54 protein-coding genes and 1 pseudogene (1 of these 55 cut by a window edge) are annotated in these 56,978 nt (G+C 58.7%); 32 read left to right on the top strand and 23 right to left on the bottom strand.

The window, feature by feature from the left end:
- Positions 1-19 precede the first annotated feature (19 nt).
- A complete protein-coding gene (locus ACT2B1_RS04050; RefSeq protein ID WP_171239839.1) occupies positions 20-442 on the top strand; it encodes a tellurite resistance TerB family protein in 423 nt (140 codons plus the stop codon).
- 2 nt (positions 443-444) lie between these two features.
- Here ACT2B1_RS04050 and dacB read toward each other — a convergent pair whose 3' ends face one another.
- From dacB to ACT2B1_RS04035, 3 genes are all read right to left on the bottom strand, one after another.
- Positions 445-1,923: a D-alanyl-D-alanine carboxypeptidase/D-alanyl-D-alanine endopeptidase gene (gene dacB, locus ACT2B1_RS04045; protein WP_481668603.1), complete on the bottom strand. Its 1,479-nt coding sequence runs from the start codon at positions 1,921-1,923 to the stop codon at positions 445-447.
- 67 nt (positions 1,924-1,990) lie between these two features.
- Positions 1,991-2,611, bottom strand: a complete 621-nt coding sequence (locus ACT2B1_RS04040) for a nicotinate-nucleotide adenylyltransferase (protein ID WP_171122435.1) — start codon at positions 2,609-2,611, stop codon at positions 1,991-1,993.
- A gap of 32 nt (positions 2,612-2,643) precedes the next feature.
- The gene (locus ACT2B1_RS04035) at positions 2,644-3,114 is read right to left on the bottom strand and encodes an MOSC domain-containing protein (protein ID WP_171239841.1); all 471 of its coding nucleotides are present in this window, start codon (positions 3,112-3,114) and stop codon (positions 2,644-2,646) included.
- 138 nt (positions 3,115-3,252) lie between these two features.
- On the opposite strand from ACT2B1_RS04035, the gene ettA reads away from it, so the two are divergent.
- On the top strand, positions 3,253-4,920 hold the full coding sequence (gene ettA, locus ACT2B1_RS04030; protein ID WP_481668602.1) for an energy-dependent translational throttle protein EttA: 1,668 nt from the start codon (positions 3,253-3,255) through the stop codon (positions 4,918-4,920).
- 61 nt (positions 4,921-4,981) lie between these two features.
- On the opposite strand, the gene ACT2B1_RS04025 is transcribed toward ettA, so the two are convergent.
- Positions 4,982-5,620 (bottom strand): hypothetical protein, encoded by a 639-nt coding sequence (locus ACT2B1_RS04025; protein WP_481668601.1) that lies wholly within the window; start codon positions 5,618-5,620, stop codon positions 4,982-4,984.
- Between the two features lie 373 nt (positions 5,621-5,993).
- Here ACT2B1_RS04025 and ACT2B1_RS04020 point away from each other — a divergent pair, with 373 nt between their 5' ends.
- Both ACT2B1_RS04020 and ACT2B1_RS04015 read left to right on the top strand, forming a co-directional pair.
- The gene (locus ACT2B1_RS04020) at positions 5,994-6,200 is read left to right on the top strand and encodes a cold-shock protein (protein ID WP_170378838.1); all 207 of its coding nucleotides are present in this window, start codon (positions 5,994-5,996) and stop codon (positions 6,198-6,200) included.
- Between the two features lie 192 nt (positions 6,201-6,392).
- Complete coding sequence (locus ACT2B1_RS04015; RefSeq protein ID WP_171239842.1) at positions 6,393-6,953, top strand: L,D-transpeptidase; 561 nt, start codon at positions 6,393-6,395, stop codon at positions 6,951-6,953.
- Here the strand turns inward: ACT2B1_RS04015 and ACT2B1_RS04010 are convergent, their stop codons facing one another.
- Positions 6,954-7,574 (bottom strand): arylesterase, encoded by a 621-nt coding sequence (locus ACT2B1_RS04010; protein WP_171239961.1) that lies wholly within the window; start codon positions 7,572-7,574, stop codon positions 6,954-6,956.
- Positions 7,575-7,639: 65 nt separating this feature from the next.
- Here ACT2B1_RS04010 and ACT2B1_RS04005 point away from each other — a divergent pair, with 65 nt between their 5' ends.
- Together ACT2B1_RS04005 and ACT2B1_RS04000 are read left to right on the top strand one after the other, a co-directional pair.
- Positions 7,640-8,335, top strand: a complete 696-nt coding sequence (locus tag ACT2B1_RS04005; protein ID WP_481668600.1) for an ABC transporter ATP-binding protein — start codon at positions 7,640-7,642, stop codon at positions 8,333-8,335.
- Positions 8,332-10,860 (top strand): ABC transporter permease, encoded by a 2,529-nt coding sequence (locus tag ACT2B1_RS04000; RefSeq protein WP_481668599.1) that lies wholly within the window; start codon positions 8,332-8,334, stop codon positions 10,858-10,860. Before ACT2B1_RS04005 ends, ACT2B1_RS04000 begins: the two co-directional genes overlap by 4 nt.
- Before the next feature lie 2 nt (positions 10,861-10,862).
- On the opposite strand, the gene ACT2B1_RS03995 is transcribed toward ACT2B1_RS04000, so the two are convergent.
- Positions 10,863-11,309: an RrF2 family transcriptional regulator gene (locus tag ACT2B1_RS03995; RefSeq protein WP_171122449.1), complete on the bottom strand. Its 447-nt coding sequence runs from the start codon at positions 11,307-11,309 to the stop codon at positions 10,863-10,865.
- Positions 11,310-11,404: 95 nt separating this feature from the next.
- Here ACT2B1_RS03995 and ACT2B1_RS03990 point away from each other — a divergent pair, with 95 nt between their 5' ends.
- Entirely contained in the window at positions 11,405-11,974 is a 570-nt protein-coding gene (locus ACT2B1_RS03990) for a gamma-glutamylcyclotransferase family protein (RefSeq protein ID WP_171122451.1), read from the top strand.
- 78 nt (positions 11,975-12,052) lie between these two features.
- On the opposite strand, the gene gltX is transcribed toward ACT2B1_RS03990, so the two are convergent.
- A complete protein-coding gene (gene gltX, locus ACT2B1_RS03985; protein WP_481668598.1) occupies positions 12,053-13,378 on the bottom strand; it encodes a glutamate--tRNA ligase in 1,326 nt (441 codons plus the stop codon).
- A 138-nt stretch (positions 13,379-13,516) separates the two neighbouring features.
- On the opposite strand from gltX, the gene ACT2B1_RS03980 reads away from it, so the two are divergent.
- Positions 13,517-14,449, top strand: a complete 933-nt coding sequence (locus tag ACT2B1_RS03980; protein WP_171211810.1) for an MBL fold metallo-hydrolase — start codon at positions 13,517-13,519, stop codon at positions 14,447-14,449.
- Positions 14,450-14,452: 3 nt separating this feature from the next.
- On the opposite strand, the gene ACT2B1_RS03975 is transcribed toward ACT2B1_RS03980, so the two are convergent.
- The 3 genes from ACT2B1_RS03975 to ACT2B1_RS03965 all read right to left on the bottom strand — a co-directional run bounded on the left by ACT2B1_RS03975 (position 14,453) and on the right by ACT2B1_RS03965 (position 18,129).
- Positions 14,453-15,781, bottom strand: coding sequence for an NAD(P)/FAD-dependent oxidoreductase (locus ACT2B1_RS03975; RefSeq protein ID WP_481668597.1), 1,329 nt, complete (start codon positions 15,779-15,781; stop codon positions 14,453-14,455).
- A gap of 141 nt (positions 15,782-15,922) precedes the next feature.
- Positions 15,923-16,201 carry a hypothetical protein gene (locus tag ACT2B1_RS03970; RefSeq protein WP_171122459.1) on the bottom strand — a complete coding sequence of 93 codons (279 nt, stop codon included), beginning with the start codon at positions 16,199-16,201 and terminating at the stop codon, positions 15,923-15,925.
- A gap of 269 nt (positions 16,202-16,470) precedes the next feature.
- Positions 16,471-18,129: an NAD+ synthase gene (locus ACT2B1_RS03965; RefSeq protein ID WP_481668596.1), complete on the bottom strand. Its 1,659-nt coding sequence runs from the start codon at positions 18,127-18,129 to the stop codon at positions 16,471-16,473.
- A gap of 145 nt (positions 18,130-18,274) precedes the next feature.
- On the opposite strand from ACT2B1_RS03965, the gene ACT2B1_RS03960 reads away from it, so the two are divergent.
- On the top strand, positions 18,275-19,735 hold the full coding sequence (locus tag ACT2B1_RS03960; RefSeq protein WP_171239848.1) for an MORN repeat-containing protein: 1,461 nt from the start codon (positions 18,275-18,277) through the stop codon (positions 19,733-19,735).
- Between the two features lie 7 nt (positions 19,736-19,742).
- Here the strand turns inward: ACT2B1_RS03960 and ACT2B1_RS03955 are convergent, their stop codons facing one another.
- The gene (locus tag ACT2B1_RS03955; protein ID WP_171239849.1) at positions 19,743-20,408 is read right to left on the bottom strand and encodes an SDR family NAD(P)-dependent oxidoreductase; all 666 of its coding nucleotides are present in this window, start codon (positions 20,406-20,408) and stop codon (positions 19,743-19,745) included.
- 285 nt (positions 20,409-20,693) lie between these two features.
- On the opposite strand from ACT2B1_RS03955, the gene ACT2B1_RS03950 reads away from it, so the two are divergent.
- Positions 20,694-22,262: a 2-isopropylmalate synthase gene (locus tag ACT2B1_RS03950; protein ID WP_481668595.1), complete on the top strand. Its 1,569-nt coding sequence runs from the start codon at positions 20,694-20,696 to the stop codon at positions 22,260-22,262.
- A 42-nt stretch (positions 22,263-22,304) separates the two neighbouring features.
- Here the strand turns inward: ACT2B1_RS03950 and ACT2B1_RS03945 are convergent, their stop codons facing one another.
- Both ACT2B1_RS03945 and ACT2B1_RS03940 read right to left on the bottom strand, forming a co-directional pair.
- Positions 22,305-24,038 (bottom strand): adenylate/guanylate cyclase domain-containing protein, encoded by a 1,734-nt coding sequence (locus tag ACT2B1_RS03945; protein WP_171122470.1) that lies wholly within the window; start codon positions 24,036-24,038, stop codon positions 22,305-22,307.
- Between the two features lie 121 nt (positions 24,039-24,159).
- Positions 24,160-24,945, bottom strand: a complete 786-nt coding sequence (locus ACT2B1_RS03940) for a 23S rRNA (adenine(2030)-N(6))-methyltransferase RlmJ (protein WP_171239851.1) — start codon at positions 24,943-24,945, stop codon at positions 24,160-24,162.
- A 155-nt stretch (positions 24,946-25,100) separates the two neighbouring features.
- Between ACT2B1_RS03940 and ACT2B1_RS03935 the strand changes: the two genes are divergently transcribed.
- From ACT2B1_RS03935 to ACT2B1_RS03910, 6 genes are read left to right on the top strand one after another with little or no spacing between them, the layout of a single operon-like run.
- A complete protein-coding gene (locus tag ACT2B1_RS03935) occupies positions 25,101-26,147 on the top strand; it encodes a rod shape-determining protein (RefSeq protein ID WP_039523195.1) in 1,047 nt (348 codons plus the stop codon).
- Positions 26,148-26,203: 56 nt separating this feature from the next.
- Complete coding sequence (gene mreC / locus ACT2B1_RS03930) at positions 26,204-27,106, top strand: rod shape-determining protein MreC (RefSeq protein ID WP_171122474.1); 903 nt, start codon at positions 26,204-26,206, stop codon at positions 27,104-27,106.
- Entirely contained in the window at positions 27,099-27,635 is a 537-nt protein-coding gene (locus ACT2B1_RS03925; protein ID WP_171239853.1) for a rod shape-determining protein MreD, read from the top strand. Before mreC ends, ACT2B1_RS03925 begins: the two co-directional genes overlap by 8 nt.
- The gene (gene mrdA, locus ACT2B1_RS03920) at positions 27,632-29,581 is read left to right on the top strand and encodes a penicillin-binding protein 2 (protein ID WP_481668594.1); all 1,950 of its coding nucleotides are present in this window, start codon (positions 27,632-27,634) and stop codon (positions 29,579-29,581) included. Before ACT2B1_RS03925 ends, mrdA begins: the two co-directional genes overlap by 4 nt.
- Positions 29,578-30,717 carry a rod shape-determining protein RodA gene (gene rodA / locus ACT2B1_RS03915; protein ID WP_171122480.1) on the top strand — a complete coding sequence of 380 codons (1,140 nt, stop codon included), beginning with the start codon at positions 29,578-29,580 and terminating at the stop codon, positions 30,715-30,717. The genes mrdA and rodA overlap by 4 nt, the downstream gene beginning before the upstream one ends.
- 15 nt (positions 30,718-30,732) lie before the next feature.
- A complete protein-coding gene (locus ACT2B1_RS03910; protein ID WP_171239855.1) occupies positions 30,733-31,665 on the top strand; it encodes a 2-hydroxyacid dehydrogenase in 933 nt (310 codons plus the stop codon).
- Here the strand turns inward: ACT2B1_RS03910 and ACT2B1_RS03905 are convergent, their stop codons facing one another.
- The 6 genes from ACT2B1_RS03905 to ACT2B1_RS03880 form a co-directional block, all read right to left on the bottom strand.
- On the bottom strand, positions 31,666-33,681 hold the full coding sequence (locus ACT2B1_RS03905) for a M3 family metallopeptidase (protein WP_481668593.1): 2,016 nt from the start codon (positions 33,679-33,681) through the stop codon (positions 31,666-31,668).
- A 58-nt stretch (positions 33,682-33,739) separates the two neighbouring features.
- Positions 33,740-34,777 (bottom strand): HesA/MoeB/ThiF family protein, encoded by a 1,038-nt coding sequence (locus tag ACT2B1_RS03900; RefSeq protein WP_171124511.1) that lies wholly within the window; start codon positions 34,775-34,777, stop codon positions 33,740-33,742.
- The gene (gene dut, locus ACT2B1_RS03895; protein ID WP_171122488.1) at positions 34,777-35,232 is read right to left on the bottom strand and encodes a dUTP diphosphatase; all 456 of its coding nucleotides are present in this window, start codon (positions 35,230-35,232) and stop codon (positions 34,777-34,779) included. The genes ACT2B1_RS03900 and dut overlap by 1 nt, the downstream gene beginning before the upstream one ends.
- A 15-nt stretch (positions 35,233-35,247) precedes the next feature.
- Positions 35,248-36,444, bottom strand: coding sequence for a bifunctional phosphopantothenoylcysteine decarboxylase/phosphopantothenate--cysteine ligase CoaBC (gene coaBC, locus ACT2B1_RS03890; RefSeq protein ID WP_171239857.1), 1,197 nt, complete (start codon positions 36,442-36,444; stop codon positions 35,248-35,250).
- A gap of 63 nt (positions 36,445-36,507) precedes the next feature.
- Positions 36,508-37,323: a ChaN family lipoprotein gene (locus tag ACT2B1_RS03885; protein WP_171239858.1), complete on the bottom strand. Its 816-nt coding sequence runs from the start codon at positions 37,321-37,323 to the stop codon at positions 36,508-36,510.
- A complete protein-coding gene (locus tag ACT2B1_RS03880; RefSeq protein ID WP_171211795.1) occupies positions 37,320-38,198 on the bottom strand; it encodes an RNA polymerase factor sigma-32 in 879 nt (292 codons plus the stop codon). The genes ACT2B1_RS03885 and ACT2B1_RS03880 overlap by 4 nt, the downstream gene beginning before the upstream one ends.
- Positions 38,199-38,298: 100 nt before the next feature.
- On the opposite strand from ACT2B1_RS03880, the gene cobU reads away from it, so the two are divergent.
- From cobU to ACT2B1_RS03860, 4 genes and pseudogenes are all read left to right on the top strand, one after another.
- On the top strand, positions 38,299-38,820 hold the full coding sequence (cobU, locus tag ACT2B1_RS03875) for a bifunctional adenosylcobinamide kinase/adenosylcobinamide-phosphate guanylyltransferase (protein ID WP_371808220.1): 522 nt from the start codon (positions 38,299-38,301) through the stop codon (positions 38,818-38,820).
- On the top strand, positions 38,817-39,395 hold the full coding sequence (locus ACT2B1_RS03870; RefSeq protein ID WP_171239859.1) for a histidine phosphatase family protein: 579 nt from the start codon (positions 38,817-38,819) through the stop codon (positions 39,393-39,395). The genes cobU and ACT2B1_RS03870 overlap by 4 nt, the downstream gene beginning before the upstream one ends.
- Positions 39,396-39,453: 58 nt before the next feature.
- Positions 39,454-40,338: a glutathione S-transferase gene (locus ACT2B1_RS03865; protein WP_171239860.1), complete on the top strand. Its 885-nt coding sequence runs from the start codon at positions 39,454-39,456 to the stop codon at positions 40,336-40,338.
- Between the two features lie 45 nt (positions 40,339-40,383).
- A pseudogene (locus ACT2B1_RS03860) lies at positions 40,384-41,804 on the top strand (YifB family Mg chelatase-like AAA ATPase).
- Here the strand turns inward: ACT2B1_RS03860 and gshB are convergent.
- The 3 genes from gshB to rsmI form a co-directional block, all read right to left on the bottom strand.
- A complete protein-coding gene (gene gshB / locus ACT2B1_RS03855) occupies positions 41,801-42,733 on the bottom strand; it encodes a glutathione synthase (protein WP_171239861.1) in 933 nt (310 codons plus the stop codon). The pseudogene ACT2B1_RS03860 and the gene gshB sit on opposite strands and share 4 nt — an antisense overlap.
- Before the next feature lie 61 nt (positions 42,734-42,794).
- The gene (locus tag ACT2B1_RS03850) at positions 42,795-43,166 is read right to left on the bottom strand and encodes a YraN family protein (protein ID WP_171239862.1); all 372 of its coding nucleotides are present in this window, start codon (positions 43,164-43,166) and stop codon (positions 42,795-42,797) included.
- A gap of 1 nt (position 43,167) precedes the next feature.
- Positions 43,168-44,025, bottom strand: a complete 858-nt coding sequence (rsmI, locus tag ACT2B1_RS03845; protein ID WP_171122506.1) for a 16S rRNA (cytidine(1402)-2'-O)-methyltransferase — start codon at positions 44,023-44,025, stop codon at positions 43,168-43,170.
- Between the two features lie 88 nt (positions 44,026-44,113).
- Between rsmI and ACT2B1_RS03840 the strand changes: the two genes are divergently transcribed.
- The 3 genes from ACT2B1_RS03840 to murJ are packed head-to-tail and all read left to right on the top strand — an operon-like array spanning position 44,114 to position 49,603.
- Entirely contained in the window at positions 44,114-45,286 is a 1,173-nt protein-coding gene (locus ACT2B1_RS03840) for a penicillin-binding protein activator (RefSeq protein WP_171211789.1), read from the top strand.
- A complete protein-coding gene (locus tag ACT2B1_RS03835) occupies positions 45,246-48,065 on the top strand; it encodes a [protein-PII] uridylyltransferase (RefSeq protein WP_171239864.1) in 2,820 nt (939 codons plus the stop codon). Before ACT2B1_RS03840 ends, ACT2B1_RS03835 begins: the two co-directional genes overlap by 41 nt.
- On the top strand, positions 48,062-49,603 hold the full coding sequence (gene murJ, locus ACT2B1_RS03830) for a murein biosynthesis integral membrane protein MurJ (protein ID WP_171122512.1): 1,542 nt from the start codon (positions 48,062-48,064) through the stop codon (positions 49,601-49,603). Before ACT2B1_RS03835 ends, murJ begins: the two co-directional genes overlap by 4 nt.
- On the opposite strand, the gene ACT2B1_RS03825 is transcribed toward murJ, so the two are convergent.
- Positions 49,604-50,290: a rhomboid family intramembrane serine protease gene (locus ACT2B1_RS03825; protein ID WP_171122513.1), complete on the bottom strand. Its 687-nt coding sequence runs from the start codon at positions 50,288-50,290 to the stop codon at positions 49,604-49,606.
- 86 nt (positions 50,291-50,376) lie between these two features.
- Here ACT2B1_RS03825 and trpS point away from each other — a divergent pair, with 86 nt between their 5' ends.
- From trpS to ACT2B1_RS03780, 9 genes are all read left to right on the top strand, one after another.
- On the top strand, positions 50,377-51,405 hold the full coding sequence (gene trpS, locus ACT2B1_RS03820; protein ID WP_171239867.1) for a tryptophan--tRNA ligase: 1,029 nt from the start codon (positions 50,377-50,379) through the stop codon (positions 51,403-51,405).
- A 59-nt stretch (positions 51,406-51,464) separates the two neighbouring features.
- Positions 51,465-52,328 carry a branched-chain amino acid aminotransferase gene (locus tag ACT2B1_RS03815; RefSeq protein ID WP_481668592.1) on the top strand — a complete coding sequence of 288 codons (864 nt, stop codon included), beginning with the start codon at positions 51,465-51,467 and terminating at the stop codon, positions 52,326-52,328.
- A gap of 60 nt (positions 52,329-52,388) precedes the next feature.
- Entirely contained in the window at positions 52,389-52,844 is a 456-nt protein-coding gene (locus tag ACT2B1_RS03810; protein WP_171122517.1) for a universal stress protein, read from the top strand.
- 9 nt (positions 52,845-52,853) lie between these two features.
- Complete coding sequence (locus tag ACT2B1_RS03805) at positions 52,854-53,447, top strand: DsbA family protein (protein WP_481668591.1); 594 nt, start codon at positions 52,854-52,856, stop codon at positions 53,445-53,447.
- Positions 53,448-53,516: 69 nt separating this feature from the next.
- Positions 53,517-54,080: a NifU family protein gene (locus ACT2B1_RS03800; protein ID WP_481668590.1), complete on the top strand. Its 564-nt coding sequence runs from the start codon at positions 53,517-53,519 to the stop codon at positions 54,078-54,080.
- Complete coding sequence (tsaB, locus tag ACT2B1_RS03795; protein ID WP_171122523.1) at positions 54,070-54,657, top strand: tRNA (adenosine(37)-N6)-threonylcarbamoyltransferase complex dimerization subunit type 1 TsaB; 588 nt, start codon at positions 54,070-54,072, stop codon at positions 54,655-54,657. The genes ACT2B1_RS03800 and tsaB overlap by 11 nt, the downstream gene beginning before the upstream one ends.
- Positions 54,654-55,085 (top strand): GNAT family N-acetyltransferase, encoded by a 432-nt coding sequence (locus ACT2B1_RS03790; RefSeq protein WP_171239872.1) that lies wholly within the window; start codon positions 54,654-54,656, stop codon positions 55,083-55,085. Before tsaB ends, ACT2B1_RS03790 begins: the two co-directional genes overlap by 4 nt.
- 141 nt (positions 55,086-55,226) lie before the next feature.
- Positions 55,227-56,225 (top strand): BMP family lipoprotein, encoded by a 999-nt coding sequence (locus ACT2B1_RS03785; RefSeq protein ID WP_171124465.1) that lies wholly within the window; start codon positions 55,227-55,229, stop codon positions 56,223-56,225.
- A gap of 87 nt (positions 56,226-56,312) precedes the next feature.
- Positions 56,313-56,978, top strand: partial view of an ABC transporter ATP-binding protein gene (locus ACT2B1_RS03780; protein ID WP_171211780.1) — the 5' portion only. The gene runs 864 nt beyond the window's last position; 666 of the gene's 1,530 nt are visible here — the first part of the coding sequence; its start codon is at positions 56,313-56,315; the stop codon falls past the right edge of the window.

Below are 56,978 nucleotides of genomic sequence, written 5' to 3'. Positions count from 1 at the left end.
GCCTAATCAGGACGACACCATGACCGATCAAGTACCTCATCCTATGTCCCCCCAAGATTGCCTTGTCGCGATCATGGTTGCGATCTCTGCCTCTGACGAAACCATACGCACTGCTGAACTGGTCAAAATCGAAGGCGCGGTGAACATGCTGCCGGTCTTTGCCAAATACGACATCGACCGGACACGGCGTGTTTCGCAAATCGTATTTGACCTGTTCGAACAAGAAGACGGGCTGGATGCGCTTTTCGGTCTGATCCGGGACAACTTGCCCGAACGTCTGCACGAAACGGCCTATGCTCTGGCTTGCGATGTTGCCGCGGCTGATGGATCTCTTGCGGAAACCGAGCTGCGCCTGTTGGAAGAAATCCGGTACGAATTGAACATCGACAGGCTGCACGCCGCCGCAATCGAACGGGGCGCACGGGCGCGTCACACTACCTGATTTCAACTGCCGTTCAGGGTTCCCCAACGCTCGATCAAGGCGCGCTGTAATCTGCGAGAACGACTGTTCCAACTGCGCGCGCCCTGCGGACGCTCGCGCTGGGCCCGTGGGATCGTGGCCCGATGATCAACATCAGCCGTGAAGATGGCGAACGCCAGCTCGGACCCATCCGGCGTCGTGATGAACCCGCCCAACCCGGACACAAAATTCAACGTCCCGGTTTTGGCGTCTACCTTGATTGGGTGGTCCTTGACTGGGCGCCCCTGGCTGTCTGCCAAAGTGAACTTTTTCAACAAGGGCCGAAGGGCACCGGTTTTTTGTGCTTCGATCAGCGCCTTGACCAAATCTTCGGGGGCGACACGGGACGCATCACCAAGGCCCGAGTGATCAACCATGGCGATCCCGTTTACGCCATATGTCTCGGCAGCCCAGCGATTCATCTCTGCGGCTGAGTCCGGTAAGGTCTGAAGGTCTGCGCCCCGTGCTTTCGACGCTGTCATTCCAACCAATTCAGCGGTCAAGTTGGTCGAATACTTCAGCATCCCACGAAGAATACCGTCAAGCGGATCACTTAAATGAACAACCAGGTCCGTACCCTGAGGCATCTCGCGCGTGACCTGAACGCGGTCCAGTACGATCCCATTAGACCGGGCCAGTGTTTGGAATACATCACCCGCGTAAAGGGCGGGCTTGCGAACAGGTAACCAACGCGCCCCCCCATTGCCCAGTGCGGCCTTAGCGACAGTCCAGCGATCCTGCCGCGCGCTTGGCTCATAGGTATAGATCGGAGTCTTGCGCCCCTCGACCCGCATAGTCGCCATATCGACCGCTGGATTATACCGCGCGCTTCGTGCGTCCATCGCAATGTCGTAGTCCGTCCCCTCGCGCTTCCATTCAAAATGTACCCGGTTGAAGTTAAGAGATATTCCACTGACGGCCGGGCTATAACCCAAGTGATCCGGCTGACCGGGGTCAATGCTGAACACGTAGGGCAAGGCTCCGTCATACACCTTGAACGCGCCGCGCACTTCGATGACACCCGCCTCACGCAGATTAGCCGCCATCGTCGCCAGCGCATCAGTGTCCAACAGCGGATCACCACCGCCAACAAGAACCAAATCGCCTTTCAGGACACCATTTTCAACCGGCCCGTCCGCAACCAGTTTTGTTTCGAACCGATAGTCAGGACCCAACACATCCAATGCATAAAGGGCCGTCAAAGCTTTGCCCACGCTGGCCGGGGGCAAACCCAGATTACCGCCAACCGCTTCCAACTCGGCCCCGGTTTCCACATCGGCAACGGCAAAGGCAACTTCACCTTTCAGACCGGCTGCTTTGATCAGGCGCTCGGCCCCGTTGGGCTGCGCTCCGCGAAGCTGCGGTCTCAGCGATACTTTGGGCGGATTACCGAAGGCCGCAACTGGGACAAAGGCGGCGCCAAGCCCTCCTAAAAACTTACGACGTGAAAAACGATCAGCCATGGGTCAATTAAAATCCCAGAGATCACAGGCGCACAACCGGTCACAGATCATTATGCGCCCTCTGGGGCTATTCGGGCAACACCTCATTCGCCCAAGCGCCCCGAGACCGCAGATCGGTTGAACTGACATGGACCATCGGCACGTTCACGAAACACCACGCCGGGGCCTCAGCCCGCCCAAGCAAATGCCGAGCCTGCCCGTCGATCCGATACTTGGAATAAATCCGCGCCGCAGGCGACATTCGGGCAGATATCCGGTCACCCGGGCGCGCGACAACGCCAACGGGCACACTGTCCATGATCAACCGCCAATCTTTCCACCGATGGAACTGAGCCAGATTATCAGCCCCCATCAACCATACGAACCGGACCCCAGGATAAAGCTTCTGCAATTTCATCAGGGTATCTGATGTCGCCCGCGTACCAGTAAGGGTCTCGATACCCGTAACCGCAACGCGAGGGTGCTGCATAACTTCACCCGCAGCCGCAAGCCGGCGCTCCAACGGTGCGGGCCCTTGATCTTTCAACGGGTTTCCCGGCGTCACCAGCCACCAGACCTGATCCAAACCAAAGGCTTTCATCGCTTCAAGCGTCACATGCACGTGTCCCTGATGTGGTGGATCAAATGACCCGCCAAACAGCCCAACGACCCGCCCGGGTCGCGCAAATGGAATATCGTGTCGAAACATCCCTTGCTGTTGTTCAGAACTGTGGCAGCTTGTCAATCAACAGGTTTCACTGCATCCCCCAGCTTGACCCGCCCGGGCCGGACCACTTCTGCACACCAACCGCCGTGTCCACGCACGGCAGAGTATCCGCCCTTGCCCAGCGCCTCTTCCATCCGGCTGCACGGCGCACAGATCACGGTAAAGCGCAAGATGGCCTCGCCCACCTGCACCTCACGCCCCTTGAGCGCGGCCAGATTGATCCCCGAAACCACCAGATTGCGCCGCAGGATTTTCGGCGTAACCGGCCCGCGCCCCAAATACGAGCCAATCGCGGCCAGATGTTCCTGCAGAATTAGCGTGACCGCCCGCTTGCCCGCGCGACTGCGATCACCTGAAAGCCCTTCGTCAGAAATAAAGACTTCATTTTTCTGAATCATTTCTGAACGGCGATCAGGGCGCAATCCGATCCATTCGATCCGGCCGGGAATTGCCCAACCCGCAATTAATTCCGCCAATCCGCTCAATACACAGCCCTCGGTCGCTCCTGTTCATTTACCCCGCGACATTTCCAAATGAAATTCACAAAGTCACCAGCTTGCCCCGCCCGCCTTGCTTGGATATCTAGCGGTCTAACCTGATTTCCCCGACCCAGAGGACGCGACATGGCTGCCTATCAATATGTCTACCACATGCAGGGTGTCTCCAAGACCTATCCCGGTGGCAAGAAGTGCTTTGAAAACATCCACCTCAGTTTTCTGCCCGGCGTAAAAATCGGTGTCGTCGGCGTCAACGGCGCGGGTAAATCGACGCTGATGAAAATCATGGCCGGCCTCGATACGGACTTTACTGGCGAGGCTTGGGCCGCCGAGGGTGCAAAGGTCGGTTACCTGCCGCAGGAGCCACAGCTCGATGAATTGCTGTCCGTGCGTGAAAACGTCATGCTGGGTGTAGCCGCGAAAAAGGCCAAGGTTGACCGGTTTAACGAGATCGCCATGGAGATCGCCGAGAATTACTCGGACGAGCTGATGGAGGAAATGACCACCCTGCAGGACGCGATCGACGCGGAAAACCTCTGGGACCTCGACAGCCAGATCGACGTCTCGATGGAGGCGCTGCGCTGCCCGCCGGACGATGCCAATATTGCCAACCTCTCGGGCGGTGAGAAGCGCCGCGTGGCGCTCTGCAAACTGCTGCTGGAAGCACCCGACATGCTGCTGCTGGACGAACCGACCAACCACCTGGACGCCGAGACCATCGCCTGGCTGCAACAGCACCTGATCGACTACAAGGGCACCATCCTGATCGTCACCCACGACCGCTATTTCCTGGATGACATCACCGGCTGGATCCTCGAACTCGACCGCGGCCGCGGCATTCCCTACGAAGGCAACTACTCTGCATGGCTGGAACAAAAAGCCAAACGGCTGGAGCAGGAAGCCCGCGAGGACAAGTCCAAGCAGAAGACGCTCCAACGGGAACTGGAATGGATGCGTCAGGGCCAAAAGGCCCGTCAAGCCAAGTCCAAGGCCCGGATCAACGCCTATAACGAGCTCGCCGAGCAGTCCGAACGCGAAAAGCTGACCCGCGCCCAGATCGTCATCCCCAACGGCCAGCGCCTTGGCGGCAAGGTGATTGAGGTCGAAGGTCTGTCGAAACACATGGGCGACAAGCAACTGATCGAAGGGCTGGACTTCGCCCTGCCTCCCGGCGGCATTGTCGGCGTCATCGGCCCCAACGGTGCCGGTAAATCGACCCTTTTCAAGATGCTGACCGGTCAGGAACAGCCCGACAGCGGCACCATCACGCTGGGCGACACGGTCGAGCTGTCCTATGTCGACCAATCCCGCGACGACCTTGCCGACAACGATACGGTGTGGGAGGCGATCACCGGCGGGGCCGAGATCATCCAACTGGGCGACGCGCAGGTCAATTCCCGCGCCTATTGCTCGTCCTTCAACTTCAAGGGCGGCGACCAGCAAAAAAAGGTTTCTCTTCTATCCGGCGGTGAGCGCAACCGCGTCCACATGGCCCGCCTGCTGAAAGAGGGCGGCAACGTCCTGCTGCTCGACGAACCGACCAACGATCTGGACGTCGAAACCCTGCGCGCACTGGAAGATGCCTTGGTCGATTTCGCCGGTTGCGCCGTGGTCATCAGCCACGACCGCTTTTTCCTCGACCGGATTTGCACGCATATTCTGGCGTTTGAAGGCGACGCGCATGTTGAGTGGTTCGAGGGCAACTTCGAGGACTACGAAGAGGACAAAAAGCGCCGTCTGGGACCGGACGCGCTGGAACCCAAGCGGTTGAAGCATAAGAAGTTTGCTAGATAATCGGGCGCTCCATTAAAACCCAACCACAAATAAGGGTCGACCAATCTTGGTCGACCCTTTTTTAGTCAAATGAGAATGTAGTTATGATTTTCGCGGGTTGAGTGGATTTATCAAAGCGATCTGCGGGCAGTAACTTACGGTCGATTAATCCGGGTAAAGCCTTGTCAATTTGGCCAAGATGTTTTGGCTTTATACGATTTTTCTTACAGGCGCCTTTTTCATTCCAGAGGCGGTAGGAAATGCCACTGGAAATCGCCGCAGCGATGACTCTTGGTGCTATAGGATTGGCGGTGACCGTTCCTTTGTCCTCCAGGCCTTTTATTGCTTCAACCGCAATCCGCACACTTTCTTTGAATGTCACGCTCTCCATCTTTTGCTCTTCTGCGGTCGCGTCATTGTCATTCAAGCATTTACGAGCGACAAAAAGCCAATCATGGAGCATATAAGCCGGCGCGTAACCCCACGGTGAAAACCCTTTCAGCGCTTGGGCGGCTTTGGGAATTGATCCGCCATCGGTGTACATGATTTGCGGCCGAATCTCGGGAACCGTAGCACGGGGATCATGGCGCTCCATACGCAAAGGGTCTTTGTTCGGCACGAAAACGAAGGTACCGTCGCCTGATCCTCTTTGGGTTTCATCGACCCCCAGAAGAGTTAGGGAACCTTTAATTTCACCTGCCGCGATGTCATCGTAGTTCACATGCGTGCAAGCTGACGTAACAAATAGAATTGTCGACAAATACCTAAACAACCTGCTCTCCAATCACGTTTTGATTTCCACCTAGCAAACAGTGAGGCCGCTAATTTTTGTCAGGAAAAATACTGTGGAATGTTAATACCAGAGCTCCAACCATCATTAAGCTTTTTCTGAACAAACCAAACTCGACGAGTTTTTCGACGTACTCAGAAATCATACACCCTTGCCACACGCCCACCCCAATGCCATATCCAAAGGGCTTACGTTTTTCTATTTCGACCTACTGTCTCCTTCTACGGCGCTCAGTCACTCGATCCAGACCGACGACGCCAGGCTGCCGCATCCACGTGGGCAGCACTAAACAGGAGACACGGATATGCCTGCAGGCACCGTTAAATGGTTCAACACCACCAAAGGCTACGGCTTTATCGCACCCGAAGATGGCGGCAAAGACATCTTTGTGCACATCTCGGCCGTCGAACGCTCGGGCCTCACCGGTCTGGCCGACAACCAAAAAGTCACGTACGAACTGCGCTCGGGTCGTGACGGCCGCGAAAGCGCTGACAATATCGAACTGGCGTAAGCCGTTCCAAGGGCAGGGATAATCCCCTGCCCTTTTTCTTTTTCGACTTGTTTTTTCGACCGGCGGCACCACGACGATACTGTGTCCGCAGGAATACATCACTTTTCGGTTACTCTGTCCCGGTGATTGACCGGATCGGATATCATTCAACATTATCGTTATGATTTCCGTGTTAATTTGAAGAGAACCACCATGTTCACACGTCGCACATTCGTTACCACAGCCGCAGCCACCTGCTTGATCCCCGGAATGGCCACGGCAAAGCAAAAAGCCGTCGAATACGATCCCACGCCGCAATATGTGCGGATCAAGAAAGAATTTCTGCCGGGCCAGTTGTTGGTGGTTCCGCGCTCTTTCTACCTCTACTACGTCACCGAACCGCGCAAGGCCATTCGCTATGGCTGCGGTGTCGGCAAGGCCGGGCTGGAATTCACCGGAACCGCTACGATCGACGTCAAGAAAGAATGGCCCACCTGGCGGCCGACCGAAGAGATGATTGAACGGGAACCAAGGACATATGCCCGCTTCAAGGACAACGACTATGTCCAACCGGGTGGGGGCGACAATCCATTGGGTGCCCGCGCTCTTTATCTGTTCCAGAACGGAGTCGACACCTATTTCCGAATTCACGGAACGACGCAGCCGCAGACGATCGGAACAGCGGCCTCGAACGGGTGCATCAGAATGCTGAACGCGCACGTCATCGACCTGTACGAGCGTGTTCCGGTCGGAACCGTTGTGACGGTGGTCTGATCAGTCGTTGATCTGGTTCACCAGGTCCAGAACACTTGGGCCGATCGCCTCGACAATCAGAGAAACACCCTTGGCGTTCGGGTGGATGCCGTCGGGCTGGAGGTAAGCGCGGATGGCATTCGGATCGCCCTCTGCCACCAATCCCGCGAAAAAATCCGGAGCGTATCCGGTCTGAAACTGTGCGGCCAGATCGGGGTAAATTGCGTCAAATTCTGACTTATATGCCGCGCCGTAATTTCCCGGCGCTTGCATGCCGACCAGCAGGACCTCGACCATTGCGGCGTCCGTGGCCTGCAAGATCGCTTCGAGGTTAGAGCGTGACACGGCCGGGTCGATCCCCCGCAACAGGTCATTCCCACCCAATGCGACGATCATTCCGTCCACCTCGGGCGTCAGGGTCCAACCGACACGCGACGCCCCACCCGCGGTGGTATCGCCGGACACTCCGGCGTTAATCAGCCGCACGTCGGCCCCTTTGTCCCGAAGCCAGCTTGAAAGCTGCGGAACAAATCCCTCCTGTTCGGGTAACCCATAGCCTTGGGTCAACGAGTCGCCCAAAGCCGCGATCACAACGGTTTCGGCTGTGACCGCAAAGCCGCAGCACGCAAACGCGCCCGACATCAAAGCCTTGCGCAAAATCCCAACCGCTCCATATCCCAATTGACCGCCTCCGATTGGATTGACCTATGACATCACCAGTACTCTCGCTTCAAAATGCTGCTTTGTCGCTGGATGGCAATGCCGGTCGGGTGGATATTCTGCACGACATCAATTTATCGGTAAACAAGGGGGAAACGCTGGGTCTGGTTGGCCCGTCCGGGTCGGGCAAGTCGTCATTGCTGATGCTGATGGGCGGGTTGGAGCAGGCAACAGGCGGCAGGATTACCGTGCTGGATCACGATCTGACCGACATGGACGAAGACGCACTGGCCCGTTTCAGGCGCAGCGCGATGGGTGTTGTTTTCCAGAACTTCCACCTCATCCCCTCGATGACGGCCTTAGAGAACGTCGCCACGCCGTTGGAACTGGCCGGACATCGCGATGCCTTCTCGCGGGCAGAAACGGAACTAGAGGCCGTCGGGCTGGCGCATCGTCGGGATCACTACCCCGCGCAACTATCGGGCGGTGAGCAACAGCGCGTCGCCCTTGCACGCGCCGTCGCGCCGCGCCCTCAGATATTGCTGGCCGACGAACCCACCGGAAATCTGGATGAAGCAAACGGTACTGCGATTGTTGACTTGCTGCTCGACCTACGGGATCGACATGGCGCCACCCTCATACTGGTCACACACAGCCACAGCTTGGCCCATAAATGTGACCGGGTGATCCGGTTGCGCGGCGGGCGCATAACCGAAGACACGCAGCAAGAGGCCGCAGAATGAGCCTGCGCCTTGCCGCGCGTTTGGCGCGTCGCGAACTGCGCGGTGGGCTGCGGGGGTTTCAAGTATTCCTCGCTTGTCTGGCGTTAGGGGTCGCGGCAATCGCCGCAGTCGGATCCGTTCGCCACGCCATCCAGACTGGACTGTCCAAAGAAGGCGCGTCCCTTTTGGGTGGCGATGCCCAGTTGGAGTTCACCTACCGCTTTGCCAATGACGACGAACGCGCCTGGATGCAGAATACGGCAGAAGCTCTGTCCGAAGTCGTAGATTTCCGCTCAATGGCCGTTGTCCAGTTGAACGGCAAAACGCAACGCGCCCTGACACAGGTGAAATCTATTGATGACGCCTATCCGCTTTTGGGGTCGCCCGTGTTGGAACCCGAGATGCCGCTCTCTGTCGCGATGGATGGGCAAGGGGCGCTGCCCGGTGCCGTCATGGATCGAATTCTGATCGACAGGTTAGGTTTGTCGACAGGCGACCAGGTTACGCTTGGAACTCAGGACTTTGTATTGATGGCAGCCCTGCTGCATGAGCCGGACGGGGCCGCAGATGGGTTTGGGTTGGGGCCGCGAACGATGGTCCGCACAAAGGATCTTCAGTCGTCTGGACTGCTGGCACCGGGAACGCTGTTTTCAACAAAATACCGGTTGGAGCTGCCGCAAGACGCTGATCTCGGAACGCTATCGGCAAGTGCACAGACGTTCTTTGACGGAACTGGCATGCGCTGGACCGACGCACGAAACGGAGCACCGGGAATTTCCGAATTCGTCGCCCGACTAAGCGCCTTTCTGGTTTTGGTCGGGTTGTCCGGTCTGGCAGTCGGCGGCATCGGTGTTTCCGCCGCAGTGCGCGCTTATCTCGCCCAGAAAACCGAAACAATCGCAACCCTACGGACATTGGGCGCAGATAAAGCAACCATCTTTCAAACCTATATGATCCAGATCGGTATCCTGTCCGGCATTGGCATCGTGATGGGCCTGATATTGGGCGGAGTTGCGCCTCTGGTCTTGGCGCCTTTGATCGAAGCCCGCCTGCCTGTACCCGCTGTTTTTTCACTCTACCCGCAGCCCTTGGCAGAGGCCGCGCTCTACGGGCTTTTGACTGCCTTTTTATTCACACTTTGGCCACTGGCCCGAACAGAAGAAGTCCGCGCCGCAACCTTGTTTCGCGATGCCCTGACCTCGGCAAGGGTTCTGCCCCGCCCAGTGTATGTGATTGCGACTGGCATTGGTCTGGTGCTGCTGATTTCAGCCGCAGCGTGGTTCAGCGGGTCCGCGCGCCTGACGCTGTGGACCAGCGGAGGGTTGATTGCCGCGCTACTTCTTTTGTCGCTTTCTGCACTGGGTATCCGTAGGCTTTCACGCCTCGCGGCGAAACCGGCCCGTGGTCGCCCCGCCCTACGCTGGGCGCTGGCCGCGATTTCCAACCCCCGCGAAGGCGCAGCTTCGGTCGTGTTGTCCTTGGGATTGGGTCTTTCTGTATTGGCGGCAGTCGGACAAATCGACGGGACATTGCGCAATGCAATCTCAGGAAACCTGCCGGACGTGGCACCATCCTACTTTTTCGTCGACATTCAGAAAGACCAGATGCCCGGCTTTTCTGACCGATTGTCAAAAGATTCAGCCGTCACCCGCGTAGAGAGCGCACCGATGCTGCGGGGCATCATCACCCAGATCAACGGACGCCCGGCGCGGGACACAGCTGGTGATCATTGGGTTCTGGATGGCGATCGCGGCGTGACGTATTCGGCGCTGCCCCCAAAAAACACACGGATTACCGCAGGCCAATGGTGGCCAGAAGATTACTCGGGCGGCCCCCAAGTCAGCTTTGCAGCCGAAGAAGCTGAGGAAATGGGCCTAAAGCTCGGTGATGAACTGACGGTCAACATTCTGGGGCGTGATATTACGGCCAAATTAACCTCACTGCGTGAAGTAGATTTCTCGACCGCAGGAATAGGTTTCATCATGTCCATGAACCCGTCAGCCCTTGCCGGTGCACCGCATAGTTTCATCGCCACCGTCTATGCCGAAGAACAGGCCGAAGCCGCCATTCTGCGCGATCTGGCCGGGCAGTTTCCAAATATCACCGCGATCCGCGTGCGCGATGCGATCGACCGAGTGTCGGGCCTCTTGGCAGGTCTGGCGGCGGCAACGTCTTACGGGGCAGGTGTTTCGCTACTGACAGGCTTTTTGGTGTTGATCGGCGCAGCCGCCGCAGGCGAACCCGCCCGCAGGTATGAGGCCGCAATCCTTAAGACACTGGGCGCCGACAGACGCCGCATTTTGCTGAGCTTTGCCCTGCGCGCAGTACTTCTGGGGGCTGCGGCAGGCTCCGTCGCATTGCTGGCCGGTGTTCTGGGGGGATGGGCCGTGGCGACATTCATCTTTGACGCGGATTTTACCGTTATTTGGCCTTCGGCCATCGGCATCGTACTGGCCGGTATCTTCGTGACCCTGGGCGCGGGCCTTGTCTTTGCCCTGCGCCCCCTTGCGGTGCGCCCGGCCCGCATACTGCGAGCCAGCGATTAAACTTACCTTGCACAGGCCACCGGTTGCAGAATTTTCAACAACTGGTCGTTGTCACACACCAGCGCGTCCAAAGTGATCTCATCCAGCGAGGCATAGAATACTTCGGCCGCATCCTGCAGCGCCAGTCGCAACCGGCAGGCATCTGTCAACGGACAGGTATTATCGGCATCCGCAAAACACTCTGCCAGCGGCAGGTTGCCCTCCACATGGCGGAAAACCGACCCGATACGGATCTGATCGGCCGGACGCGCAAGCGCCAGACCACCGTTCCGCCCGCGTTGCGTGCTGAGATAATTCAGTTGACTAAGTTGATTGATCACCTGCGCCAGATGGTTTTCCGAGATATTGCAGGCTTCGGCGATCTCGGACTTGGTCACCAACCTGTCTTGATGCGCCGCACAATACATCAACAGGCGCACTGCTATGTTCGTCCTTTTGGTGATGCGCATGATGGCCTCCCAAATTTCAAGATGGGATCTTATTGCATGTCTGGCAAAAAGGCGGTTTGACATACATCAATTGCCCCAGCAGAACACAGGAAAACATGGCAGATCCCTATTTCTTTGGCTACGGCAGCCTCGTGAACCTCGCCACCCACGACTTTCCCGATCCCCGCCCCGCCCGGCTAAAGGGGTGGCGACGCGCATGGAAGCATACGGACCTGCGACCAGTCGCTTTTCTGACTGCGGTTCCGGACGCAGACTCTGAAATCGATGGCATGATCGCCCATGTTCCCAAAAACGATTGGGCCGCACTGGATGAACGGGAATGGGCCTACGACCGCGTACCCGCGACGCATTCCATCTCGCATCCCCTGACCCACGATGTTGAGATCGCCGTATATGCCGTTCCGCATGAACGGCACGGCGAGCCGACGGACCAACACCCGCTATTGCTCAGCTATATTGACGTCGTCGTTCAGGGGTATCTGCGCGCCTTTGGCGAAGAAGGGGCCGAACGTTTCTTTACCACCACTGACGGGTGGGACGCGCCGATCCTGAACGATCGGGTCGAACCACGTTACCCGCGCCACCAACAGCTCAAACCCGACGAAACGCGCTTTGTCGACGACCGCCTACAGCATCTCTCTGCAACCATCGTTAACGCCCAATAAAAAAGCCGAGGTCAAACCCCGGCCCTTCTTCTGTTCAAAAATACTTCCGTCGGAGACACGCGCCACAAGGCGCGTTCATCACCCCCGCGCGCGGATCACTTGCAGCAATGGCAACAAGGCGGCCATCTCGGGACCCCGTTCCATACCCGTCAGCGCCTTGCGCAAGGGCATGAACAGACCTTTGCCTTTGCGGCCTGTGGCCTCCTTCACGGCGCTCGTCCATTGGCCCCAGGTTTCCCCATCGAACGGACCTTCGGGCAGCAGCACAACAGCCTCGGCGATGAACTCACGGTCTTCGTCAGCGATCAATGGCTCGGCCCCATCGCGGCACAGCTCCCACCAGCCTTTCAGGTCGGCCAGCGTGGTGATGTTCTCGCGTGCCATGGCCCAGAAGGGTTCAGCCAGTTCCGTCGGAACACCAGCGTCCGCCACGGCGTCGGCAACATCCGCCAGCGGCAAAGACTGTAGGTGCTTTGCAGTCAGAGGGAACAGGTCCTGCACGTCGAACTTGGTCGGGGCCGCACCGAAACGGCCAATATCAAACCCGTCAATCAGTTCGGCCATGTCCGAGCGCAATTCGACCGGATCGGACGAGCCCAGACGCGCCATCAGGCTCAACAGAGCCATCGGCTGCACACCCTGTTCGCGCAGATCGCGCAGCGCCAGCGTGCCCAGACGTTTCGACAGCGCCTCACCCTGAGGGCCGGTCAACAGCGAATGGTGCGCAAAGCGCGGGCATGTGCCGCCCAGCGCCTCAATGATCTGAATCTGCGTCGCGGTGTTGGTCACGTGATCCGAGCCACGCACCACGTCCGTCACACCCATCTCAGTGTCATCAACAACCGACGCAATTGTGTAAAGAACCTGCCCGTCGCCGCGGATCAGCACTGGGTCAGAAACCGATGCCGCATCAATCGAGATGTCGCCCAGAATGCCGTCATTCCACTCGATCCGCTGGTGATCAAGCTTGAAGCGCCAGACGCCGTTGCCACGCTCGGCGCGCAGGGCCTCTTTTTCAGCATCGCTAAGGTTCAACGCCGCGCGGTCATAGACCGGAGGCTTGCCCATATTCAGTTGTTTCTTGCGCTTCAGATCCAGCTCGGTCGGGGTCTCGAACGCCTCATAGAACCGGCCCATCTCACGCAGCTTGTCGGCGGCCTCGGCATAGCGGTCCAGCCTGTCAGACTGACGCTCAACCCGGTCCCAATGCAGGCCCAGCCACTCCAGATCCTGTTTGATCGCGTCGACATATTCTTCCTTCGAACGCTCGGGGTCGGTGTCGTCGATGCGCAAGATGAACGTGCCGCCAGCCTTGCGGGCGATCAGATAGTTCATCAGTGCGGTGCGCAGGTTGCCCACATGGATGTAACCGGTGGGCGACGGGGCGAAACGGGTGGTTGTCATAGGTGTCTCCTGTTGGCGCGGCTCTTGTCACAGGATGGGCGTTTTGTCCAGCCACGGCCCCGTTCACGGTAACTTCAAGTGGCAAGTTGATATCGACGACCTATCTTTCACCTGCTGGGATACACAGGGAGATCAAAAATGACCGTTAAACTTACCCGCCGGGCCGCTCTGGGCGCTGCGGCTGCTTTGCCGTTTGCATCAGCGGCAACCCCGCTTCTGGCTGCGGGAACTGAAACCAAGGCCAACTCGACCATCGCCAAATCCTTTCAACTAGGTGATTTTACCGTCACAACCCTGCTGGATGGCAGTCTGCCCCGCGATGGCGCCAAGGAAATCTTTGGCGGAGGCGCCTCGGATGAGGATTTCGCCAAGGTCTCGGCCGATAATTTCATCTCACCCGACGTAGCACAGTTCTTCTTCACCCCGACGCTTGTCAATACAGGGTCCGAGCTGGTTCTGTTCGACACAGGGCTGGGCCAAGGCGGCATTCAGGCCGCGCTGGCGGATGCGGGGGTGTCTACAGATCAGATCGACGTCGTTGTGATCACCCATATGCACCCCGACCATATCGGCGGCATGACCACAAACGATGCGCCCACCTTTGCAAATGCGCGCTTCGTGACCGCATCGCCGGAATATGATTTCTGGGCCGCGCAAGACGCCGGGAACCGCGTTGGCGATCTGGTGGCCGCCAAAGTCACCCCGCAGGCCGAGAAAATGTCGTTCCTCGAGGACGGCGGCGAGGTCACCTCGGGCATTACCGCCGTGGCTGCATATGGACATACACCGGGCCACACGGTCTATCATCTGGAAAGCAACGGCCAGCGTCTGGTGCTGACCGCTGATCTGGCCAACCATTATGTCTGGTCTTTCGCGCATCCGGAATGGGAGGTCCGTTTTGACATGGACAAAGCCGCAGCGACGCAGTCACGGCGCAACGTGCTGGGAATGCTGGCCGCAGACAAAGTACCGATGATCGGGTATCACATGCCCTTCCCGTCAGCAGGGTTTGTCGAAACCCGCGGCGACGGATTCCGCTTTGTCCCGGTCAGCTATCAGATGATGGGCTAACCCCTAATATCCAGGATCCGGCCGCACCTTCGAGCCGTCTGTAAACCGAGACAGACGAAACGCGGCCGGGTCCACGCATGGGGCGGCTCCGGTCACAAGATCGGCCATAAACCGCCCTGCCCCGGGCCCGATACCGAACCCGTGGCCCGAAAATCCCGTGGCGATGAACATTCCGGGCATCTCGTCGACGCTCGACATGACCGGAATTGCATCTGGGGTCACATCAATCATGCCCGCCCAGCTTTGAACAATCTCTGCCTGCTTCAATTCAGGTACGCTTTTGCTGGCCCGTGACCAAACCTGTCTCAGAACTTTGCGTGACGGTTCCGGGTCCAGAACGCGGCAATGTTCAAACGGCGTGACATCCGTGGGCAGCCACCTCCGGCCCTGTTGTGCCTCAGCCGCCCATCGTTTGGAAAAGCGGAACCGCAGCGACCGCCACTCTTGCCTGTAGGCCGGCAGAAATCGCCGCGCCAACCTAAAACTGTCAGGAACGATATCGACCGTGTTTTCGTGCCCCGAGGCAATGGAATAGCCCCCGTCCGCGCGTTTTCTTATGGCAAAGTCATCAGACCATAATGCCGTTTCAGGTCCGTCAGCGGGCGAAGTGCGCAGCACCGTGTTCAACACCTTGAGTTGCGGCAAGTCGATCCCCGCATTTCCAGCAAAAAGACGCGACCAGGCACCGCCGGCCAGCACGACCTGTGTGCAGGCCACACGCCCCCTTTCGGTGAAGACACCTGCGACGCGACCGCCTTGCACATCCACGCTGCGTACCGCGCAGTTGGTCATCACCGAGGCACCTCGGTCGCGCGCAGCTTCGGCCATGGCAGGCGCGGCCCATTGCGGCTCGGCACGGCCGTCCTGCGGCATATGCAAGGCCCACTCCAACTCTGTGGAACACCCCGGCAAAAGCTCTTTCAGGTCTGCCCCGGACACCATTCTTGCACCTGTCTGCAGCCCGTCTACATGGGTCAGCCAGCGCTCTAGGTTGTTGCGGTCGCGGGGGCCCGATGCACCAAACAAAATTCCCGAGCGGACAAAACCAGTTCTTCGACCGGTCCTACGGTCCAGGTCATCCCACAGACGCTGAGATTCGATCATCAGCGGAATTTCCCGGGGATCCCGCAGCCCTAATCGAACCCACCCCCAATTACGAGAGCTCTGTTCGCCAGCGATATGACCCTTTTCGCAAAGCAACACCGACAAGCCGCGTTCTGACAGCTCCAAAGCGGTAGCACAGCCGATGATCCCGCCCCCGATGACAACGACGTCCACGGCTTTGGGTAAGCTCAGATCAGGTTCGACAGGAATAGGTTTCGGGACGGGCATTTACCGCTCATTATTCATTGCTCCGACAGCAATGAATGCCCTTCAATCGTGCCGAAGCAATACGACCGAAGTCGAGTTTGACACTATTTTGATGATATGTGGCCGCTGCGCACGCTTCGCTTCTAGTCGCGACCGAAACGTTCAGGCAGCGCCGACCAATTCAGCCCATTTCTGGCGCAGGGCAGACGTGAAACCGATGACCGTTTCCGAGGGATCGTCAACCTTTTCGTCTTCGGCGTCCAACTCTGCGGTTTCAGTGGGCCGCGCGAATTCGGGTTGGACCGCCCGAAAAGAGGTCTCCTCGCTCAGGAGGTCGGCTATGACAGTGTCAATCTTCGCCTCGTCCAGCGTTTGCCCTTCGGATTCCATCGACTTCCACGGCAAAGGCGAGTGGAGAGGTTTATCGTATTCCTCACGCATAATCGTACCAGACCATTACAACCAAAACCCATATCAGTGTTCCGCATTTGGCCAGATAGCTGTCAAAGGCTCGTGGCCCAGTGCAATGCGTCACACCCGCCCCACATGAGGCGATAATTCAACAAAACTATGGCGAAAAGATGTCAGATCATCAAGCAGCCACCCCTGCTCCCAAGGGAAGCGGCCACAAACCCATGGGATTTGGAAACAGTTCGATGAATGGGGGTAGTTTGTATCCGAAAATAGACGTTTTGCGGCCCGCGATACCTTTAGGATCGGTCGCGCCAGCGGTTCACAATTGGGTATCTGCGATCCAACCAAAAGGCACGGCTGGTCAAACGTGTCCCCGGCGCGGACTGAAAGCGTTTGTATTCGCTGACATAGATCAGATGCTCGACCCGGCGCGCCACGTCGCCATCGAAACCAGCCGCGACGCAATCCGCAATAGACCCCTCCTGATCCACCAGAATATCCAAAATCGCGTCCAAAACAGGATAATCCGGCAAACTATCGCTATCTTTCTGATCCTCGCGCAGTTCCGCACTTGGGGGTTTGTCAATCACGGAAGGCCGGATCACCTCGCCCGATGGACCGGACATCCAGTCACGGTGATTGGCGTTGCGCCAGCGGCACGTCTCGAACACACGCGTTTTGTACAGGTCCTTGATGGGGTTATAGCCCCCATTCATGTCGCCGTAGATCGTGGCATACCCAACGGCAACTTCGGACTTGTTGCCAGTGGTCAGCAGCATCTCGCCAAATTTGTTCGAGATCGCCATCAACAGCAACCCGCGCAACCGGGATTGGATGTTCTCTTCCGTCAGGTCCGCATCTCGACCAGCAAATAGCGGCGTCAGCGTTTCTGTCACCGCAGCCCGGCTGTCCGAGATAGGGACAAAGTCATAGTGAACACCCAGCGCCTTGGCGACGGCCTCGGCATCATCCAATGACTCCTGGCTGGTATATTCCGACGGCAACATCACACAGCGGACATTCTCGGCTCCAATCGCGTCCACGGCGATTGCCGCAACAAGGGCCGAGTCGACGCCCCCCGACAATCCCAACAGCGCTTTCGGGAAGCCTGTTTTTCTCATATAGTCACGCAACGATTGAACCATCGCGCGATAGTCCTGCTCCCATTCATCCGGCTGCGGCGCAACGTCAGCGGGCGCGATCCGCCACCCCTCATCACCACGCTCAAGATCAACATGGCGCAGGGCTTCGTCAAAGACCGGCATTCTGAAGGCAAGTGTGCCGTCAGGGTTCAGGCCAAATGTGCCACCGTCAAAAACCTGATCATCCTGTCCACCGACCATATTGAGATAGATCAGCGGCAAGCCCGTTTCGACAACTCGCGCAACCATATGATTCAGGCGCACATCGTACTTGTTGCGAAAATATGGGGAACCATTCGGAACAAGCAGAAATTCGGCACCTGTTTCCTCGAGCGTTTCGGCAACATCCGGGTGCCAACTGTCTTCACAGATAGGGCTGCCTATTCGCGTATTGTCGACAGAATAAGGGCCGCCTAGCGGGCCTGAGTCATACAACCGGACTTCGTCAAATACTGTCTCGTTGGGCAGGTGGTGCTTCAGCACCTTGCTGCCAATCTTGCCATTCTTGAGGATCAGGTAGGCGTTATGAAGGTTTTCATCCTCGACCCAAGGCCCACCGATGGCCATTGCCGGTCCGTCAGCGCATTTGGCAGCCAGTTCTTCGATTGCAGCCATGGCAGCCCGATGAAACGCAGGCTTCATCACCAGATCCTGCGTATTGTAACCGGTAATGAACATCTCAGGCAGCGCAACCATGTCGGCCCCGGCCTCGCGCGCGTCTTCCCATGCGGCGATAGCCTTGGCGGCGTTGCCGTTAATATCCCCCACAATAGGGTTGAGTTGCGCCAGAGTGATGCGGAATCGGTCGGCCATGCTGCCCTCTTGCCCTCGTCTGTTCTAATGCCATTTAACAGATCGCACCGCGAGGAAAAGACAAATGCGGCAAAAGCCGTTGCCCTGCCCCCATCGGTATCTTAGTTTTGCGCAAAAGGACGATAACCGGGCAGGCTGAACAACCATGAACGCATTCCGCACTTCGATTGCCGCAACTGCGATGGCCTTGATGACACTGTCCGCCTCCGCGCAGGATGGTCAGGTGATTGTCGCGGATGACGAAGTTGGCGGTGTTTACGAAGGCACTTTCCTGAATGGTTTGCGCCACGGCACCGGAACCTATCGCCTGCCAAACGGATTCGAATATTCCGGCGAATGGGCCGAGGGCGAGATTCAGGGCAAAGGTGTTGCGCGATATGTGAATGGCTCGGTCTATGAAGGCATGTTTGCGAAAGGCCAGCCGGAAGGTCAGGGAAAGATTATCTATCTCGACGGCGGCAGCTATGTGGGCGCGTGGGCTAACGGATCAATCAACGGCGACGGCATTGCGACTTATGCAAATGGTGTGATCTACGAGGGCGCATTCAAAGACGCGCGTTATCACGGCAAGGGTGTTCTGACTGACCCAAGCGGTTACGTATATGACGGCGATTGGGTGGACGGAACCAAACAGGGCAAGGCAAAGATCACGTCGGCACAGGGCAGCGTGTATGAGGGGGACGTCCAGAACGGCCAACGCCACGGTCAGGGCACGCTGACCATTCCCGATGGCATGACATATACAGGCGCATGGACCGAAGATCGCATGACCGGTAAGGGGCGTTTGCTTCAGGCGAACGGCGACCTCTACGAGGGTGATCTTGTGGATGGCCAGCGTCAGGGCAAGGGCAAGGCAACCTATGCCAATGGCGCGACGTACGACGGCGATTACCTTGACGACCGGCGCCACGGAAAAGGGCGTTTTCTGGGAACAGACGGGTTCGAATACAACGGTGACTGGGCGGACGGGCAGATCCAAGGGTTTGGCGAACTGACCTACCCCGACGGCTCGACCTACGTGGGTGACTTCAGCGCGGACCTGCCGCATGGCAAAGGGATGCATACGTATTCCGATGGAATCATCTACGAAGGCGACTGGATTGCCGGTGTGTTTGAAGGAACCGGCAAGGCAACCTATCCAAATGGCGCTGTCTATTCCGGACAGTTCAAAAATGGTCTCAGTCACGGGACGGGTGTTCTGACATTTGCCAACGGATACCGGTACGAGGGCGACTGGGCAGAAGGCGCGCGGCAGGGAAAAGGAAAAGCCAGCTTTCCTGACGGAACCGTGTATGACGGCGAGTTTTCTGACGGAAAACGCCACGGACAGGGCACCATCACAACACCGCGCGGCTTCACCTATACCGGTGGATGGGTCGATGGCAAAATAAGCGGCACCGGGGTCGCAACCTATGCCACGGGGGATGTGTACGAAGGTGGATTTCTGGACAACAAGCGCCACGGTGACGGCACCATACGCTACGCCAATGGTCAGGAAGAATCCGGTGTCTGGGAAAACGGAGTGCTTCCAGAAGAAAACGTGGCAGAGCCTGCAGTAACACCTTCGACAGAGACCCCCGAAGAGGACACGCCCACGGCTGACTGAGCATCGCTCACCACGGCACGGTCTCACCTTTCCAATCAAAAAATCCGCCTGTCTGGGCCGGAGTAAGACGGTCTATAACGCCCAGCAAATTCTTGGCGGCCTCTTCTGGCGCGACAGTTGGATGGCGTCCGGAATATTTTTGGGTAAAGCTGGTGCGAACTGTCCCTGGATGCAAGGCGACGCAAATGGATTGCGGATGCGTGCGCGCCAATTCTATCGCCGCTGTGCGCACGATCTGGTTCAAGGCAGCCTTGGCTGCGCGATAGCTGATCCACCCACCCAAACGGTTATCGCCGATCGACCCGACGCGGGCAGACAGGATCGCGACGACGCATTGCCTGTCGCGCGGCAACAACTTATGTGCGTGCCCAAGTACCAGCGCCGGCCCGACCGCGTTGAGTGCAAATTGATCCATCATGACAGGTGCCGAGATTGACTTGATCGTCTTTTCTGGCTCGGCCCCGTTCACCTCCAGCGCGCCAGTGGCGATCAAGATCATGTCAAACGGGCCATTCTGCTTATCCAACCCCCGATCCACGCTTTCAGGGTCTGTCACGTCAAAACCATCAGACGACCGGGACAAGCCCGTCGCCAATACACCGCGCTGTCGCAATCCTTGGCACAAAGCGCTACCAATTCCGCCTGATGCACCGATGACAAGAGCTGACTTCATCATCAGTGACCTAGCTGCCAGGTCCCATGGATCAACCGGGTCGAAAATGAAAACCTTCTGACGGCTATACGCAAATTCCTTCTTTTCATTCCCGGCATGGGTTGTATAACCTCAATCCTATGATCAACCGCGCAGATATCCTTGTTGCCGACACCGCCACCCGCGGTGCGTCACTGCGTGGCCTACTGATCCTAATCCGCCTCTGAGCGTGCCATCCGGCGCGCCCGCTCAGAGGAGGACGCCCGCGCGCCATAGGCTTTAGGACAGAAGAAGAAAGAGATTCCCATGACCAACGTGACCGACCAAGACCGCGTCTTGATCTTTGACACCACTTTGCGCGACGGCGAACAAAGCCCCGGCGCGACCATGACCCACAACGAAAAGCTGGAGATTGCCGAGCTGTTGGACGAAATGGGTGTCGACATCATCGAGGCCGGTTTTCCGATCGCCTCCGAAGGTGACTTCAAAGCTGTCAGCGAGATCGCCGAGCGGTCGAAAAACAGCCGCATCTGTGGTCTGGCCCGCGCCAATTTCGCAGACATTGACCGCTGCTGGGAGGCGGTGAAACACGCCGAGAAGAACCGGATTCACACCTTCATCGGCACCTCGCCCCTGCATCGCGCCATACCGAACCTGACCATGGACGAGATGGCCGACAAGATCCACGAAACGGTTAGCCATGCCCGCAACCTGTGCGAAAATGTGCAATGGTCGCCGATGGACGCGACGCGGACGGAATGGGATTACCTCTGCCGCGTGATTGAAATTGCGATCAAGGCCGGGGCCACCACGATCAACATCCCCGATACCGTGGGCTATACTGCTCCGGTCGAAAGCGCGGATCTGATCAAGCGCCTGATTGATACGGTTCCGGGCGCGGACGTGGTAGTTTTTGCCACCCACTGCCACAATGACCTTGGTATGGCGACCGCGAACTCGCTGGCTGCTGTCGCAGGCGGGGCGCGTCAGATCGAATGTACCATCAACGGTTTGGGTGAACGCGCGGGCAACACCGCGCTTGAAGAGGTCGTGATGGCCCTGCGGACCCGCAATGACATCATGCCTTGGACCACGGGCATCGACACCACAAAGATCATGCATATCTCGCGCCGCGTGGCGACCGTGTCGGGCTTCAACGTGCAGTTCAATAAAGCCATCGTCGGCAAGAACGCCTTCGCGCATGAAAGCGGCATCCATCAGGATGGCATGCTGAAAAACCGCGAAAACTTCGAGATCATGCGCCCCGAGGATATCGGCCTCTCCGGCACCTCTCTGCCTTTGGGCAAACACTCGGGCCGCGCCGCGCTGCGCGACAAGCTCGAGACGTTGGGATTTGATGTCGGTGACAACCAGCTCAAGGACATCTTCGTGCGGTTCAAGGATCTGGCCGACCGTAAGAAAGAGGTGTTCGACGACGACCTCATCGCGCTGATGACCATGGATGAGCATGACGACTACCTCCAACTGGTGTCCATGAAAGTCACATGTGGCACCGGGGGTCAGGCGGAATCGACGGTCGAGCTGGAAATGGACGGCAAGGACATCATCGCGACGGAACATGGCGACGGACCGGTGGACGCGACCTTCAAGGCGATCCGGTCGATCTATCCCAACAAGGCGCATTTGCAACTGTACCAGGTTCACGCGGTAACCGAAGGCACCGACGCGCAGGCCACTGTGTCCGTGCGGCTGGAAGAAGACGGCATGATCGCAACGGGGCAATCGGCGAATACCGACACAGTCGTTGCATCCGCCAAGGCGTATATCCACGCACTGAACCGGTTGATCATGCGACGTGAAAAGGCAGGCCCCGGCGCGGACGCCCGCGAGATCAGCTACAAGGATCTGACATAAACCGGACGGCCCGCACAAGCGGGCCGTTTTTCGTTTGGCGCGTCAGGCCAAACCGGCTTTTTCCAAGCCACGAACGAAATGGTGCAGATCGTCTTCCTTGGAATAGTGCAGGGTTGCGACGATATCCTCGATGCTGATGTCTGGTTGCGCGGCCTCGACTGCCTCGGCATGTTCGCGCGCTTCGGCATCATTTCCAAGCCAGGCATGACAAGCCGCAACATAGGCGTTTTGGACCATGTCCAAAGACGGCAAACGTCCGAAATCATCTAGCGCCTGATGATAGTTTTTGGCGCAGAACCGCGCCTTTCCCAGATGGCTCCAGAACCGGGCGGGGTGATGCGGGTTCAGGCGCATGGCTTTCTGTATCCATTCCGCCCCCTCGTCGGGTCGGCCTGACCAGGTCAACAACTCTCCCATCTGGACAACGACAAGATCGTAATTGGGATTCAGAGACAACGCTCTTTCCTGATGGTACCGCGCACGCCCAAGATTGTTTCGCAAGATCTCTACCGCCGCCATCAGGCGATGCACGTCAGCGTCGTTGTCATCCAGCGATGCTGCCTTAAGTATGGCCTCTTCGCATTCGGCCAGCATCGCTTCGCGGTCGTCACACCAGCCGTACCCCCAGGCCTGTCCACGGATACAACCGCTCCAGGCATGGGCATGCGCATAATCCGGATCCAGTTTGATTGCCCGGTCGATCATTTCGGTCGCTTCGACATTCGCTTGGCGCGTGCTGCGATGGTGCAGCACCTTGGCCGCCAAGACGCATTCATACGCTGCGAAACTGGAGGGTGTCTTGCGCGTCAGACCCTCTTGCTGCGATGCTTCGATCCGCCCCGGCAAGGTGGCGACCACAGCGGAAATCACTTCGTCCTGAATCGCAAATATGTCGTCCAGATCGCGGTCGTATTTCTCGGCCCAGACGTGCCCGTCATTATCGCTGTCGATAAGCTGAACGGTGACCCGCACCCGGTTTCCGGCCTTTCGCACACTGCCCTCGACAATGTACTGCGCCCCCAGTTTTTCACCGACCTCCCGCACATTCACGGCCTGTCCCTTATAGACAAAACTGGAATTTCGAGAGATTACGAACAACTCGTGCCTTCGGCTAAGTTCGGTCAGCAGGTCCTCGGTCAGACCATCTGCAAAGAACTCCTGCTCGGTGTCGCCGCTCATGTTGGCGAAAGGCAAAACCGCGATCGAAGGCTTTACGACCTTGGTGTCTGCTTCTTCTATCGGCTCGACGTCGTCAGAAGGTCTATCCAACTCGACACGATAAGCATGGACGGGTTGAGACAGGTTCTTTAGTTCGAGATTGCCCAAGTCCTGATATTGAAATTCAAGTCGACCAGACACCTGATCATGCACTGTGCCCGAAATCACCACACCTCCGGCATGGGCTGACTGCTCCAACCGGGCGGCAATGTTTACGCCGCTGCCAAAGATATCGCCGTCTTCGAAAATGATCTCATCAAGATTGATGCCAATCCGGAACTGTATGCGTTGATCCCTTGGGACATCTGCATTCCGCCGCAGCATCCGGTTCTGAACCTCGACCGCGCAGGTAACCGCATCGCTGGCGCTGGAAAACTCGACCAGCATCCCGTCGCCGGTGGTCTTGATGATCGTGCCCCTGTTCTTGTCGATGGCCGGATCAATCAGTTCTATTCGGTGCGTGCGCAACCGCGCCAGCGTGCCTTGTTCATCGTTCTCCATCAAACGGCTGTACCCGACCATGTCGGCAGCCAGAACCGTAGCAAGTCGGCGATCCATGGCACCCCTCCTCGCCCGAATTCTAGGGCCGAAAACCCCATTGTCATAAGGAATTTTCAAAAAACACCCTGTGCGTGTATAGGGTGGAGGTCAATGCGACCGACGCATGTATTCAGGCGTCTTAAAGCCCGGCAAAGAGTGAATCCAGCCGACGGGTTTCCTCATTGAACCCAAACGGGGCGTTCACAACGAACATTCCGGAACCGATCATGCGGTGCCCTTCGCGCGCGGCCGGAAACCGGACTTCATGACATTCGGCTTTCGGCAGGTTCTGTTTTACCAGCGCCTCAACCATCGCTTTGTGCCGCCCGTCGGACAGGATCGGATACCACAACGCAATCACCCCAACGTTCCACTTGCGGTGCAGCTTGGAAATGATCCCAGGCAAGCGATCGTACTCCGATTTCACCTCATAGCTTGGGTCGATCAACAGCAGCCCTCGGCGTGGTGTCGGTGGCAGCAACGACTGCGCCAGTTCGTAGCCATCCTGCTGGTAGATCTTTGCCCCGTAGGCAGACATCGTCATCGACAGTGCCGCGTATTCCTGCGGGTGCAACTCGGCAAAGTGCAAACTGTCCTGTTCGCGCAGCAGGCTGGCAGCGATCAGGGGCGAACCGGCATAGCTGTTCTCACCATGACGCGCCCGAACAATACTTAGCGCCATTGACAAGGGATGATCCGCGCTGAACCACCCTTCGCGCCGCGCCCGTTCGATTCCAGCGGCGGCCTCGCCCGTCCGCACGGCCTCGGCTGCATCCAACTGATACAAGCCACGGCCCGAATGCGTCTCGAGATAGGTCAGAGGCTTGTCCTTGCGGGTCAGATATTTCAGCATCCATGCCAACAAAGCGTGCTTTTGCACATCAGCCAGATTTCCAGCGTGGTAAATATGTTGATATGAGAGCATGTTGCCTTCTAAAGTCCCTCTCAATAAGGCGGAAAGGTGCTGATTGACGCGGAATCAGCCCTTTTACCGGGCGAGATGGCACCCTATAAGACATCCGTCCCGGAACCGTCGAGTCGCGGGCAGTAGAAATTCTGACGAACGGGATCAGTGAACACATGGGAATCTTTGGCAATCTGGGCGGCTTGTTCACAGCGGACATGGCCATTGACCTTGGGACAGCGAACACGCTGGTTTATGTCAAAGGGCGCGGTGTGATCCTGTCGGAACCCTCAGTGGTTGCCTATCACGTCAAGGACGGTGTCAAAAAGGTTCTGGCCGTGGGTGAGGACGCCAAGCTGATGCTAGGCCGGACACCGGGGTCCATCGAAGCGATCCGCCCGATGCGCGAAGGTGTCATCGCGGATTTCGACACCGCCGAAGAGATGATCAAGCACTTCATCCGCAAAGTGCACAAACGCTCGACCTTCTCTAAGCCCAAGATCATTGTCTGCGTGCCCCATGGTGCGACACCCGTTGAAAAACGCGCGATCCGACAGTCGGTTCTGTCCGCAGGCGCGCGCCGCGCAGGCCTGATTGCCGAACCGATTGCAGCCGCCATTGGTGCCGGGATGCCGATCACTGATCCAACCGGCAACATGGTCGTCGACATCGGCGGCGGTACTACAGAGGTTGCGGTCCTGTCGCTGGGCGACATCGTCTACGCGCGATCGGTCCGCGTGGGTGGCGACCGCATGGATGAGGCGATCATCTCGTACCTGCGCCGCCAGCAGAACCTGTTGGTCGGTGAATCCACCGCTGAGCGGATCAAGACCACCATCGGCACCGCCCGCATGCCCGACGATGGCCGCGGCCAGTCGATGCATATCCGGGGCCGCGACTTGTTGAACGGCGTGCCGAAAGAAATCGAGATCAGTCAGGCGCAGGTTGCCGAAGCGCTGTCAGAACCCGTCCAGCAGATTTGCGAGGCGGTGATGACCGCGCTGGAAACCACGCCGCCCGATCTGGCCGCGGATATCGTGGACCGGGGTGTCATGCTGACCGGCGGCGGCGCGCTACTGGGCGATCTGGACCTTGCGCTGCGCGAACAGACCGGTTTGGCCGTGTCGATTGCCGATGAAAGCCTGAACTGTGTGGCTTTGGGCACCGGCAAGGCGCTGGAATATGAAAAACAACTGCGCCACGCGATTGACTACGAAAGCTAAGGCGCGCACCCTTTTGGGGTGAAAACTCGGGCAAGAGCAGCACGGGAAGGTAACCTGTGGCAAAGGACCGATCACAGCGCGACGAATACACAACCCCCTTACGCCGCCTGCTGCTGGGGATCGTGGTTCTGTGTCTGCTGGGCATCTTTCTGGTCTGGCGCATTGACAGCCCGCGGGTGGAGCGGTTCCGCGCACAGGTCGTAGACACCGTCGTACCCTCGATGGATTGGGCCATGGTTCCGGTCACGGCCGTCGTAAACCTTGTACGTGATTTTCAAAGCTATCAGCGCCTGAGCGAGCAAAATCAGGAATTGCGCAGCGAACTGCGCCTGATGCGCGCGTGGAAAGAAGCGGCCCTTCAGCTTGAACAGGAAAACGCCCGCCTTCTTGACCTCAACAATGTGCGGCTTGATCCGCGCCTGACCTATATCACGGGCGTCGTAATGGCGGATAGCGGCTCGCCCTTCCGTCAGTCGGTCTTGCTGAATGTGGGCGAGCGTGACGGGATTATGGACGGCTGGGCCACGATGGATGGGATCGGCGTGGTGGGGCGCATCTCGGGCGTTGGCCCGGACACGGCGCGGGTGATCCTGATGACCGATGCCTCCAGCGCGATACCCGCAACAATTCAACCTTCTGGCCAGACCGCACTGATCGCGGGGGATAACACGCCTTCTCCGGCGGTCGAGTTTCTTGAAAACCGCGAACTGGTACGTCCCGGTGACCGGGTTGTCACATCGGGCGATGGCGGCGTTTTCCCGGGTGGTTTGTTGATAGGCCAGATCACGGCTGACCCCGGTGGGCGCCTGCGGGTCCGTTTGTCCGCTGATTTCGAAAGGCTCGAGTTTCTGCGGGTCCTACGGTTCCATTCTGCGCCTCCGATTGAGGATTCCGGCGATATCGTCGGGCCAAGACGACCCGAAGCCGCCAAAGCACCTGCAGAGGCTGGCGATGGATAGGCAGGTCTCGCAGCTTTGGACCAAGCGGGCGCTGTACCTGTTTCTGGCCTTTCTGATCATGTTTCTGCACCTTTTGCCGCTGGACACACAACCGGGGCGCTTGCCGTTTCCCGACCTGCTGATGGCCTTGACCTTCGCTTGGGTCTTACGGCGGCCTGAATACGTTCCAATCCCTTTGATCGCGATCGTGATGCTGCTGGCGGACCTGTTGTTGCAACGTCCTCCGGGATTGCTGGCTGCGCTTGTTGTTCTGGGGTCAGCCTATTTGCGCGGGGCCGCGCCCGGTATGCGCGATGCCGGATTTTTTGCCGAATGGACAACCGCAGCCGTCGCGATCACGGCTGTTTTTGTACTGAACCGCATAATTCTTGCTATTCTAACCGTGCAACAAGCGGCATTGGGGCCGATGGTGATACAAGTGGTTCTGACAATTGCAGTTTATCCGGTGATCGTTCTGCTCAGCCAAAGCGGATTCGGCGTTCGACGCGCCTCGGCGGTGGATTCTGCTGCAGCGGGGCTTCGGTCATGAAACAGCGCAAGACCAAATCGCAGGGGCTTGCCTATAAACGCCTGCCGCGCCGCGCGGTGGTATTGGGCGGCTTGCAGGCGGCCTTCATCGGCGGGTTGGCGGCCCGAATGCGGTTCATGCAGGTGGATCAGGCGGACGAGTACCGCCTGCTGGCGGAAGAGAACCGCATCAATATCCGACTTATCCCCCCAACACGCGGACGGATCTACGACCGTAACGGACAAATTATAGGACAGAACTCGCCATCCTATCGGATCGTGATGGTCCGAGAGGATGCGGGCGATGTCGATGCTGTTATCTCCAAGCTGTCCGATCTGATCCCATTGACCGATGACGAAATCGAACGCGCCAAGACTGAGATGCGCCGGTCCGCCCCGTTCCTTCCGGTAACGCTGGCGGATCAGGTGACGTGGGAAGATATTTCAAAGGTCGCGGTCAACGCCCCTGCCCTGCCCGGTGTCACCCCCGAAGTTGGCATGACCCGCCAATACCCAAGATACGAAGACTTTGCGCATGTCGTTGGGTATGTCGGCCCGGTCAGCGACTACGACCTCAGCCAGATCGAGGATCCCGAGCCGGTTCTTCGTATTCCCCGTTTCCAAATCGGCAAGGTCGGTCTGGAAGCCAAACAGGAAGGCACCTTGCGCGGCAAAGCAGGCGCCAAACGGGTCGAGGTCAACGCCACAGGCCGCGTGATGCGCGAATTGGACAGGCAAGTGGGTGAGGCCGGTGCCGATCTTCAGCTATCCGTGGACGCAGACCTGCAGCAATACGTACAGGCACGTTTGGCAGGGGAAAGTGCCGCAGCCGTTGTAATTGATTGCGAAACCGGGGACATACGCGCCATCAGCTCTGCCCCCAGTTTCGACCCAAACCTGTTCGTGCGCGGCATTTCTGTCGCGGATTATCGGACGCTGACTCAGGACAACTACCGCCCGCTGGCCAACAAGACGGTGCAGGGCACTTACCCGCCCGGCTCGACTTTCAAGATGATCACCGCAATGGCCGCGCTTGAGGCCGGGGTAATCGGCCCATCCAACACCGTGTATTGTCCCGGCCACCTGAAAGTCGGCAGCCGCAGGTTCCACTGCTGGAAGCGCGGCGGCCATGGCACCGTCGATCTGGAAACATCGCTCAAACGCAGTTGCGATGTTTACTACTATGACGTGGCTTTGCGAACCGGTATCGACCGGATCTCGGACATGGCGCGCATCTTCGGACTGGGCGTGAAACACGACATACCGATGTCCGCCGTTGCCGCAGGGCTTGCACCGAACCAGGAATGGAAACAGCGCGTGCACGGTCAGGATTGGCTAGTGGGCGACACGGCGAATGCCTCGATCGGTCAGGGGTTCATGCTGGCGTCACCATTGCAGCTAGCGGTCATGACGGCGCGGATCGCCACAGGGCGTGCTGTCTCGCCGCGTTTGGTACGGTCAGTGAACGGTGTCGAAGAACCCTCGGGCGCGGGTGAACCTTTGGCGGTGAACCCAAACAACCTTGAACAGGTGCGCAAGGCGATGTTCTCGGTCTCGAACGACCGGCGTGGAACGGCCTATCGCAGCCGGATTATCGCTGATGAGTTCCGCATGGCGGGCAAAACCGGAACCAGTCAGGTGCGCAACATCACCAAGGCTGAGCGGGCTGCTGGTGTTATCCGCAACGAAGACTTGCCATGGGAACGCCGTGACCACGCGCTGTTCGTCAGCTTTGCGCCGTATGACAACCCAAAATATGCCGTCGCTGTTGTCGTGGAACACGGCGGCGGGGGCTCCAAGGCGGCGGCGCCGGTTGCGCGGGATATCATGCTGCAGGCCCTTTACAACGGCACACCGCCACTGGAAGCCTACCCGGTCGCCGACCGCGACCGCATCAAGGAACAGCAAAAACGGCTTGAGGGCGATCGCCGCCCCAAAGCGCGTCCGTCCGAAAAGGACCGCGCATGAGCTATCTTGAATACGCCGTCAAATCCACTCCGTCAGGGTTTCGCAAGTTTCTGTTTATGAACTGGCCCCTCACCCTGTTGCTGATCAGCACGGCCAGCGCCGGGTTCCTGATGCTGTATTCGGTGGCCGGAGGGTCTTGGACCCCCTGGGCGGAACCTCAGATGGAGCGGTTCGGCCTTGGCCTAGCGGTCATGTTCATCGTGGCGCTTGTGCCGATCTGGTTCTGGCGCAACATGTCAGTGGTGGCTTATCTGGGCTCGATCGCTTTGCTGGTATTCGTGGAGCTGTTCGGCACTGTCGGAATGGGCGCACAGCGTTGGATTGATCTTGGGTTCATGCGGCTGCAACCATCCGAAGTCATGAAAGTGACGTTGGTGATGCTGCTGGCATCGTATTATGACTGGTTGCCATCGCACAAAACATCGCGTCCGATCTGGGTCATCATTCCCGTCATCCTGATCTTAATTCCCACGTTCATGGTGCTACGCCAACCGGATCTTGGCACCTCGATCCTGCTGCTCGCGGCCGGGGGTGGATTGATGTTTCTTGCGGGTGTCCACTGGGCCTATTTCGCTGCAGTGATCGCTGCGGGTGTCGGCCTGATTGCCACCGTGTTCAACAGCCGTGGAACAGAATGGCAGCTTCTGAAAGACTATCAATTCCGCCGCATCGACACGTTTCTCGACCCGTCTACCGATCCGCTGGGTGCGGGGTACCATATCACGCAGTCGAAAATCGCACTGGGGTCTGGGGGGTGGAACGGGCGCGGATTCATGCAGGGCACACAATCGCGGCTGAACTTTCTGCCTGAAAAACACACCGACTTCATCTTTACCACGCTGGCCGAAGAGTTCGGTTTTGTTGGTGGCATCACACTGCTGACCCTGTACGGACTGATCCTGATCTTCTGCATGGTCACGGCGCTGTCGACGAAGGACAGGTTTTCTTCGCTGGTGACACTCGGGATTGCGTTGAACTTCTTCCTGTTTTTTGCCGTGAACATGTCGATGGTCATGGGCCTTGCCCCGGTCGTGGGTGTGCCCCTGCCAATGGTCAGCTATGGCGGATCGGCTATGCTGGTTCTGATGGCAGCCTTTGGCATTGTCCAAAGCGCCCATATCCACCGTCCCCGGTGATCGGAAAGGCCCCCAATGTCCGTGAACGTCCTGTTTTCCGCCCGCCCCGAGCTTTGGCCGGTATATCAGCCGCTGTTGTCAAAGTACCTGACCGAAGCCGGATTGAACTTCCGTCTGTCAACTAACATCGAGCCGGATCAGGTGGACTATATCGTCTACGCCCCAGATGGCGGGCTTCTGGACTTCGCGCCATATACACGCCTGAAGGCCGTGCTGAGCCTTTGGGCCGGGGTCGAAAAGATCGCGGGCAACGAAACCCTGACCGTTCCTCTGGCGCGGATGGTAGATCACGGCCTGACGCAGGGCATGACAGAATGGGTGGTGGGGCATGTTCTGCGCTATCACCTTGGGATGGATCAGCACATTTCTGTTCAGGATGGCGTATGGGCACCGGACGCCCCGCCATTGGCGCCTGAGCGACGGGTTTGCATCCTGGGTCTTGGAGCATTGGGTGATGCCGCCGCGCGCGCCCTGGCCACGCTTGGTTTCGAAGTCACGGGCTGGAGCCGCACCGCCAAGGATATTCCGGGGGTAAGGTGTCTGCATGGTGACGCGGGGCTGCGTACCGCCCTGTCACAAGCTGAAATTGTCGTGCTGCTCTTGCCGGATACGCCTGTGACCGCAAATACACTGAACGCCGAAACGCTGGCCCTGCTGCCGAAAGGCGCATGCGTTATCAATCCCGGCCGGGGGCCATTGATTGACGATGACGCGATGTTGTCAGCCCTGAACTCCGGCCAGATCGGGCACGCGACGCTGGATGTATTTCGGGTGGAACCCCTGCCCGGCGATCATCCCTATTGGGCGCACCCCAAAGTGACGGTCACGCCCCACATCGCATCGGAAACCCGCCCTGCCACGGCCGCGCAGGTCATTTGCGACAACATCGTCCGAGGTGAAGCCGGGCAACCCCTGCTGCACGTCGTGAACCGCAATCTGGGATACTGATCAGGCCGAGATCAGGCCACGGCCTTTCAACAACGCCTCTACCCCCGGCAACCGGCCCCGGAAGGCCAGATACAGGTCTTCGGCCTCGCGCGAGCCACCGGTGGACAGGATATTTTCCTCCAGCGCCTTGGCGCGGTCGGGATCGAAGGCTCCTCCGGCTTCTTCGAAGGCGGCGAAGGCGTCGGCATCCATGACCTCGGACCACATATAGCTGTAATAGCCCGCGCTATAGCCATCGCCCGCAAACACATGGGCGAAATGCGGGGTGGCGTGGCGCATCCCGATGGCCGGGGGCATCCCCAGACCCTCTAGCACCTGCGCCTGTGTCGCGATCGGATCGGCGGGGGCCGCGCCGTCGTGGAATTCCAGATCGACCAGCGCCGAGGCGACATATTCGACCGTCTGAAACCCCTGATCGAAATTGGCGGCCTTCAGCACCTTGTCCAGCATGTCCTGCGGCATCGGCGCGCCGGTATTAGCATGGGTGGCAAACTCGGCCAGAACCTCGGGGACTTCCAGCCAGTGTTCATAAAGCTGGCTGGGCAGTTCCACGAAATCGCGCGCCACAGATGTACCCGAGATACTTTCATAGGTCACATCCGACAGCATCTGGTGCAGCGCATGACCGAATTCATGAAACAGTGTCCGCGCATCATCATAGGACAGCAACGCCGGATCGCCTTTGGCGAAGTTGCAGACATTGATCACGACCGGAGCCTGCACCGTGGGGAATTTGGCCTGAGACCGCATCGCGCTGCACCACGCGCCGGATCGCTTGGACGCGCGCGCGAAGTAATCCCCGATGAACACCGCGACATGCTGGCCGTTGCGCGTGACCTCCCACGCGCGGCAATCGGGGTGGTACAAAGGCACATCCAGCGGCGCGAATTCCAACCCGAACAGACGGTTGGCGCAGGCAAAAGCGGCCTCGATCATCCGGTCCAATTGCAGGTAAGGCTTCAACGCGGCCTCATCCAGATCATGCTCGGCCTTGCGACGTTTCTCGGCATAGTAGCGCCAGTCCCACGCGGCCAGAGGGCCATTGACACCATCTGCCTGCATCATCTGCGTCAAGATTGCGGCATCCGCATCGGCTCGGGCCTTAGCCGGTTCCCAGACCTGCATCAACAGATCACGCACCTTGTCTGGTGTGCGGGCCATCTCGGTTTCCAACTTGTAGGCGGCGAAATTGGCATAGCCCAGCAACTTGGCGCGTTCTTCGCGCAGAGCGAGGATTTCGGCGGCGATCTCGCGATTGTCCGTCTCGCCCCCGTTCGCGCCACGCGCGGTCCACGCCTTATACGCCACCTCGCGCAGATCGCGGCGGGGCGAGAATTGCAGGAACGGCACGATGATTGAGCGCGACAGGGTCACAACCGGGCCGTCTGCGCCCTTTTCCTGCCCGGCGGCGCGGGCCGTATCCACGACGAAATCGGGCAGACCTTCCAGATCATCCTCGGACAGAGGCATGAACCACTCACGCTCATCCGCCAGCAGGTTCTGGGTAAAGGATGTACCCAGCGAGGCCAGCCGCGCCTTGATCGCCTGCATCCGCGCGTCTGCATCCCCAGTCAGCGCCGCACCCGCGCGCACGAACCCGCGATGGGTCAGCATCAGCACCCGAGACTGTTCGTCCGTCAGGCTCAGATCGTCCTTCCGCGCCCACAGGTCGGCCAACCGCTGAAACAGCGCCTTGTTCGACGAAATGCCCGAGAAATGCGCCGCCAGTTTGGGCGAGAAGTCTCGCTGCAACTCTTCACGCATCGGGTTGCTATCGGCCCCGGCCACGGTGAAGAACACCGACAGGACCTTGTCCAACTGCTCACCTGCGGCCTCAAGCGCTTCGACCGTGTTGGCGAAGGTGGGCGCGTCGGGGTTGTCCGCGATGGCATCGATCTGCGCGTTGTGGACCTTTAGGGCGGTGTCCAGCGCGGGGGAAAAATCGCTGTCGGCAATCGTGTCAAACGGTGCGATTTCAAACGGTGTGGTCCAGTCGGACAGGATCGGGTCGGTCATGAAACTCTCCTTTGATCGCAACCTAGGAGCGCAGGGCAGGATGATCCAGCGCGCGCGCTCACTTACCGCAAATCGGACAATCGGCGCGGCGTGACAGAGTGATCTTGCGGCTTTCCCCATAAAGCGCGTCATAGATCAGCATCTCGCCGCGCAGCGCCTGCCCAGCCCCGGTGATCACCTTGATCGCCTCGACCGCCATCATCGAGCCCACAACGCCGGGCAGAGGGCCGATCACGCCTGCCTCAGCACAAGAAGGGGCCAGACCGGGGGCCGGGGCCTCGGGGAAAATGCACTGATAGCAAGGCGCGCCGTGGGCAGGGTCAAAGACACTCAGTTGTCCTTCCCATTGCGACAACGCGCCCGAGATCAGCGGTTTTCCCAACGCAACGGCGGTGCGGTTGGCCAGATAGCGGGTGTCGAAATTATCCGTTCCGTCGAGGATCAGATCAAAATCAGCGAACAGGTCTGCTGCGATCTCGTCAGTCAGGCGGCGGTGATAGGGAAGCACGGTCACGTTGGGGTTCTGCGCTTTCATGGCCTGCTGGGCCGAGAACACCTTGGGCATCCCGATATCCGCATCCCGGTGGATCACTTGCCGTTGCAGGTTGGCATTTTCGACCTCATCATCGTCGATCACGCCGATGGTCCCTACCCCGGCAGCAGCCAGATATTGCAGCGCGGGCGCGCCCAGACCACCGGCACCAATCACCAGCACGCGGGCCTGTTTCATCTTTTTCTGACCCGGGCCACCCAGTTCCCGCAACACGATATGGCGGGCATAACGTTCCAGTTCGGTTTCAGAGAATTGGTCGGATGGCATGGCGGGCTCCTGCGTGGCGGGCGTCGCGCGGTTGCGTAACGCTTTCAGCACCCTTCCATAAACCAGAACCAGAACCGCGAAACCACCCAGTATAAGCCACATGGCAGCGGACCCGCCAGTTGCCGCACGCAGGGGGTGGCCGTCGGGCAGCACCAATTGGGCTGTTATTACGCCCAACAGCAACACCGCGACCGAAGCCAGACGCGCCGTACGGGACACTCCGGCAAGATAGCCGATACCCCACAACCCAGCGGCCAGAATGAGGACCAACAGCATCAGCCGCGCCCGGTTGACCCGAAACCGCCAGCCCCGCGCGCGGTGTCGCTGAGTGTATCGGCGGCCTCAAAAGTGGCCTGCACAACGGGGGCCACGATCAGTTGGGCGATGCGTTCCCCATGCGTGATCTCGAACGCCTCCTGTCCGGCATTGAGAACGATCACCCCCAACGGACCGCGATAGTCGCTGTCGATCGTGCCCGGCGTGTTTGGGAGCGTAATGCCATGTTTCAGCGCAAGCCCGGACCGCGGGCGCACCTGCACTTCGAAACCCTGAGGGATTTCGATCCGCAACCCGGTTGGAATTAGCGCCCGTTCGCCGGGCTGCAAGGTGACTGACGCACCGTCCGGCATATTAGCCCGAACATCCGCACCGGCCGCACCGGCGGTTTCATAAGAGGGCAAGGGCACCGAGGGGTCCGCTCCGTCCTCGCGGATCACACGAATTGCAACCATCTGAGTTCCTTTTGCCTAGCCGTTCAAGGCATCCGCGATTTTGTCGGCCAGCCGCTTGGCCACGGCGTCCTTGCCCATACGGGGCCATTCTTCCGAACCCTGATCCGAGATCAGGACGACCGCATTTTCCGAGCCCCCCATGATCCCCGTCGCCGGGCTGACGTCATTGGCAACGATCCAATCACACCCCTTGCGTTTGCGTTTGGCCGTCGCGTGTTCAACCACGTTGTCCGTTTCGGCGGCAAAACCAACAACCAACGGGGGGCGTCCGTCGTTCATCTGCGCGACCCTTTTCAGAATGTCCGGGTTCTCGGCAAACTCCAGTGCAGGAAGACCGTCACGGGTTTTCTTCAGCTTCCGGTCCGAGGCGCTGGCCACGCGCCAGTCCGCCACAGCAGCAGCAAAAACTCCGGCGTCCACGGGCAGCGCGGCGTCCACAGCGTCAGACATCTGCTGGGCAGTCTCCACAGGCACAACCTGCACCCCGTCCGGGGCTGGCACATCGGCGGGTCCGGTCACAAAGATCACCTCTGCACCCAAAGCAGCCAGCGCACGCGCCACCGCAGCGCCCTGCGCACCCGAAGACCGGTTGGCAATATACCGAACCGGATCAATCGGCTCATGCGTTGGGCCAGAAGTTACAAGAATGCGTTTCCCCAAAAGCGGGCCATCACCAAGCTGGGCCTCGATCGCGGCAACGATTTCCAAAGGCTCGGACATGCGACCGGGGCCATATTCCCCACACGCCATGTCGCCTTCATTCGGACCGACAAAACCGACCCCATCAGATTTCAACGTCTGCAGATTGCGCTGTGTCGCGGGATGATCCCACATGCGCACGTTCATGGCCGGGGCGCACAAAACCGGCGTGTCGGTCGCCATCAACAGGGTCGAGGCCAGATCATTGGCCAGCCCGCCCGCCATTTTCCCCATCAAATCCGCCGTGGCTGGCGCAACAACAATCAGGTTCGCCGACCGGGACAATTGGATATGCCCCATCTCAGCCTCATCCGTCAGATCAAACAGATCGCGATACACCTTTTCCCCGGCAAGCGCGGAAACAGACAGGGGTGTCACGAATTCTTCAGCCGCACGCGTCAGAACAGGCGTTACAGACGCGCCGCGTTCCTTCAACCGTCGGATCAGATCCAACGATTTATAGGCCGCGATCCCTCCGCCGATGATCAGCAGAATGCGTTTCGATGCCAGCATGTTGTGCCCTTCCCATTCCGGTCGGCCCCGACATTAGGCAAGGCCGCCGAACAGTTCCAGCGGTTAATTCTGGGTCTCAAATGCAAGGCAGGGGTCTTCCCGTTCGACCGAAGGGCTGTCAATCACCGCGTCGAATTCACCTTCGATGCTGCCGTCCTCGGACTGTCCCAGAACGAATACTTTCAACCCCGGGCGCAAGCGAGACAAAAAGGTCGGGACTCCCCAATCCTTGCGCGCATGGCCATTTCCCGTGATCACAGCAACCGGGCCACCCGTTTCATCCGTTGCACGCAGAATCGACCGTGTAAGAACGGCATCGCGTAGCCGCTGAATGGCAACCATTTGCGGCAATGCGCTTTCGGGAATGGCATCGCAATGCGCGGCAAGCTGATCGGCCTCGCGCGCCATCTGCTCGGCGGTCGACAAGGGGATCGTCAGACCATATCGCGCCGCATCCGCGCCCAATGCGGTCGCGGCCCCCCGCTCCATCGCGGCGCGGGCAGCGGCGCGTGGAACCATCGCGCCATAGACCGGCGCATCTGTTGCCTGAAAAACGGGGTAATACATGCTCAATGGTGGCCAGCCGGACTCGGCCCACCGCAATATTCGCGACAATTCCTCGGGGTTGGAGGCCGCTTTCTGGGCAAGTCGCTGCGCCCCCTCCTCGGTCACCATTTCCCATACCACGGCCGAGGGCCACACGATCTTCAATGCTTCGGTCTGCACCATGTGGTGTTGGGGATTGTCATGGATTTCACCCAGAATAACCACGTCCGCCGACCGCATCGCGGCCGCAACGTCGTCTGGAATATGTTGATCAGCACGGCCCTGACTGACCGTAACCATCAATGCACACAGCAGAATCGCAATCTGTTTCATGCGATGAAGTGTTGCACCTCGCGGGATTGCGCTTCAAGGTTCTTGCGCATTTTCACGAATGCCGCCGCTTCCAACTGGCGCACGCGTTCCTTGGACAGGCCAAGCTCCTGCCCCAGACTTTCAAGCGTCCGCGCAGGTTCGCGCAGCTTGCGCTCACGAACAATGAACCGCTCACGCTCGTTGAGCGCCTTCATCGCGGTCACAAGCCATTCCCGCAACTGTTCGGTGTCGTGAGTGTTTTCGACTGTCTCAGCAGCCTGTTCGCGCTCGTCCTCCAACGCATCAATCCACTCGCGCCCGTCTTCATCGGCAGACTGCACGGCGTTCAACGAGAAATCGGAACCGGACAACCGCCCCTCCATCATCTCGACGTCGCGCAGCGGCACGCCAATCTCGGCGGCAATCATCTGATGCAACTGGTGACGATCCAATTGCATTCCTTCTGTCGCGGCTTCCCGCTCCAGCCGTGCCTGGACACGGCGCATATTGAAGAACAGCGATTTTTGTGAGGAGGTCGAGCCCGTCCGAACCATCGACCAGTTCCGCATCACATAGTCCTGAATGCTGGCCTTGATCCACCATACTGCATAGGTGGAAAAGCGCACGCCGCGATCCGGGTCGAACTTGTCGGCGGCCTTCATAAGACCAAGCCCCGCCTCCTGGATCAGGTCATTCATGGGCGCACCGTATCGTTTAAACTTGGCCGCCATCGAAATCGCCAGCCGCATATAGGCCGTGATCAACCGATGCAGAGCTTGCTCGTCACGTTGGTCGCGCCATGCATACGCAAGTTTCAATTCAGTTTCCGCGTCCAGCAATTCCGCCTTCATTGCCTGTCGCGACATTGAAAAATCGTTTGAATTGTCCAGTGCCATGGAAATCTCCCCTTTTCACAGGCGCAGCACGGCCTTGCTTTGCCGACTGATGGTCGATACGCAGAACAAAACCGGGTGGATCACACGGAAGGTAAGAATAGTGTATCCGGATTTAACCTTTGTGATAGGGGGCGCGGCCTCAGGCAAATCTGGCTTTGCCGAACAACTTGTTGTTTCATCAGGTAAAAACCGCACTTACCTTGCCACATCACAAGTGTTTGATGATGAGATGCGCCTAAAGATTGATCGCCATATCGCGCAACGCGGCCCGGATTGGTCAACGATCGAGGCACCGCTGGACCTTGAACCAGCCTTATCAGCTCTGACACCGAACGATGTGTGCCTGATCGACTGCGCGACCATGTGGCTGACCAACCATATGCTGGCCGAAAACGACCTGGTGCAAGCCCAGACCACGCTGTTGAAGGCCCTCGCAGACTGCAAGGCCCCGGTCGTTATTGTTTCCAACGAATTGGGTCAGGGCATCGTACCCGAAAACGCCCTGTCCCGCCGCTTTCGCGAGGCGCAGGGGCGGTTGAATATTGCGCTGGCGGCTCAGGCAGAACTGGTAGTTCAGGTTCAGGTCGGTCTGCCGCTGGTTCTGAAAGGACAGCTACCATGACTCGCCTGCATCTTGTCCGCCATGGCCCGACTCATGCCAAAACCATGGTCGGTTGGTCCGACTTGCCTGCTGACCTCAGCGATACGGCCGCTGTGGCGCGACTGCATGACCATTTACCGCCCGAGTCACTGGTGATTTCCTCGGACCTGTCCCGCGCGGTCGATACGGCATCGGCCATACAAGGCGCGCGCGCGCGCTTGCCCCATCACCCCGACCTGCGGGAAATCAATTTCGGCACGTGGGAGTTGCGCGGATTCAAAGATATCGAGGCCGACGACCCCGAGCTGGCCTTTGCCTACTGGGACAACCCAGGCGACGTGCGCCCGCCCGAAGGTGAAAGCTGGAATGAGGTCCGGGCGCGCGTGGATACCGTTGTTGACGCGTTGATCACACAGCACACCGGGCAAGACCTGGTCGTTGTTGCGCATTTCGGGGTCATTCTAACCCAGGTACAACGCGCATTGGATGTCACCGCTCGAGAGGCGTTTAGCCACAAGATCGACAACCTGTCAGTCACAGAGCTGACCCATCACGGCGACGGGTGGTCTGTTGGGCGGATCAATCACCTTCCGTGATCTATACCCGCACAAATCACTGATTTACGGATAGGTTTTCACGCGCCATCCTGCGGTCATGACCTATGATCTGTTTATTGGGGACCGCCTGTTTTCCAGTTGGTCCATGCGCGGCTGGTTGATGCTGGAAAAGTTCGACCTGCCGTATCGAACGCATATGATCGGCCTTTATTCAGGCACAATGGCCGAAGATATGAAGCCACTTGCGCCAGCGCGCCTTGTACCTGCCCTGCGCCTGCCGGAAGGTACTGTTGTGGGAGAAAGCCTCGCCATGGCCGAAACGCTGGCCGAGCGGCACCCCGCGGCCGGACTATGGCCCAAAGACCCGTCAGCCCGTGCAACGGCGCGGTGGTTGTGCGCCGAAATGGTGGCCGGGTTCTCGGCGTTGCGCGGGGAATGCCCGATGCAGCTCAAACAGTGTTGGCAGGGGTACAAGCCGTCGTCAGAAACTCTGAACGATCTGGAACGGATCGAAACGCTCTGGCATCACGCGCGCGACGTGTCCGGTTCGACGAGCGGTCCGTTGTTCGGCACCTATTCTTTGGCGGATGTATTCTATACGCCGGTTGCAGCGCGCATCGTCGGGTACGGGCTGCCCGTGTCCGATGCCAATCGGCAGTATTGTCTGGACCTTCTTTCTGACCCAACCGTCCGGCAATGGCGCGCGATGGGGCTGACCGTGAATTATACGCCATTTCCCTATCCACAGGATCTTTCATCACGCCCTTGGCCTGTTGGTGGGCGCACTGATGCAAGAGCCGTTTCCGGAACCAATTCAATCAACAGCGCCTGCCCTTACTCTGGCAAACCGGTCACTCATGTTCTTGAGTTGAACGAACGGCTTTGGGGTTTCTGTAATGCGTTCTGCCGCGACAAAACTGTTGCAGACCCTGAAGCTTGGCCAAAATTCACCGCGATGGTAGCCGGCGTTAACGATTCCTAAACTGCCCGCGTGTCAGCAACGACCTGTTAACCAAAAAGGTCGTTCATGGTCGCCCGCTCACATACCGTCGCTTTCCAAGGGGTCGAGGCCCGCCCCGTCGAGGTGCAATGCGCTGTCTCGCCGGGCCTGCCCGCTTTTTCCATCGTCGGCCTGCCCGACAAGGCCGTGTCCGAGGCCCGCGACCGCGTCCGTAGCGCGCTCAGTTCCATGGCAATCGCGCTACCGTCGAAACGTATCACCATCAACCTGTCACCTGCCGACCTGCCGAAAGAGGGCAGCCATTTCGACCTGCCCATCGCCGTGGCGCTGCTGTCTGCGCTCGAGATCATCCCCCCGACGCCGCCGAAGACCGAGCACTGCTCTGCCCCAAAGCCTCCAGCGCCGAGGCCGCATGGGTCGACGCCACGCAGGTCATAGGGGCCGGATCGTTGGGGGATGTGGTGCGACATTTCTCAGGCCAGGCTCCGTTATCCGCCGCCCAACCCGGCGAGGTCAGCCTTGCACCCAGCGCCCGCGACCTGCGGGATGTGAAAGGACAGGAACGAGCCAAACGCGCGCTCGAGATCGCCGCCGCCGGGCGACATCACCTGATCATGATCGGCACGCCGGGGTCGGGGAAATCCATGCTGGCCGCACGTTTGCCCGGAAATCTGCCGCCGCTGACCCCGGCCGAGGCGCTGGAAACCTCGATGATCCAATCGCTTTGCGGCTTGCTGGACGAAGGCGGCATCAGCCGCACCCGTCCGTTTCGGGAACCGCACCACACCGCTTCGATGGCCGCAATCGTTGGCGGTGGAAAAGGCGCGAAACCGGGGGAAATTTCTCTGGCCCACAACGGTGTGCTGTTCATGGACGAATTCCCGGAATTCCCGCGCACAGTTCTGGAAACCCTGCGCCAACCGATCGAGACAGGCGAGGTCATGGTCGCCCGGGCCAATGCGCATGTGAAGTATCCCTGTCGTTTTATGCTGGTGGCCGCCGCCAACCCTTGCAAATGCGGTTATCTGACAGACCCCGCCCGCGCCTGTTCCCGCGCGCCGGTCTGTGGCGAGGATTATTTGGGCCGCATTTCGGGCCCACTGATGGATAGGTTTGATCTGCGCCTCGAAGTGCCGCCAGTCGGTCTTACCGATCTTGATCTGCCCCCATCCGGCGACAGTTCGGCCACTGTTGCCGCGCGCGTGGAATAGGCACGTGCTGTTCAGGCGCAGAGGTTCGAGGGCACATCGACCCGACAGAACGCGGATGTGGAAGGTGCCATTCTGGAAGAAATCGCAGCGCCAGACGCCGAAGGCAAAGAATTGCTGTTGAAGGCCGCTGAACGGTTTGGCCTATCCGCGCGCGCCTTTCACCGTATTTTGCGGGTGGCGCGCACGATTGCGGATCTGGACGGGGCACCGGATGTAAAACGGCCCCATGCGGCTGAGGCGCTGAGCTTTCGCGTCAGCGCACAAGCCGCGTCTTAGACCTTGGCCTCAATTGCCTGCCAGATTTTTTCAGCGATGTTGACGCCGTCAAACCGCTCCAGCTCCTGAATGCCGGTGGGCGAGGTCACGTTGATCTCGGTCAGGTAATCGCCGATCACGTCGATCCCAACAAAAATCTGGCCCTTTTCCTTCAGTAACGGCCCAATCGCGGCACAAATTTCAAGATCGCGCTCGGACAGGCCGATCTTTTCAGGACGCCCGCCGACATGCATGTTTGACCGGGTTTCGCCTGCCGCTGGTACACGGTTGATCGCGCCAACCGGTTCTCCATCCACCAAAATGACACGCTTGTCGCCATTGCTGACGTCAGGCAGGAACTTCTGAACAATCAGCGGCTCGCGCGAGAACCCGGTGAACAGTTCATGCAGCGACGTCAGATTGCGATCATTTGCATCCAACCGGAACACGCCCGCGCCACCGTTGCCGTAAAGTGGTTTTAGGATGATATCATCGTGCTTTTCCTTGAACGCCTTAATCGTCTGCAAATCCCGCGCGATGGTTGTGGGCGGGGTCAGGTCCGGGAAGTCCAGCACCAGCAGCTTTTCGGGATAGTTCCGCACCCAGAACGGATCGTTGACCACCAGCGTCTGCCCTTTGAGGCGATCCAGCAAATGCGTCGACGTGATGTAATGCATGTCGAACGGAGGGTCTTGCCGCAGCCAGACAACATCAAACTCGGCCAGATCAACCTCACGCTCGGGGCCCAGCTCGGCCGGGTTCCCGGCAATCCGCTGCACCGTCATGTCCTGACCGCGCGCCGTTATGCGACCTTCCTGATAGGCCAGTTGATCCGGCCCATAGAAAAACAGGGAATGGCCGCGCTTCTGTGCTTCTTCCGCAAGGCGGAAGGAACTGTCGGCATTGATATCCACGGCCCCGATCGGGTCCATCTGAAAGGCGATTTTCATGGCGTGTCCCTCAGTTTCACGCCAGATACATGGCCCAGCGCGCCCAAGGGTTCAATGGGTGTCAGTCCTGACCAAAGGCGTTTTCAATAATTTGAACAGCGCCCGAGGCATCCACCAGCGCCGCGTCGAACCGAACATTAGTGAGTTGACCACCCGGTTCATTCTCCAGAAATTGCGCGGCAGAGGCGCAAATGCGGCTCATCTGTCGGTGATTGATCCGAGCGGCAGCCATTTCAAAGCTTTGGCTTTTCTTGACCTCGACAAAAACCAGCCCTTTGGCGTCTCGGGCGATCAGGTCGATTTCCCCGCCCGCGCCACGCCAACGATGATGCAGGATGGTGAATCCGCGACGCTCGTAATCTGTCGCCACTCGCAATTCCGCAGCCTGCCCCGCGTGAAAAGACACAGAGCTTTGCACGGATCGCCTGGACATTTCATCCCTTTCCCAGCTTCAATGCCTTCTGGTAGATCGGTCGGCGCGGCAACTTGTACATTTCAGATACAAGGTCAGCGGCATCGCGCACCGAATGCGTCTCCAAGGCACGTTTCAATGCCTCTTCTACGTCAGATTCGTTAACGGTTTCCGAATGCCCGCGATCCACCAGCAGAACAATTTCGCCTTTGACGGTTTGCCCCGCGATCTCGGTTGCAAGCGTGCCCAGCGTGCCGCGCCGAACCTCTTCGAATTTCTTAGTCAACTCGCGACACATTGCGGCCTGCCTATCCCCTCCCAGAACATGTGCCAGATCCGCCAAAGATGCGGCCACACGTTTTGGCGATTCGTAGAACACCAGCGTTCCGGGCACATCCCTCAGCGCTTCGATCCGTGTTCGGCGTGCACCCGACGCGTTCGGCAGAAACCCTGCGAAAAAGAACGCGTCTGTCGGCAGGCCTGCAAGGGTCAGGGCCATCAACGCAGCAGACGGACCCGGTGCACAAGTCACCATATGGCCGGCCTCAGCCGCCTGTTTTCCCAGATCATAACCCGGATCGGCGATCAGCGGCATCCCGGCCTCGGACGCATAGACCACCGACTGACCGGCCTGCAGCGCGTCCAGTATCTTCCCCCGCGCACCTGCGCCGCTGTGATCGTGGTAGGCCAGTATCCGACGCCCGTCCAACGGAACTCCGTGGATCTCCATCAGCCGCCGCAGACTGCGCGTGTCCTCGGCCGCGATCATGTCTGCCGAAGCCAGCAGATCCAACGCCCTGAGCGTAATATCGCGCGCCGTTCCGATCGGAGTGGCAACAAAATACAGGCCCGCGCCCAATCTGACTTTTTGGTGATTCAAAGCTGGACCCTCACAGCGTGACGTTTATTATCGCGGCATAACAGACTTGCGGTACTCCAAGCCGCCGGGACAGGGAGTTTTCATTTAGATGTTTATCCATTGCAAGCCCGTTCGCAAACTGGCGAAAACCGCCGCCGTGCTGGCAACTGCCGCATTTCTGGCTGCCTGTGAGACAGGTAATCTGGGTGGTGGACCATCAATCAATACCTCCGCGCCTGTTCCTGTTGCCCTTCTGGTGCCCGCAGGTTCACCCCAGTCTGGTGACGCAGCATTGGCACGCAGCCTTGAAAACGCCGCGCGCCTTGCAATGGCCGACCTGCAAAACGTGACGATTGATCTGCGGGTCTACGATACACAAGGCAGTTCCAACACCGCCGCCGAGGTCGCACAGCGCGCTGTGGCAGACGGGGCGAAAATCATCCTTGGCCCCGTTTACGCGCAGGCGGCAAACTCTGCCGGGCTTGCTGTCCTAAACAATAACGTCAACGTGCTGTCTTTCTCGAACAATACCAGCATCGCGGGTGGAAATGTCTTTGTTCTGGGCCCGACGTTCCAGAATACGGCCAATCGCCTTGTGAACTTCGCCGGTACGCAGGGAAAAACCGGTGCCGTGATCGTCCACAGCAATGACGCCGCAGGTCAGCTTGGCCAGTCGGCGATCGCCAATGCGCTAAGCAGCAGCCGGGTTAACAACGCCGGTACGGTCGCATATGACCGCTCACAGCAAGGTGTCATCAACTCGGTACCCACGATCAAGGCCACGGTCGATGCGTCAGGCGCCGATTCCATCTTTTTGACCGCAACCACAGCGGGGGCATTGCCGCTGTATTCGCAATTGCTGCCCGAAGCTGGTGTTTCGCCTGCAACGACGCAGTTTATGGGTCTGACGCGCTGGGACATCCCCGCCCAGACGCTTGAGCTGCCGGGCGTGCAAGGCGGGTGGTTTGCGCTGCCCGATCCATCCAAGGCACAAGCCTATCGCCAGCGCTATAACAATACCTATGGCGAAGCGCCGCATCCGATCAGCGGCCTGGCCTATGACGGCATCGCGGCGATCGCTGCGTTGGTCAGCCAAGGTAAGTCGAATGCGCTGACAGCGTCGGCACTAACACAAAATGCCGGTTTCCAAGGTGTTGGCGGAATTTTCCGCCTACGCTCGGACGGTACGAACGAACGCGGTCTGGCTGTCGCCACGATCCAGAATAAACAGGTAGTAGTGATTGACTCCGCCCCACAAAGCTTCTCTGGCGCTGGCTTCTGATCGGCCCGCGCTGACCCTCGTTCCGCGCGGCGAACTGATATGCCCGGCTGATGACATATTCGACAGTAACTCTGTTATGGCGCAACTGTCGGAAGCCTTCAAAAAGACATCGGAAAACGCCGCACGGCGCAATGAAACCGTGCGAATACTGCGCGATGCCCAAAAAGCCGGACGTCAGGCCATTGCCGACGCATTTGCCAAACGTCCCTTCGATGCGCGTCCGCTCACCCGTTCTTATACCTACCTGACCGACGGTCTGGTCTGCACTGCCATGCAAGTGGCAAGCCTGGACCTGCATCCGCTGGCCACCCCGACGCAGGGTGAAAAGATTGCCGTACTGGCGGTGGGGGGATATGGGCGCGGTGAAATGGCCCCGGCATCAGACGTCGATCTTCTGTTCCTGACCCCCTACAAGATTACCGCCTGGGCCGAGAGCGTGATCGAGTCCATGCTCTATATCCTCTGGGACCTGCGGCTAAAGGTCGGGCACTCCTCACGCACCATCAAAGACTGCCTGCGGCTTGGCGGCGACGATTTCACGATTCGTACCGCGATGCTGGAACAGCGTTATCTGGCAGGTGACGAAACGCTTGCCGGCGATCTGACAAAACGGCTGCGCGAAGATCTATTCAAGGGCACCGAGCGTGCCTTCATCGAAGCCAAACTACAGGAACGTGACGAGCGACACATAAAGCAAGGCCAGCGCTACATGGTCGAGCCCAACGTGAAAGAAGGTAAAGGCGGGCTTCGGGATCTTCAGTCTTTGTATTGGATCGCCAAATACATCTACGGCGTACAGGATGTGGCCGAGTTGGTGCCCCTTGGTCTGTTCACGCCGGACGAATTCGCCACCTTTGTTCAGGCCGAGGATTTTCTGTGGGCAGTGCGTTCCCACCTGCATCTGGTGACGGGACGGGCCACTGAACAACTGACCTTCGATCTGCAGGTCGAAGTGGCCGATCGCATGGGGTACGAAGACAGGGCCGGACGCCGCGGCGTAGAAGTGTTCATGCAGCGCTATTTCCGCGAGGCCACGAAAGTCGGGGAACTGACGCGTATTTTCCTGACCAAACTGGAAGCAAGCCACATGAAAGGTGCGGCTTTGCTTGAACGTATTCTGCGTCGTCGCCCCCGGGTCAAACCCGGCTTTCGCGTCGTTCACGGTCGACTGAACGTCGCCGACCCGGATCAGTTCCTTGTCGACAAGCTGAACATGCTGCGCCTCTTTGAAGAGGGGTTGCGCACCGGAATGTTGATCCATCCCGACGCGATGCGACTGGTTACCGCGAACTTGCATCTGATCGACGAGGACATGCGCGAAAACAAGGAAGCCCAGCGCATTTTCCTTGATCTGATGCTGAAGCACGGAAACCCTGAACGGGCCTTGCGCCGAATGAACGAACTGGGGGTTCTGTCTGCTTTCCTGCCGGAATTCGAACACATCGTCGCAATGATGCAGTTCAACATGTATCACAGCTATACGGTGGATGAGCACACCATCCAGTGCATCGTAAACCTTGCCCAGATCGAGCGCGGTGAGTTGGTGGAATCCCTACCGCTGGCCTCGTCAATCCTGAAAGAGGGCATTAATCGCAAGGTCCTGTATGTGGCGCTGCTGTTGCATGACATTGCCAAGGGACGGCCCGAAGATCATTCTATCCTTGGCGCGCAGATTGCCCGCAAGGTCGCGCCCCGTTTGGGGCTGAACAAGAAGGATGCGGAAACCGTCGAATGGTTGGTGCGGTATCACCTGTTGATGTCCGACATGGCGCAAAAGCGCGATATTTCGGACCCGCGCACGGTAAGGGATTTTGCCAAGGCCGTGAAAACGGTTAAGCGGCTGGACCTGCTGACGGTTCTTACAGTCTGCGATATCCGCGGTGTGGGGCCGGATACCTGGAACAACTGGAAAGCAACTCTGCTGCGGGCCCTGCACGCCGAAACAAAGCGCGCACTTGAGACAGGAATGGAAGACCTTAACCGTGCCAATCGCGGTGCGGGTGCCAAGAAAGCGTTGCGCGCGAAACTGGCCGAATGGTCAAAGGGTGACCTGAAGACGGAAACTGCTCGGCACTATGACCCCTATTGGCAAGGTCTGCACCTTTCAACGCATGTCGAGTTCGCCGAGATGCTTAGGGACCTTGATCGCAACGGGGATTCAGGTGGGATGGAAATCCGCCTGCACCCGGACGAGGATCGTGATGCAACGCGTGCCTGTTTTGCCATGGGCGACCACCCGGGTATCTTTGCGCGAATTGCGGGGGCGCTGGCCTTGGTCGGAGCAAACGTGGTCGATGCACGCAGCTATACCACCAAGGACGGATATGTGACCGACGCGTTCTGGATTCAGGATGCCGAGGGACGCCCGTTCGAGTCCAGCCGACTGCCACGCCTGACGCAGATGATCCACAAAACGCTTAAGGGTGAAGTGGTCGCGCGCGATGCCCTGAAAACCCGCGACAAGATCAAGAAGCGTGAGCGCGCATTTAACGTGCCCACCCATATCATCTTCGACAATGACGGGTCCGAGATTTACACAATCATCGAAGTGGATACGCGCGACCGCCCCGGCCTACTGTATGATCTGGCCCGCACGCTGGCCGCCGCCAATGTCTATGTGGCAAACGCCGTGATCGCGACCTATGGCGAGCAGGTGGTCGATACCTTCTATGTCAAAGACATGTTCGGGCTGAAATACCACTCGGAAGGCAAACAGCGCACACTGGAGGCCAAGCTGCGCAAAGCCATCACCGAGGGCGCTAAGCGCGCAGCCTCATGAAGCAGATCCGGCTGTTTTCGGGCCTGTTCACGGTCGGGTTCTGGACCCTCACCAGTCGGATATTGGGATTTCTGCGTGAAATTCTGCTTACGGCCTATATCGGGCCGGGGCCAGTGATGGACGCGTTTGTCGCCGCATTTCGCCTGCCAAACATGTTCCGCCGATTTTTCGCCGAAGGTGCATTCAACGCCGCGTTTGTGCCGATGTTCTCGAAACGACTGGAGGGCGAAGAGGACGCGCAGGGCTTTGCACAGGATGCCTTCAACCTGCTTGCGGCGGCGGTGCTGGCACTGGTCGGGCTTGCAATGGTTTTCATGCCCGCTCTGGTCTGGGTAACGGCCGAAGGGTTTTACGGCGATGAACGGTTCGATCTGGCGGTCGACTACGGCTATGTGCTGTTCCCATACATCCTTTTCATGTCATTGGCCGCGTTGTTTTCGGGCGTTTTGAACGCTACAGGCCGGTTTGCGGCTGCTGCGGCCGCGCCGGTTCTTCTAAATGTCTTTGCCTGTGCCGCCCTGATCGCCGGGGCCATGTCCGGCGGGGAAGTGATCCGCTGGCTAATCGCCGTAATCCCGCTGGCCGGTATTGCGCAACTGGCGTTGGTCTGGGTCGCGACCGAGCGTGCCGGATTCCGCATTCGCCCCGGGCTACCAAAACTCAGCCCCGAGATGCGGCGGATGGTGCGCATCGCTGTTCCTGCGGCGCTCGCCATGGGGGTGACGCAGGTCAACCTTGTGGTGGGACAGCTTGTGGCGTCCAAGACGGAAAAGGCCGTTAGTTGGCTGTTTGCAGCCGACCGCCTGTACCAGTTGCCCTTGGGCGTCGTCGGCATCGCTGTTGGCATTGTCCTGCTGCCTGACCTGTCACGACGCCTGCGCGCCGATGACAAGGACGGCGCACGCAACGCGTTCTCGCGCGCGGGAGAGTTCACGCTGCTGCTGACGATCCCGTCGACCGTGGCTTTCGTGATCATTCCGAATCCGTTGGTTTCAGTCCTGTTCGAACGCGGTCAATTTAGCGCCGAAGACACGGCGGCGACGGCCCTTGCCGTCGCGATTTACGGAATTGGGCTGCCCGCCTTCATGCTGCAAAAGCTGCTGCAACCTTTGTTCTTTGCGCGCGAGGACACGCGGTCTCCCTTTCACTATGCGGTGGTCGCCATGATCATCAACGCTGGGCTGGCCTTTGGGCTGTATCCGGTGGTGGGATGGATTGCGCCTGCGATCGCGGCCTCGGTCGCAGGCTGGGCCATGGTCGGGCTGCTGATTATCGGGGCACGGCGCATGGGGGAAGAAGCCCGGTTTGACGACCGTTTCAAACATCGTGCGTGGCGCATCATGGCTGCGTCTGCCGGGATGGGCGTTGTGCTTTTCGCCGCCATTCACCTGATTGGCTGGGCGTTTCACGTACCCGGCTGGCGGTATCTTGCATTGATGCTGCTGATCTTGGTTGCCGCCGTCACGTATTTCTTTCTTGGTCACCTAATGGGCGCTTTCAAGGTGTCTGAGTTCAAGACAGCTTTGCGCCGGTCGTGATCAATCCCGCCGTATACGCCCCACGATCCGCGCCCAGCCACCCGGAGCCAGAAAGAACGACAGGCCAAAGCCGGTGGCAAACCCACCCAGATCAGCGACCCAATCCAGCGTTCCGCCAAATAGAAGGCCGAACAGCAACTGAATGCCCATCAACACCGCAATCAGGCTGAAGGCGCGCGACTGGTTCTCTCCGACCAGCGACAGCTTTCGCCACAAAATCCACGTGAACGCTCCAATCAGGCCGTAGACCGGGGGGAATCCTCCGACCAGCGGATATTGCGGATCAAGCGGCACGGCATAGATCAGTGCGCCGCCGATACCGGACAGCACAAAGATTACCAGCATCTGCACGCTGCCAAACACTTCGGCCACCATCTTTCCCATGGCCAACACAAAGACACAGACAAAGACGGCCTGGGTGAAATTGGCCGACACGAACGGATAGGTCACGAAACGGATCAGATGTTCGAAAGGCCACCGGCCATTCTCAACCATCCAGTCAAAGATGTCGGGCGAAAACGAATACTGCTGCAACGCGTCCAGCCGCCAGCCGATAGCAGACGGCCCTCCGACCAGCCCGCGTGAGCCCAGCATAAAGATCAGCTCGATCCCGAAGATGAACAGAACCAACGCCACCACAACGGGCGGCAGGGGGTTCACGGCTGGCGTATAATGCTCACTGCTCATTGGGCTGGCCTTTCGCGGCTGTTGACGTCCCTTGACCTCATGGGTAAGCGACGGGGGCTGATTTTTCCAGACGGGAGTTCCCTTCGATGACCGAAACCCAGTTCACACCGCGTGTGTTTTCCGGCATCCAGCCTTCGGGAAACCTGCACCTTGGTAACTATCTGGGTGCGCTCAAGCGTTTTGTGGATATGCAGGGCGAAGATTACGAGACCATCTATTGCATGGTCGACCTGCACGCGATCACCGTCTGGCAAGACCCCGCCCGTCTGCGTGAAAAAACCCGCGAGGTTTGCGCCGGTTTCATCGCCGCCGGGCTGGACCCCGAGAAATCTATCCTGTTCAACCAAAGTCAAGTGCCCGAGCACACGCAACTGGCGTGGATTTTCAACTGTATCGCTCGCATGGGCTGGATGCAGCGGATGACGCAGTTCAAGGACAAGGCGGGCAAGAACGCACAGAACGCTTCGCTTGGCCTGTTTGCTTATCCGGCGCTGATGGCGGCGGACATTCTGACTTACCACGCAACGCACGTGCCAGTGGGTGAGGATCAAAAGCAGCATCTGGAGCTGACCCGCGACATCGCGATCAAGTTCAACCATGACTATGGTGTCGAGTTCTTCCCAGTGACCGAGCCCGTGATCGGTGGCCCCGCGCCGCGCGTGATGAACCTGCGGGACGGGTCGCGTAAGATGTCGTCATCGGACCCGTCGGACATGACGCGGATCAACATGACTGATGACGCTGACGCCATTGCCAAGAAAATCCGCAAGGCCAAGACGGACCCGGATGCCCTGCCCTCAGAAGTTGAAGGCCTGTCGGAAAGACCCGAAGCGCGCAATCTGGTGAATATCTACGCGGCCCTCAGCGACCAAACCGCCGAGCAGGTTCTGGCCGAGGTTGGCGGCAAGCAGTTCGGAGAATTCAAGCCCATGCTGGCGGAATTGGCTGTGTCGAAACTGGCCCCGATCTCGTCCGAGATGGCGCGACTGATGGGTGAAGAGGCCGAGATTGATCGCATTTTGGCCAATGGCGCGGAAAAAGCACGCGCGATTGCCGCCCCGATCCTGCAGCAGACCTACGACATCGTGGGCATGGTCGGCGCAAAACAGGGCTGATTGCGCTGGACGTTGCCGTTGCGTCTTCCTAGGTTTGCCGCAAAGCTTGGGAGGGCGTCATGGCAGTCGGCAAAAACATCCGTACCTATTTCGAAGGTCAATGGCATGACGGGGACGCGCCGATCATGCGTGCGGCTGATCACGGTGCATGGCTGGGATCGTCAGTCTTTGACGGGGCGCGGTATTTCGATGGGCTGGCACCCGACCTTAAGGCCCATTGCGCCCGCGTGAACCGCTCGGCCGAGGCGCTGATGCTGACACCGACAGTGACGACAGATCAGATGGTCGAGATCGTGCGCGAAGGTCTTGAAAGCTATGCGCACGACTCTGCCGTTTATATCCGCCCGATGTACTGGGGCATCGACGGGGACGCGACCGCGATTGTGCCGCAGGAAAACAGCACCGGCTTTGCCATCTGTCTGGAAGAAATTCCGATGGCACCTGACACCGCCTCGGCCACGCTGGGATACACGCGCTTCCGCCGTCCGATTCTGGAATCAGCCGTTGTGAACGCCAAGGCGGGCTGCCTTTACCCGAACAATGCGCGGATGCTGCAAGAGGTCCGGTCCAAGGGCTTTGCAAATGCCCTGGTGGCTGACGCTCTTGGGCATGTAGCTGAAACCGCTACTGCTAATATCTTCATGGTTCGTGACGGCGAGGTCTTCACCCCCACCCCCAACGGCACTTTCCTTGCCGGTATCACGCGCGCGCGCCACATCGAAAACCTGCGTGCCGATGGTGTGACCGTGCGCGAATCCGTCCTGACCTTTGATGATTTCCATAAGGCTGATGAAGTCTTCATGACCGGCAACATGAGCAAGATCACCCCGGTCACGGCGCTGGAGGATACGCAATATCAGGTCGGGCCCATCGCCCGACGTGCGCGCGAGCTGTATTGGGATTGGGCGGCCAGCACGCGTTAGGCATCGGTTGCCAGCGCGCATCAGGTCGGGCATGATCGCCCGAAATGAATGAGGAAACCCATGCGTAAGTTCCTGGTCGTATTGGATGACAGCCGCGAATGCCTGAACGCGATGCGGTTTGCAGCGATGCGTGCGGCCCATACGGGCGGCGGTGTGACGATCCTATCGGTCATTCCCCCTGATGAATTCAACCATTGGATCGGTGTGGCCGAAGTGATGCGCGAGGAAGCCCGCGAACGTATCCACGCCCATTACGAGGTATTCGCGAAGTGGATGCGCGACAAACAGGGTGTCGACCCTGAACTGGCCATTCGAGAAGGCGAACCGGTGGCGCAGATCATAGAACATGTACAGTCCGACCCCGAGATCGGCGTGCTGGTGCTGGGCGCTGGTGTCGAAAAGAAAGGCCCCGGGCCATTGGTAACTCAACTCACCAAGAATTCTGGCAGCATGCCCATTCCGATCACGATTGTTCCCGGCGATCTAAGCAAGGAAAAGCTGGAAGAAATCACCTGAGGCCTAACCATGCCGCATAGCATTCAGTTCTGGTTCGAATACGCTTCGACCTATTCTTACCTCAGTGCGATGCGTGTCGAGGACGTCGCGACCAGCCACGGGGTCACTGTCGAATGGCAGCCTTTTCTGCTGGGGCCGATTTTCGCGTCGCAGGGTTGGGATAATTCTCCGTTCAACCTGTACCCGGCCAAGGGCCGCTACATGTGGCGCGACATGGAACGACTGACGGCGCAGCGAAACTTGCCCTTCCAAAAACCCAATCCATTTCCACAAAACGGCTTGAAGGCGGCGCGGCTTACGTTGGCCATCGAAGATCACGCGCAAAGAGCCGCGTTCAGCCGCGCAGTTTATTCGGCAGAGTTTGCAAACGGGCAAAACATCGCGGACGACGCTGTATTGCGCGCATGCCTTGCCGAAGCCGGATTATCGCAGGACCTGCTTGACAAGACGCAGGACCCCGCGGTCAAGGCCGCGCTTATAACACAGACAAAAACAGCGCAGGATAATGGGCTGTTTGGTGCCCCCAGCTTTCTGGTGGGCGGGGAACTGTTTTGGGGGGATGATCGGTTGGAGGATGCGGTCAGGTTTGCCCCCACAATTTAGAACGGTTCCAAATCTTGACTTCCTGCGCGCGGACCCGCATATCATGAGCAACGAAAACGGAGCCGCGCCATGTTCATCCAGACCGAATCCACGCCGAACCCTGCAACGCTGAAATTCCTGCCCGGCCAAACCGTGCTGGAGGTTGGCACCGCAGACTTTCCAACAGCGGAAGCGGCAGAAAAATCGCCTCTGGCGAGCCGTATCTTTACCGTTGATGGCGTGACTGGCGTTTTCTTTGGCAACGATTTCGTGACCGTCACCAAATCGGCTGACGTGCAGTGGGACCATATCAAACCGGCCATTCTTGGCGCGGTCATGCAGCACTATCAATCCGGCCAACCGGTCATGGCGTCGGACGCGACCACAGCTTCTGGCCATGCAGAACACACCGGTGAAGATGCTGAGGTTGTGAACCAGATAAAAGACCTTCTGGACAGCCGCGTTCGGCCTGCCGTGGCGCAAGATGGGGGCGACATTACCTTCCACGGATTTGACCGGGGCGTGGTCTATCTGCACATGCAAGGTGCCTGCGCGGGCTGCCCTTCCTCGACCCTGACGTTAAAAATGGGGATCGAGAACCTTCTGCGCCACTACATTCCCGAAGTGACCGAGGTTCGCCCAGTTGCCGTCTGAACCGGTTATTCTGGCTTTCGACACATCGGCCGCGCATTGCGCGGCCGCTTTGTTGCAGGGCGACCACATTGTCACGTCAAAGGTCGAAGCCATGACCCGCGGTCAGGCCGAACGCCTTATGCCATTACTGGAAGAGGTTCTTGCAGAAGCTGGGCGCACATGGGGTGATCTGTCCGCGATTGGCGTCGGGATCGGGCCGGGCAATTTCACTGGTATTCGGATTTCAGTTTCCGCTGCGCGCGGATTGGCCCTTGGTCTTGGGGTTCCTGCAGTTGGTGTGTCGGGCTTCGAGGCACTATGTGCGGATTTTCAGGACAGAATTCCGGCAATCCGCGCGCCGCGAGAACAGGTATATATCTCGACCCCGGAAACCGGTCCCACACTACAAACTCTGGAATCCGCAGAATCACTTGGCCCGCTGGCCTTCAATGATGACGCCGATCAACAGGTCCGGGCCATCGCACGCATCGCGGCGCATCGGTGGCGAACTGTGACTGAACCTCCGGCACCTCTTTACATAAGGTCGGCCGATGCCGCCCCTTCACGGGACGTTCCACCGGCATTGCTGGACGAATGACACCGGAAGAGCTGGCCGAAACTCATGCGGCGGCGTTCACGCAATCCCGCCCGTGGACGGCTGCCGAATTTGCCGACCTGCTGTCAAACCGGTTCACGCATGTCGTTGGAAATTCAAAATCTTTCGCTCTGTTTCAGGTGATCGCGGACGAAGCGGAATTGATCACCATTGCAACGCACCCCACACTTCAGCGTCAGGGGCTGGCAAAACTGCGTATGAACGAATGGCACACCAAAGCCAAAAATTTAGGCGCATCCCGTTCGTTTCTGGAAGTGGCCAAGAACAACTCTCCTGCGATCGCTCTTTATGAGCAGATCGGATACCGCCCCTGCGGGTTGCGCAAAGGGTATTACCAGCAGGAAAACAATAATAAAATTGATGCCGTTGTCATGGAATTCACCCTGACCCGACATCAGGCAGCGAATTAATTCGACCAGATGGTCAAAAATCTGTTGACCACGGCTGTTGCAAACGTCCTTAATTCCCGCCATCACAAGAGTTATGCTCGCTCATAGTGGGTAAACGGGGCTATTTTGGCTCCGACCGACAATAACAAACGGGAGTATGAAATGAGCCTGATGAAATCCTTGATGGGCGCTGCCGCCGCCGTCGCTCTGACTGCGGGTGCCGCATTGGCCGAACCGGCCCTGATCTTTGACCTGGGTGGCAAGTTCGACAAGTCGTTCAACGAAGCCGCACATAACGGCGCACAGCGTTGGGCCAACAAGACCGGCGGCACATACCGCGAGATTGAGCTTCAGTCCGAAGCGCAGCGCGAACAGGCCCTGCGCCGCTTTGCCGAAGCAGGCGCGAACCCGATCATCACCATGGGCTTTGCGATGGCCGACCCGCTTGCCGCCGTTGCAGGTGACTATCCGGACACCAAGTTCGTCGCTGTTGACGTGAACTGGCTGGATGCACCGAATATTCGTCAGGTCAGCTTTGCCGAGCATGAAGGCTCTTATCTGGTTGGCATGATGGCGGCCATGGCGTCTGAATCCGGGACTGTTGGTTTCATCGGTGGCATGGATATCCCGCTGATCCGTCACTTTGGCTGCGGCTACGCGCAAGGTGCCAAGGCAGTGAATCCTGATATCGAAGTGGTTGCCAACATGACCGGCACCACCCCTGCCGCATGGAACGACCCGGTGAAGGGCTCGGAACTGACCAAGGCGCAGATCAGCCAGGGTGCTGACGTGATCTATGCAGCCGCAGGCGGCACCGGCGTGGGTGTTCTGCAAACCGCTGCCGACGAAGGCATCCTGTCGATCGGCGTTGACAGCAACCAGAACCACCTGCACCCGGGCAAGGTTCTAACTTCGATGCTGAAACGTGTGGACGTTGCGGTTTATGACGCAATGACCGCAGGCGAAAACGTCGAAACCGGCGTGTTCACCATGGGTCTTGCCGAAGACGGTGTTGGCGTTGCCATGGACGACAACAACAAGGAACTGGTCTCGGCACAGATGGCCGATGCTGTCGAAGCCGCGCGCAAGGGCATCATTGATGGCGACATCAATGTGGTTGCGTACTACGAGAACGACACCTGCCCGGCACTGCAGTTCTGATATCGCGCGAGGCGGGGGCTGACCTCCGCCTTGCACCCATTTTGCCGCGTTGTGCATCGCGGCCGTTCGGCAACCCAAGGACAAGACATGACCGTCCCCGCCATTGAGCTCAAAGGGATTTCCAAAGCCTTTGGGCCGGTTCAGGCCAATAAAGACATCTCGATCAGCGTTGCCCCCGGTACGATCCATGGGATCATCGGTGAAAACGGTGCGGGCAAATCCACGCTGATGAGCATCCTCTACGGCTTTTACAAAGCCGATAAGGGCGAGATCTGGATCAACGGTACCAAAACCGACATCCCAGACAGTCAGGCAGCGATCGCAGCCGGCATCGGGATGGTGTTCCAGCATTTCAAGCTGGTGGAAAACTTCACCGTTCTGGAAAACATCGTTCTGGGCGCCGAAGACGGCGGGCTGTTGGCCCCGTCGCTGTCAAAGGCGCGTAAGGAACTGAAAGCGCTTGAAGAAGAGTATGAACTGTTCGTGGACCCTGACAAACGCATCGACGAGATCGGTGTGGGGATGCAGCAGCGTGTGGAAATCCTTAAGGCGCTGTATCGTCGGGCTGAAATTCTGATCCTGGATGAGCCTACGGGTGTGTTGACGCCGGCCGAAGCGGATCAATTGTTCCGCATTCTGGACCGCCTGCGTGCCGAGGGTAAAACCATTATCCTGATCACCCACAAGCTGCGCGAGATTATGGAGGCCACAGACACCGTTTCCGTGATGCGGCGCGGCCAGATGACGGCAACC

Source organism: Ruegeria sp. S263, from assembly GCF_056780525.1.
Note: the sequence above shows the minus strand (reverse complement) of the source record. Positions and strands in the feature narration are given on the sequence as shown.

Bases quoted from the DNA above. Each gene is read 5' to 3' on its own strand.
- ACT2B1_RS04050 (WP_171239839.1), top strand. From the start codon at position 20: ATGACCGATCAAGTACCTCATCCTATGTCCCCCCAAGATTGCCTTGTC.
- dacB (WP_481668603.1), bottom strand. From the start codon at position 1,923: ATGGCTGATCGTTTTTCACGTCGTAAGTTTTTAGGAGGGCTTGGCGCC.
- ACT2B1_RS04040 (WP_171122435.1), bottom strand. From the start codon at position 2,611: ATGTTTCGACACGATATTCCATTTGCGCGACCCGGGCGGGTCGTTGGG.
- ettA (WP_481668602.1), top strand. From the start codon at position 3,253: ATGGCTGCCTATCAATATGTCTACCACATGCAGGGTGTCTCCAAGACC.
- ACT2B1_RS04020 (WP_170378838.1), top strand. From the start codon at position 5,994: ATGCCTGCAGGCACCGTTAAATGGTTCAACACCACCAAAGGCTACGGC.
- ACT2B1_RS04015 (WP_171239842.1), top strand. From the start codon at position 6,393: ATGTTCACACGTCGCACATTCGTTACCACAGCCGCAGCCACCTGCTTG.
- ACT2B1_RS04010 (WP_171239961.1), bottom strand. From the start codon at position 7,574: ATGTCGGGCGCGTTTGCGTGCTGCGGCTTTGCGGTCACAGCCGAAACC.
- ACT2B1_RS04005 (WP_481668600.1), top strand. From the start codon at position 7,640: ATGACATCACCAGTACTCTCGCTTCAAAATGCTGCTTTGTCGCTGGAT.
- ACT2B1_RS04000 (WP_481668599.1), top strand. From the start codon at position 8,332: ATGAGCCTGCGCCTTGCCGCGCGTTTGGCGCGTCGCGAACTGCGCGGT.
- ACT2B1_RS03995 (WP_171122449.1), bottom strand. From the start codon at position 11,309: ATGCGCATCACCAAAAGGACGAACATAGCAGTGCGCCTGTTGATGTAT.
- ACT2B1_RS03990 (WP_171122451.1), top strand. From the start codon at position 11,405: ATGGCAGATCCCTATTTCTTTGGCTACGGCAGCCTCGTGAACCTCGCC.
- gltX (WP_481668598.1), bottom strand. From the start codon at position 13,378: ATGACAACCACCCGTTTCGCCCCGTCGCCCACCGGTTACATCCATGTG.
- ACT2B1_RS03980 (WP_171211810.1), top strand. From the start codon at position 13,517: ATGACCGTTAAACTTACCCGCCGGGCCGCTCTGGGCGCTGCGGCTGCT.
- ACT2B1_RS03975 (WP_481668597.1), bottom strand. From the start codon at position 15,781: ATGCCCGTCCCGAAACCTATTCCTGTCGAACCTGATCTGAGCTTACCC.
- ACT2B1_RS03970 (WP_171122459.1), bottom strand. From the start codon at position 16,201: ATGCGTGAGGAATACGATAAACCTCTCCACTCGCCTTTGCCGTGGAAG.
- ACT2B1_RS03965 (WP_481668596.1), bottom strand. From the start codon at position 18,129: ATGGCCGACCGATTCCGCATCACTCTGGCGCAACTCAACCCTATTGTG.
- ACT2B1_RS03960 (WP_171239848.1), top strand. From the start codon at position 18,275: ATGAACGCATTCCGCACTTCGATTGCCGCAACTGCGATGGCCTTGATG.
- ACT2B1_RS03955 (WP_171239849.1), bottom strand. From the start codon at position 20,408: ATGAAGTCAGCTCTTGTCATCGGTGCATCAGGCGGAATTGGTAGCGCT.
- ACT2B1_RS03950 (WP_481668595.1), top strand. From the start codon at position 20,694: ATGACCAACGTGACCGACCAAGACCGCGTCTTGATCTTTGACACCACT.
- ACT2B1_RS03945 (WP_171122470.1), bottom strand. From the start codon at position 24,038: ATGGATCGCCGACTTGCTACGGTTCTGGCTGCCGACATGGTCGGGTAC.
- ACT2B1_RS03940 (WP_171239851.1), bottom strand. From the start codon at position 24,945: ATGCTCTCATATCAACATATTTACCACGCTGGAAATCTGGCTGATGTG.
- ACT2B1_RS03935 (WP_039523195.1), top strand. From the start codon at position 25,101: ATGGGAATCTTTGGCAATCTGGGCGGCTTGTTCACAGCGGACATGGCC.
- ACT2B1_RS03925 (WP_171239853.1), top strand. From the start codon at position 27,099: ATGGATAGGCAGGTCTCGCAGCTTTGGACCAAGCGGGCGCTGTACCTG.
- mrdA (WP_481668594.1), top strand. From the start codon at position 27,632: ATGAAACAGCGCAAGACCAAATCGCAGGGGCTTGCCTATAAACGCCTG.
- rodA (WP_171122480.1), top strand. From the start codon at position 29,578: ATGAGCTATCTTGAATACGCCGTCAAATCCACTCCGTCAGGGTTTCGC.
- ACT2B1_RS03910 (WP_171239855.1), top strand. From the start codon at position 30,733: ATGTCCGTGAACGTCCTGTTTTCCGCCCGCCCCGAGCTTTGGCCGGTA.
- ACT2B1_RS03905 (WP_481668593.1), bottom strand. From the start codon at position 33,681: ATGACCGACCCGATCCTGTCCGACTGGACCACACCGTTTGAAATCGCA.
- ACT2B1_RS03900 (WP_171124511.1), bottom strand. From the start codon at position 34,777: ATGCTGTTGGTCCTCATTCTGGCCGCTGGGTTGTGGGGTATCGGCTAT.
- dut (WP_171122488.1), bottom strand. From the start codon at position 35,232: ATGGTTGCAATTCGTGTGATCCGCGAGGACGGAGCGGACCCCTCGGTG.
- coaBC (WP_171239857.1), bottom strand. From the start codon at position 36,444: ATGCTGGCATCGAAACGCATTCTGCTGATCATCGGCGGAGGGATCGCG.
- ACT2B1_RS03885 (WP_171239858.1), bottom strand. From the start codon at position 37,323: ATGAAACAGATTGCGATTCTGCTGTGTGCATTGATGGTTACGGTCAGT.
- ACT2B1_RS03880 (WP_171211795.1), bottom strand. From the start codon at position 38,198: ATGGCACTGGACAATTCAAACGATTTTTCAATGTCGCGACAGGCAATG.
- ACT2B1_RS03870 (WP_171239859.1), top strand. From the start codon at position 38,817: ATGACTCGCCTGCATCTTGTCCGCCATGGCCCGACTCATGCCAAAACC.
- ACT2B1_RS03865 (WP_171239860.1), top strand. From the start codon at position 39,454: ATGACCTATGATCTGTTTATTGGGGACCGCCTGTTTTCCAGTTGGTCC.
- gshB (WP_171239861.1), bottom strand. From the start codon at position 42,733: ATGAAAATCGCCTTTCAGATGGACCCGATCGGGGCCGTGGATATCAAT.
- ACT2B1_RS03850 (WP_171239862.1), bottom strand. From the start codon at position 43,166: ATGTCCAGGCGATCCGTGCAAAGCTCTGTGTCTTTTCACGCGGGGCAG.
- ACT2B1_RS03840 (WP_171211789.1), top strand. From the start codon at position 44,114: ATGTTTATCCATTGCAAGCCCGTTCGCAAACTGGCGAAAACCGCCGCC.
- murJ (WP_171122512.1), top strand. From the start codon at position 48,062: ATGAAGCAGATCCGGCTGTTTTCGGGCCTGTTCACGGTCGGGTTCTGG.
- ACT2B1_RS03825 (WP_171122513.1), bottom strand. From the start codon at position 50,290: ATGAGCAGTGAGCATTATACGCCAGCCGTGAACCCCCTGCCGCCCGTT.
- trpS (WP_171239867.1), top strand. From the start codon at position 50,377: ATGACCGAAACCCAGTTCACACCGCGTGTGTTTTCCGGCATCCAGCCT.
- ACT2B1_RS03815 (WP_481668592.1), top strand. From the start codon at position 51,465: ATGGCAGTCGGCAAAAACATCCGTACCTATTTCGAAGGTCAATGGCAT.
- ACT2B1_RS03810 (WP_171122517.1), top strand. From the start codon at position 52,389: ATGCGTAAGTTCCTGGTCGTATTGGATGACAGCCGCGAATGCCTGAAC.
- ACT2B1_RS03805 (WP_481668591.1), top strand. From the start codon at position 52,854: ATGCCGCATAGCATTCAGTTCTGGTTCGAATACGCTTCGACCTATTCT.
- ACT2B1_RS03800 (WP_481668590.1), top strand. From the start codon at position 53,517: ATGTTCATCCAGACCGAATCCACGCCGAACCCTGCAACGCTGAAATTC.
- ACT2B1_RS03790 (WP_171239872.1), top strand. From the start codon at position 54,654: ATGACACCGGAAGAGCTGGCCGAAACTCATGCGGCGGCGTTCACGCAA.
- ACT2B1_RS03785 (WP_171124465.1), top strand. From the start codon at position 55,227: ATGAGCCTGATGAAATCCTTGATGGGCGCTGCCGCCGCCGTCGCTCTG.